This window comes from Lysinibacillus phoenicis (genome assembly GCF_047238325.1).
In the GTDB taxonomy this organism is placed as follows: Bacteria; Bacillota; Bacilli; order Bacillales_A; family Planococcaceae; genus Lysinibacillus; species Lysinibacillus irui.
The window spans coordinates 4,470,756-4,528,426 of sequence record NZ_JBDFMP010000002.1 but is presented as its reverse complement, the minus strand read 5'-3'; the positions used below and the strand labels follow the sequence as shown (position 1 = coordinate 4,528,426).

Genomic DNA, 57,671 nt, shown 5'->3' with positions numbered 1-57,671 from the left:
ATTAGGATCACTAACATATCCATAAAGCGTAGGATTCCCACCCACGAGTCCAATCGGGTCAATTTGAGTATAATTCCCTTGTTCTGGGTCGTAGTATCGGAATCGGTTATAATACAATCCTGTTTCTACATCTTCATACTGCCCTTGATAACGGAATGGAATAAAGTCTTTCTCACCAGTGAACTCTTTCACTCGTCCATAAATATCAAGCTGAGCAGACCAAACCCTATTACCCTCTTCGTCATATGCCTCAACAGGTGTTCCAAGATAATCACTAATAATACTATAATGACCTTCACTCGTAATCTTTGCAGAAGGGACGAAGCTATCATTGAACACCCATGTAACTAGATTATCTGCTATAGCAGTATCGGTTTGTGAGGAATTTAGATTTTCTAAAGTATCTGCAACATTCTCCGTGGAATACTCATGCAGAATCGTATTGCCATCCCATACAAATTGCGTTGCCTTATCCTCAGAACGCTTCTCTATTCGCCTACCTAGAGCATCATACTTGAAAGTCACTTCCGTATTATCTGGCTTAATGACCTTCGACATCATGCCATTGCCATAATACTCGTACTTCCACGTATCTCCATTCTTTTCGACTTTCTCTATGAGATTTCCTTCTTCATCATAAGAGAATTGGGCATCTTGTGTTTCTAGTAATCTACTGCCAGCACCATAAACACGATCTTTTTTGTCTTTTGTTTCATATAGATTGCCGACATCATCGACGCTACGGTATAAGAAATCAAATTTACTATCTTGATTGGCCCAGACGAGGTTACTGAATTCGTCGTAACCATACGTTACTTTTACACCGGTTAGCTCATTGACCATGCTGCGTAATTGGTGATTCACATCCCAATTATACACACGTCTTCGCGTATTTCGGCTTTGACTACTTACGCGATGGTGTGTTGGTCTACCTGTGATATCATATTGCCATTTACTGATGACATCCCCTGGTAGGATTCGCTCAATCTCTTGCCCGAGTTCATTGTATTGCATCGAGGCTGTCCACTGGGCTTGCTCGGAGCGAGAGGCAGTCATTTGTAAGATATTGCCCAGCTCATTACGCATGACATCAATTTTGGCACCGAGGCTGCTTGTTACTTGGGAGCGATTGCCTAACTCGTCATAGCTACTGGCAATCCACTGGTCATTTTGCCACTCCTTGATGACTTGGTTGGATGGGTCTCGTTCTAGCTTGACGGTTACATGCTCGTTTTCCGTTTCTCGTAGCGAGCCGTTTTTGTCATAGGCAAACGTTTCCCATGTGCCATCATAGTAGTCTGATCGTATGACATTCCCTAGATCATCATGCTGATACGCTGTCCAACGATTTCCTGGACGTTGGATGCGCTGAACCAATCCTGCTGGACTTCGCTCATACGTTTTTTCCATATCATCAAAGCCGATTTCCTTGATGATATGGCCTTTCGTATCACGTTCAAACTTATACGCTTCGCCTCTTTCATTGATCACAGCGGTTAATTGCTCCTCTGTATCATAGGTGAATTGTACTTTCTTACCACCTTGTTTTCGAGACGTTAGGCTACCAAGAATCGTGTAATCAAAGGCAACTTGCGTATGGTTATCCTTCGCAAAAATAATATCGTCATAGGCATTGTACTGTAATTGCACATCGTTACCATCTGAAAGATTTGCGCGAACAAGGCGATTCAAGTGATCGTAACGGAACTTCTCTGTCGCCCCTAATGGATTGGTTGTACTAATGCAGTTACCTCGGCGGTCATATGTCCAAGTGGAGCTTGTCCCGTCTGGTAATGTCACTTGGCTCAAGTTCAAATCTGCATCATACGCTAAGCTTACCATATGACCTTGCGCATTTGTCACTGTGTCAATTAAACGATGCTCATTATAGGAAAATTCAGTCTTTGTACCGTCTTCTAACATAATTGCCTGCAATGTACCGTCTTCATTATAGATCCACTGACGACTTCCGCCCTCTGCGTTAACTGCTTGAATGAGCCTATCCTTAGTATCATACTGTGAGGATAATGTACTGCCATCTGCAAGAGTGATGGTTACCGGATTTGCCCATTCATCATAGCTGAATGTTGTTGTGCGGCCATCTTCATCTACTTCTTGGAGTAATTCAAAGTCCTCATTATATTCATAGCTGACTTCACTGCCATCTGGATAGACAATTTTCGTACACAAGTTATCTTTATTAAAATAGTAATAGCTTGTATGTCCTAAACTATTAGTGATTTCATTATAGCCGTCGAAATAGGCAAGCTCACCTGCTAGAACATTGCCATCTCCCCATGTTTTGATTACTCTTGCCCCTGTTGTTGGGCCATCGTAGCGCCAGAAGAAGCTATTTTTATTGCGGTCGATTTTTTGCATCATTAAGTGATTCACATAGGTTATATGCGTGCTCTGACCTAATGCATCTTGAATTTCGATTAGATCCTGAACATCATTATAAACATAGCGCACCAATACTTCACAATTGTTCTGATTACGTAAGGCAACTTCTGTCATTCTTCCTGCCTCATTGGTCGTAACATCTAGAATTCTGCCAACGCTATCTGTTACTTGAGATAGGAAACCTTTATTGTTATAGGCGAATTGAAGATGGTGCTCTTGCCCATTTTTTACTTCTTTTAATCGGTATGTTGAGGTTGTTACTTGTTCGAATGCATAAATTAATCGTGTATCATGCTCAAACAAATGATACTCTTCCCCTGTATTTATCAGGGTCATTCTTTCTTTTTTATTAAAATATGGCAAATTTATTGGTAAAATTGGAAACCCAACTGCACGACCATCTGTTACTACAATCCCAATCAGGTCTTCTTCCTCAAATATCTCTAAGGCAAGATCGTAGATAAAGTGCATACCATGACCTGACAAGCCAACCCTGCTACTATCACTGTACCAAGCTCGTTCCCATGAAAGAGGGATTGGTCCAGGTAGCTCAAAGTCTACACCTTCATATATCATTCGTCCTGTAATTAAATCAACAGGTTCAAAGCCTTTTTTACAGAATTTATCACTTAACCCTTTAGTACAATTAAATTTCTTTAATACCCCATGGTTAAATTTCGTTAGCTCTGTTTTGGCCATTGCTTTCATACCGTCTACTGCCTTCGAAACAGCTAGCACTTCGTCCATGGAGGCGATGACTTTATCTGCTGCTGTCTTGACGCTCTTTGAGCCCTTGTTGGCTACCGCTGATACGGTATCTAGCGTCTTGGATACTTTTGTGTAAGCTGCTTTCATCCCTTTAACTGCTTTTGAGGCATCAACTGCCTTATCCGCAGCCTTTGCCGTTTTACTCGCTGCCTCTGCCACTTTTGCTGCTTTCTTGGCCTTGTATGCTGTTTTTGCTGCATCACCAACTATTGGAACCGCCCCCACTAAGTTCATGGCTGCGCCCATATAGTCTCCCCGAGCTAAACTAATACCTGCATTCGCAATATCTGCAATTGTCCCTATACCAGGAATGAATCCAGCTACATCCAGTGCCAAACTTACACCATCTAATAAACTACTAAAAAAGCCTTTTTTCTCTTTTTTCACCTCTGCCTTTTGGGGGAAAATGACGTCAACTTTCGACGTAGCTTCGATTGCTTCTTCATTTAACTTCGGAGGTTGGCTTTTCTTCTCTGTACCTTCCTGATCAATAAGTGTACTAATTAACTGTGTGTCAGCAGCAAGGATTACATGACTTTGCTCCTTTGCTGAAATGGCAATCCACTCTTCCGCCTCTACAGATAGCTCTTTCATCCCGCTAATGTCAAGTGTTTCATCCGCTGCAAGCATGATGGTACTGTTACTAAGAAATGTTACACCTTCTCCATCATCCATCTTTAAGTCCAATACCCCATCTACTGCACTAAAGGTAATATCCCCAACACCTAATGTCACATCTTTCCCAGCATTGGTCGCTAATGATTTAACGGTCGTGTCCGCCATTTTCTTCGTCTGCTTTTGACCACCCTCAGGTGTGACTGGGTCTACCCGGACAGAGCTAATAACGATAGCCTCTTCTTCCACTGCACTCGGAAAATGTAATTGGGCACGTGCTCCTATTTGAGGCATTAAATACATAACCCCATTCGCATCGGCAGAATAAGCAAACCAATGGGCCTTTGCTTTATCCTGTTTTTTATCGATATCCAAATGAATTTTCACCGTGTTCTGTGTGACATCGATGATCTTTCCTGTAAAAGCTGCCCCAATAAGATCTAAATTGCGTACCAATCGCTGGCGAATACTTTTCTCTGGTTGGGCGGAATATTGAAACTTTAAGACACCACCCTCAAGACAGACTTCCCGAGCCGTAATAACATAGGATCTTCCTTTTAATTGGACTGAAGTGCCCAGCTCATAGGCCTCTGTGCTTTCAAACTCACAAAAAGTATAATCGATTTCGCTTACATCAGTGCCATCGTTTTCAGTAATTAGCCGATACGTATCGATATCCATACGTAATGTGGAAGGTAAATGGTCGATTGATATGCTTTTCCTACTTTGCGGTGTACCAAACCAAAATCGCGGACCTTTTCCTTTTAAATCTGGGAAAACAACCGCATGTAAATTTGAGGCCATTCTTTTAATAAATGCCCAATCTGTTTCTAAGTATTGAATGGAAATATGACCAATGGCTTGGCTATTAGAAGCATGGTCGATGTAATCACCATGAGGGTAGGCTCCCACAATATGATTCATTAACTCTACATACGTCATATTCGCATCTTGGAAAGAACGGGAGCGTTTCTCAATATCCATGTTTGCTGTAAACGATACCGCTTCAACTAAGACATAATGCACACCTTGAACAGCCTGTAACTCTGCATTTTCTATTCGTCCTGAAAACAAAATACCTTGCTCTCGTCCAAATTTCACAACCACTTCATCAGTATGACTGACCCTTTGAATATACTTTTGTGCTTGCTCTTCAGCAATCATTCCTGTAAAGTACAATCTCGCATGGTCATTGCCTTTATGTTTAATGGTTAGTTTATCTAAATGAATTAGAGGATAAGGCCATTCAAGCACAAGATCCTCATACGTACTAATCATGTGGACTTCCTTTTTTTCTAGCGTTGTCATTGCTTACCTCCTTTCAAGCAATTATTTTTTTAAAAACCTTGTTTTGGTATTTCCAAATCCTCTTGTCCATCATGAACTATATCGATTTTTCCTCCGCCTGCAGAGCATTGCGTATGACAACGGTTTAATAGCGCTTGCTTCCCCTCGATATTGACATTTTCCATCCCTTCCATCCAGTCGATGGAACATGCTGGAGTACACGGCTTTTTTAATTTCAAGCAAACACCAAAGGTTGGGATATTTTCAGGGTTTCGATCGCCTACATTCATAACAGCTTTGCCTTTTATATAAACACCATGATCCTGTGGTAAATTTAAATAATTCAGATGGCTACCATGCTCACAGGAAATGATTGCTCCATGTACCACATAACTAAATTGCTCTTGTCCCGAACCCTCTGTCTCCAAATTTTCTACAACTTGAGCCATTTGCTATCCTTCCCTTCGGATTATTTGTGAACAATTTCGCGTTAACACTGTAGCAACAGTGTTTCATTATAATTTTTTAGAATGGTTTATCGTCTCTCTAGCTTTACACGCTGTAGCTGAATTCCAAGAAATGGTCGTCTTAAGAGACTTTCTGCCACATCTAAATTAACGATGGTAAAAGATTCCCTTTTGCTATCGACCTGAAAAATACAATCCAATTCCACTTTTTTGGGGTTAATCACAAGCTCCTTTATGCGACCGTCTGGATAATACGTCGTTTCATGGGAAATACAATGCTTTTTCACAATGTCTAATAGCCAATAGATGCGCTGTGTCCCTTTCTTAACATCCGTAAAAACAATGGCTGTAAATGCCAAATTATCCTCGTATTTTACTAATAACTTTTTTAATTGTTCAGACACGATTCTCCGAGGCTTTTCTAAATAATCCAAATAGAGTGCATTCTCTTTTTCTATCACTTCTCCAAAAACAGACGAACAGACAAAATCATCATCGAGGTCTGTCTTCAAAGGAATAATTGGATTGGTAATACTTTGATCTTGCCGCAGAATAAAATACTCCATCTTTTCCTCCTGTAACCACTATTGCTTTCCCTCATCACTTTTGCACAAAGTTAATGAATCCAATGAATGTCTTTTATCTGTTCTGGGCTGAATAGATACTTTTCTTGATCGCGTTTAAAGAAGGTTGCACCTTTTAGATTGGCACCTGTAAAATTAGCACCTGCCATCTGCGCAAACTCAAATCTTGCATTTTCTAAATTTGCATTACTGAAATCTGTGCCAAGATAGCTCGCAACTTCATAATTGGAAAGCCTTAGCGTTTTTCCCTGCGCATGAGTAAAATTCGCACCTGCTAAATTAGCCTGTCGAAAATCAGCATCTTGAATGGCTGCATATGAAAAATCAGCATTGGCTAATCTACACTGTTGAAAACTAGTACCGATGCATACACTGTGTTTCCATGAGGAGCCTTCTAAATTACTCTCTTTGAAATTCGCATAGGAGAAGTCCATCTGATTGAAATCTTTCTGCTGTAAGGGAAGGTTCGAGAAGTTTTCAAACGTATACGATTGGTCAGTCTCTTTTTTCTCTAACCATAAGAGAAGGTTCTTCTCCTCACGTTCCCGTTCGTCGATGATTGCAACATCTTCACTGAACCCTTTATATTCACCGACACGAAAACGTAAGCACGCTGTTCGTTGAAAATTGATTTTTGGTACGCATTCTTTTTGATAGCGAAAGAGATAGCGTATCAATTGAATGATAAAGTGATGAAATAGGATAACTGTCTGCTGAATAATGACTCGAACGTCCGCTGCTTGAATACTGAGATAGGGTTTTCTTTCTTTTTCAAGTATTGTTTGTAACTCTGTAATTGCTTCACTTAGCCAATCCGCTTCATACAGTGCCGTGCATTCTGTCCATTCGTAATACCAAGTTTCTCCATAGGCTTCTAGCAAATACGTAAACTTGTTTTCTAGCAAAGACGTTCTTAGCAATGAAAAATGAATAAAAGCAACAGATGCTAATCTTCCCTGCCCTTGCTGCTCTCTAATATTCACAAACAGCTGTTCAAGGGAGTGAATGATTGGCTGTAGCAAAAGTTCCTTGTTTTGGCGAAACTGTCGAACAACTTTCTCTTGCAATCGGCTGACATGAACTGACACGCATTCATCCATAAAATGCTGTAATGCTTCTTCTCGTTTCATGCATCCACTTCCTCACTAATTTGCTCGTACTTCCGTTCCCTTAATTTCCATTTTATCTTCCATCTTGATGGAATTATCTTTACACGTCATCTCAATTTTCTCATTTGCATTAATCATAATTTGTTTCGCATTGATGACGACTTTATCTGTTGCTTTTAAGTTAATATTTTTACCACTTATGATGGAAATACCATTATCATCCATAAGTGAAATCATTAATCCCCCACCAGAAATGACAATCCGATCAGGTGCTAGTAGAATTTGTTTCCCATGCTTCGTTCTCAGTGTTTTCACATCTGGATCAGCCATTCGCATCGGATCTTGGCGACTATCTTCTGAAGGTGCAGCACCTGATTGCCCACCGCCATCTTGACTAGTAGGATTCGTTGCTGCTAACATTGCTCCGGATTGGGGAGGTGCTTTTGATACGGAGCTAATGGCAATCCCTTCATCCTCACGATTGCTTGGGAAATAAATTCTAACGTTGTCAGATAGCTCGGGCATAAAATACCATCCTGTATTATCTTCCGATGCATAGATTGTTGAATATGGAAACCAATAGGCCGTGTCCTTTTCTTGTCCCTCATCAAAATTGACATGAATACGAATTTTGTCCCCAGCCACATCAATTACTTTTCCTTGAATAGAGGCACCAATAATAGCTTGATTGTAAGTCGTGTGGACACTAAAGCCATTTTGTGGTGTTAACGTATAGATATGCTTTAATAAACCATTTTTTAGCTTTGAGACAATTTTATACACATACAATTTCATTGATTGGAAAGTAACTTCATTACCTATTTTGAATGATTGAGTCGACTCCACCTCATAGTACATGTAGTCACTATCCGTAATGCTATCGAGATGATTTTTACTAGAGATCAAGAAGTTGCCGATTGCTTTTTTAACTCGGTAATTAAGGGCATCCATTTTTGGTGTGTTGCCCGGTTGAAACGGTACACCGAAGTAGAACTTTGCCGCCCCATGAATGGTATCTGGCACCAAGCCTGTATGAAATCTCGATGCCATTCGTTTAAGAAATTCCCAATCGGTCTCTAAATATTGCATCGTGAAGCTACCAAGACTAGCCCCCTTTGTGACATGGTCCATAAAGTCCGCGCCTGGTTGATCGGCAATACATACATTGATTAATTCACTATAGGGCATGCTTGCATTTTGATATGTTTGATTTTTCTTCTTCACATCTAACTTATACGTATGTGAAACGGCTTTAACCTCAAAATAATACGTACCCATAACCATTTTCACTTGCACATCCAACGCAAGCCCATTAAATATAGGTTTTGATTGTCCATTGCTACTAATTTGTAATACTTCAATGGCCGTTTCTGCATCTGTCATATAGACGTAGGAATCTTCAAGTTCATCTGGAATCACGCCTGTTAAACGCAATGTTGCATGCTCGTTCATTTGTTGTGTAATTTCGATTTCACTAACGCGGATATTATAGGGCATCACAACCATATCTTTATACGTTAAAGCTGTTTCCTTATTTACTCGCTCCATCAAACAACACCTTCTCCATCTAATGATTTGTTTTCGATTGAGATTGATTCCATCATGCCGTATGCAATGGGTTGCCAAATAGGCATTTCTGTTTTCAAGCAATTCACGGAGCCTGTTGCTACATTATCGCCTACCATAAACAAAAACATTAAATTGTAAATTTTAGAATCTAGAGCCTTCGTAATGAAATCGAAATAGCCGATTTGACGACCATCCACTTCTTTTATGCCGATATCTAACATATCAGCATCTGGCTGTAATTTTCGAAGGATATTCATCATCGTTTGTGTGAAATCTTCTAATTCCTCTTCTTGAATCTGTTGCTCCATCATTTTCATCGTGATGTTAATAGATGTACTTTCACTTGTGTAGATATAATCGGGTCTACGGCTTGATGGATATTTAATATCCATTAATTCAGGTTCCATCTCTTCAAAAGCTGTAGGAATAAACATCCGAATTTGGTCCTCATAAAAACTACTCTCTGCAAATTCAATCATTTCATCTTCAATCGTTAGCTGGCCTTCTTTAATAGCTTGAACGATGTCAGTATGTAACAATTGGTTTTCGATGTTCTCCAGTCGTTTCTTCTGCCTTGCATGCTTTGTCATCTCAATGACTTCTTCATCCATGAAATTCATTTTATTTCCCCTCCTTTGTTATTCGTATCTCCTTTTCTTCCCCTAACGAGCAAGCATCTTAATCCACTAGTAGACTACTAATCAACTATCATGCGCTTTGGTCGCCCTTGACCAATCCCTTTCATACGACCACCGCCCTTAGATTCCAACAAAATACGATTTAAATATTTATGAATTTGGCTATTAGATAAAGTTTGATAGTCCAACTCTAGCCGGTTGCAAATATAGAAATCAATTACATCTCTTTGCACTCTCTCCTGATTTAAGCACTCTAAGGCAAAGGCAATATCATACGGATTAGCAGGCCGGTTTTTTAAAAGCTCTCGTGCAAAGTATTGCAAAATGAGTGGATGGTAGGTGCTTTTTTCTAACCCTGCATACTGACAATGAAGATAATTTACGGTGTTATATTCTGTCGCAAAGTCGAAAAAATCGGTATGCTGTGAGCGTAGTTTGGCACCTAATTTTAATTTAAAGCGCGCTAATTCTAGTTCATTATGAGCAAGCTCTAACGCATCGTCTAAGACAATCTCTGTTGTGTAATTGCTAAAATCTAAGTCATTTGCTTCTTCAGCAAATCGTACTTTTAAAATCGTTTCACTTCCTGTAGCTTCATAAGGAAGCTCATAGCTACTATCTAGCAAATAGAGCCTTCCTTTATGCTTAATTATGCCTTTTGTAATGATAAGACGTGTATCCGCTACAATAATATGGACACCAGCAATGATGCCGTTTGAATAATCTTGAAAATATAAATCTAAAAAATCTCTTGGGTAATCTCGTAAATTCTCCAGCATTTCTCGCTTTAAAATGCGACCTTTATGAAAATGTGGATATTGATTAGCAAACAAGCTGTCACCCACCTCTTTTCTTTTTTATCACGTGAGCTTGCTCTACTTTAATCCGTCAAAGAAATCTAGTTCCGATAAATCAGCTTCAAAGGCGAAGAATTCTTTTTTTCCAATAAACAGTTGTTCGTCTTTTCGCGCTACTGGCACCACATGGAAGCCCCAATGATCTTCGCCTGCAAAAACAAAGAATTTCACTTCGCCATTCATGATAGAATCCGTCTCGTCTTGTGGAATTTTATCGTAATAGTTTGCCGCAATATTTTCATAAAGAACAGGCTTAAAATTCTCAGGACGATTAAAGTAAGTGTATTTATAGGATGACTGATTGTCACTGCCAGTTAGGAAAAACTCCACTTCTGTTACACCCCATGGACGGGAAATAGTACCATGAATTTGGTTTAGCCTTTCTAAGCTACTAATAAGTAATTTTTCCTGGCGATTATGTGTAAAGGCACTTACAGCATAAGGTACAACAGGAGCATGATTTGTCACTTTTGTTTCAATCATGCCTATCTTTTTCGCATTTAAATAGCGCAGTGCTCCTCTAAGGCAAGCAAGCTTTAATTCTGGCACTTTACCAATATTTTCAGCTTTTTGCCTAAATTCAATGCTTCGTCCTGGTACAAATTCTTTTAAAGCCTCACGAAATGCATCAATCTTACAGGACTGTCCAGTTAATTTAATAATGGAGTATTCGCCCAAAAGGCCGCTCTCATAAAATTCCTCTAAAAACTCACGCACAATATCATAAATATCAGCCTTGATAAGATGATTAATTTCTTTTATGTTGAAAAAGACATTTGGATAATCATAAACTTCCTTAAATTGATTGTTTTCAAGCAGAGATAGGCACCATCGATCTACTGCTGTCACATTTAAATCGCTATCGTGCTGCATATCACTGTCTGAATAAAAGCGGCTTCTTAAAATGCCTGTTTTACGGAAAAATTCTTTCTTCATTTCCTCTGCCATTTCCCATAAGAAATAATAATTATTTCGGACACGTAAATATTCATCACGTGTGCGATTTTCGTATTCCTTAAAGCGAGTTGGAATGATATACTCAGCATCCGAAAAGGCTTTTTCAAATTGTTTGTATACCTCATCAACCCCATGATCGTCTACATATCGATAAATATCCTTGCCTGGAATATCAATTAGTGCATCAATATCATAAGCACTTTTTCCCCGACTATAGTAATTGGCAAAGACAATCTTCATAAATTGGAAAATACGATAGGTAATATTGTTACCACCAAAATTGGTATCTCCATTTTCATAGGTTGTATGAATATCAATTTTGTATGAAATATGTCCATCCTCTATTCGAAACTTACAGGAGGAAAGATCGGTTGTTCCACCACCACAATCAATGACCAGTGCCTTATATTCCTTCCCATCCAAGAAGCTATTATTCTCTATTTGATTGGCGATTGTATTATAAAGAACGGCCATCCCTTCATCGAGAGCATGTTCCGTTTCGATGTTGTATTCGGGTAAAATTGTCTGAAACATATCTAAAAATTGATTTTTCAGCTTTACAGGACTCGAAATATGTAAATGCTTGAAGCGACATTTAAATTGATGCTCTGCCATTTGAATAATATAAAGCATAAACTCTCTTAATATCTGACTTCGCGGAACAAGTGCTGTATTGCCGTTCGCATCCATTATCTCTTCCAATTTGGCATAATTACTAACCCAGCGTTTAATGCCTTGGAATTTCGTTGCCAATGAAGTGTAGCTATTTTTTTTCATCATTTTTAACGCTTCATAGCCATAGTAATAGCTCACTTGGTCTTGATTTGAGCAATCTGCCACTGTCATGACTGTCGGCACTACTTCGATCCATTCATTTTGGTGAAGTGGATCGGGAAACTGGACAAAATTGATGCTATTTAGCTGAATTCTGTCATTTAATAGGTCGTGGCTACAAGGAGAAGAGACATAATCACTTTCTAAGTAAACACCGGCCGTTGTATTGGTAGTTCCAAAATCAATAGCAAGAATCGCATCGGTTGTTTCTAGCTGTTTAATCTCTAAATCTGGTATTGGAACCTTATAATAGTGAAGATTTGTAGGCGGAAGTGGGGTCTCCTGATAGTAAGTCTTATAGATATACTCAGAATCTTGCTTTCTTAAAAATATAAAGCTGTAGTTTTTATTGTTAGTCTTTCGAATTTCTAATGCCTCATCTGCCGCAAAATAATACTTGTTTGGCAGCTGATCGTCTTTTATAACATGAAGGATGCCGCAAAGATCTAGCTGCTCATTGACTAGCAGTACATTGGATTCAACTAGAAATCCACCGGTTTCTACGAAATACTGATCTGGCTTATCAATTTTCATACCGCTATATAAGCTCATTTTGGCAGGAATCTTTATCTCACCATTGTCAGACAGTGGTGTTTTTAAATACTTCTGCATTGCTGCTTCTACTCTTTCGAATCCCCCATCCTTACTTTCTTTAATTAGAGGGTTTTCTTCAGCGCCACGATATCGTAAAATTTTGTCGATTAACTCGTCTCTAGTTAATGTGTTAATAAGCCCTGTCACAAGTTTTTCCTTATAACATATATTCCTCAGCTGGAAGGTTGTCATTTCCATTAATTCTACTCGTGTATAGGTCATATATTTCTTTTCTGTATAACGCTTATTCGCATACAGCTTATATGAATATTTAGTCGTCATTACGAATCCCTCCTCTGCCCTGTTTAGTAAAGAGCTATTCGATCTAGCTTCATTGTTTCCTCTGCATCGATTATGCCGAAGTGATACTGCCAATAAACCTCTAAATGGAAGCTGATAGGCAAAAATATTTCCTGTATGAGTTGTACTTTTTGCTCATTCTGCTCTGTCTTCTTCTGACTTATATATAAAAGCAGCTCATCTTGCTCCTCTGATTTTACATAGATGAAACAACCTTTAAAGAGCCTTTTTAGCGTATCCTTTAATAAATAAATTTCATCCCCTGTCTGGTACAGTCTCAGCATGTTCAGGACCACTATTTCTTGTTCCTTTTTTGAAAACGAACGAATATTTTGACGTACTACATTGCCAAATACATTCGCTTCGATATCTTTTAAAATAAAGCGAATAAAAAACTCTTTTTTATTCATCCCCTGCATACGATCAATGTCAGCTAAGAAATGCAGTACGATGTCGAAAAGATATTCCCTAAACGCTCTATCAGACGTATTATCCGGATGAAAAAGGTTGTTAAAAATATCAAAGTAGCGATAGTACGGATTTACTTCGACGTGCTGCTCAACCAACTGTGTATTTAAAAACTGAGGACTAAGCTCCATATAGGGCGAATATGTCTCGGCAAGATGAAAATTTATATCCTTTTTAGAAAGTCCCTCATCCTCGGCATTAATGAGCAAATCCCAAATATAATTCATAGCCACACACCTACACATTTATATTCAAAGAAATGTCGTTGTACTTCGGATACTAAAAAGCTCAAAATATCATTTGCTATAAAATCTTTTTTCGCTTTTGCCTTAAACTTTAGTAGCATCGTTTTTTTATGACTATTTTCTCCTATCATTTCTGTTAAGAAAGGGTTTGCTGAATGCGTAATACCTGCCCTTGAAAAAGAGTCCACTATATCTACATCTACTAGCTCAACGCTAACAGCTGCCTCGAAGGAGTTAATCATCCTAGTAATCTCCCCCTTCGTTTTAACATTTGCAGTATACTTACTAGCAAATTTGTGCATAAAATGCTCTATTCGTCGATTGGAAACAAGCTCATAATGAAGCTTTCCAATTTTCTCATCTTCCATTTTTGCAATTTTGATTAACTGCCAAACCCCTGACTTGTCTTGTGGTGAAACAATGGTTAATTCATTATCTGAACGTTTAACGTAACGAACATTCTCTTCATCCGCTTCAACAAGATACCCATGCTCGTTGCCGGTTTTGCGGATTGAAAGGACATGCTCATAATTGATCTTATCGATAGCAGGAATGGGGAACCCCACATTCTTGACCTCATGTCGTTCAATATTCCATAGTGGAACCATGTCCAGTCTCTTTTTTGACTCGTATTCCTCTAAATCAACCATTATCTCAATGATTTCAGTATCTTCATTTAAAGGGGGACAATCTACTAAATTTACATCCAAAAATTTATAGGCGTACGGGTGATTAATGGTTTTCCACGGCAATCCATTAATTTGGAATATCGGATATAGCTTATCGATTTCTTGCAAATAGTCTGAATTTCTTGAAAGACTTACCTTTATCTCAACTTGTCCTTCTGTTGTGACGAGAGTTCCATTAAAGCATCGTTCCTCAACTAGTAACTGATGAATTTGTATCGAGTCACACTCTAGAAATAAAGTACACAGGACGGCTTGTTCTTTGTTTTTTAACGATTGAAGTAAGTTAGCTGTATCGATTACTTTCGTTTCTAAATCAGCTGGTCGCATCGGAAATAAACATTGATGAATCGGGTCAACATCCTCCTTTGAACTAAGCGTTACATAAATGTCAAACCTATTCTCAACATCTTCTATTTCGTTAAATACTCGCTCTTCAAGCTTTCTATTCATTTCATCCTGATAGTCAATTAAATTTACAAAAACGCCACTGACAATATCTTTTAGCAGTTGACGTTGCTCTAAATCCTCTATTTTGCGTAACCGTTCATACATGAGCTCTTTTATCACTTTACTTTCCCTCTTTCATCACTTCAGCATCAGATGACTCATTGGCAGCTGCCCCTTCTTCAAATGGTATTGCCGCTTCGTAAGATGGGTCTATATCAGTAGCCGGTGCCTGAGGAGGTGGATTTAATTTATCATTGGCGTTCATAACCTTTCGCTCAAGACCTAAAACCTTTGACAGTAGCTCTGTCTCCTGATAAATTTCCTGTGCAAGTGTGTAATATTCAATCGCTTTTCCGTACTCTTGACGTGCATAGCTCTGATCTCCACTTTTTTCTAAACCTTCTGCCTTCAATTCCTTCTGGGCCTTTTTCAATTCAGCAATTTTAGCCTCTGTCTCTTCTATTTTTGTCTTTATTTGAGGCTCACCAGTATAGGAGATGGTGAGAGCTTTTTTCCTTGCCTTTTCATATGTTTCAAGTGCACCATTGTAATCTTCTGCTTCAAATCGAAAATCTCCATCCTTCACAGCTTCAGCAATTTGAACAATCGTATCCATATTCGCTATTCTTTGCTCAGTTGCTTCCTTTCCAAAGTTCTTAATGAGCTTTCCTTCTTTTTTAGCCTTTTCATATTGCTCAAGAGCATCTGTAAATTTTCCTTCTTCGGCTGATTTATCTCCATTTAAGATGAGATCTGTAATTCTTAACTTTTTAGCCAGTAAATTTCTATGTATTGGATCTTTCAATTTTTTGGCTGCATTTCTGCCCTCACTATATTCCAGAAGCGCTTTTTCATAATTTCCATCTTGAAAATAAAGATTTCCGCTCTTTTCATGGTCCTTCATTTCAACGGTTAATTCTGCCATTTTTTTAGCTTGCTTCGCTTGATAAAACAGGGTACTGCCCCCAACGACTAAAGCTACAATTAATGCCGCAGCAATCATTTTAATGTACTTCATTTTTTTCTTATTTGTTTCCTGATAAACCTTATTAGCAAATATAGTGGCAATTGTATAATTATTTACAACCTTCCTTTGCCTACTTAAAAGCACCTCTTCTAATAAATCCGTGTATTGCTCAGGATCTTTCGCATCTTCCAGCGCGTCGGCCATTTCAATCTCATTGACATCCTCCCAAAAGCCCGCCGTGCAAAGCACTAACACATCGCCATCCAATAACTTCATTTTCTTAGAAACAAAGGGCTTAAAATCTTCAGGTTTACCAAGATAATTTAGTAGGTTGCTTCTTTCCTCGTGCTGGCTTATATCCAGCGAACGATTCCTGCTGTTAACGATCTCCTGCGCTAAGCTTTGATCAGTGGTTTTATACGATAAAGTACCATTACGAAAATGATATAGCCTCGAATTCCCCGCGACTGCAACAATCATTTTTGAGTAATCAGATACGACCATAACAATACTTGCCTTTAATCTCACCCTTAAGCTTTGAGCCTGAAGTATAGCTTGCGCATTTCTTAAATATTTTTTAATACTTCTTCTAGACATGGATGGCTTTTCCATAAATTTTTCTAAAATTGCCTTCACAGCAAGTTCTGCGCTACTTATTTCCTGATCAGAATCTAACCCTTTTACAGCTACCCAGCAGGCTACATCGTCGAGCTCTGTATAGGCAAAGTAATCTTTGTTCTGCAAAAATGAACCAGCTTCGGATAGAAAACTAGTTTTAAAGTCGCTGTTTTCTTTTCTCATGATTACTCCTCCTTAACATGTAAAATGTTTACCATGTTTTTTCTAGAATAACGATGGTTGCATTATCTTGATTTTTTAAGCGTTTTTGTTCAACAGCTTTAATAATGTCTTGAGCAATATCATAGGGAGGAGTTTGCTGTGAGAGAATTTTTTCCATTTCAACCTCTGTTAACGTGTCATAGACTCCATCGCTAAAAAGACATACCTTGTCGCCTCTATTTAGCTGAATAGGGCTCTTCCCAATATCAAGATTTTTAAAGCCTTCATACCCTAAATAATTGATAAGTCTCTTTTTCAGAGGATTTTCTTGCACCTCAAGCTGAGTTATTTCACCTGATATATATCGCTCTGTTAACACTGATTCAAAAATATGCTTTTGGTTAACCGCTATAAATTCGCCATTTCTAAAAATTTTGATAACACTATCTCCTACAGCCCCCCAATGGAGTAAACCTTCATTGTCAATAATAGCCGTGACTAACGTTGTTCCTCCGTTCGAGCCATTTAAATTTTCTAAAATCATATGATTACTTGCCATCGCTGCATCCTTAAAAAAGTTAGGTAGATTTTTTAAGGTAGTAAGCCTTTTAAATTCTTCTATAAATGTCGTGACAGCGATAGTACTGGCCATACGACCATTGGCTAAACCACTTATACCATCTGCAAGCACTGCAATTGTGCCATGCGGTGTTTCGGTTGTGGAGAAATAATCATCCTGTTCATCACGTCTTCCTATCGTTTGACCATTACCAATATAAATTTTCCCTTTATCCATTTTTTGAGCTAGAATACCTCTGATAATTAGCAAAACGATAAGGATAATGATGAAAATTAAGGCAATTATGTAAGGCACTAAATTTTGGTCCATATATCATCATTCCTCACTTTGATTGTTTTCCCATTCAAAGTGAACACCACATAATGGAATAAATAAAAACATACTTCTTCCTAACTGAATAACATCATAAGCTGCTAATTCCGTTGGTGTATAAACGGCTTCATTATTCAGATAAGCTAATCCAGAGGCATCACCTGGTAATAAATAAAAATTACGCTTTTTTGGATCATAAACAATGACAGCATGATTACGATTTGAGATGGAATTATCTCCTGCTATCCGGATATGCATATCTTCTGCTCTACCTATAAAATTCTTTTCAGATAAGATGCGATAATCTCTACCCATTTGAGGGCCTTCAATACAAACCAACCAACCTGTTACTGGATCAATTCCATCCATTTCTCCTAAATAGGGCAATGTTTTATCATCTGATTCAACGACAGGAGCGGTTGGGCTATTTTGTCTGTGCTCCTGCTCCACCATCACGTTACAATATGGACAAATATTGCGATGTCTCCTTGAACTAAACATGTGACCATTTGTACATCTTATCAAACTCATTTCGTTATCCCCCATCTATGTTCCGAATTCTTTCTCTATTTCACCAAAATTCGCGTATTTGCTATGTATATTGTGTCTCCATTACCTAATGGGTAAGGGATCTCTTGTTTCAATCTATTTTTAACGCGCTTATTAGCTTTTTTTAAGCCAACACCATTTACAGAATCTATATCCTCTATATACCAAATTCCAGCTACACAATTTAATACAGCATGCTCATAATTCACAAGAGATTCATATTCCGTTCCACACAAATCAATATCTGCCTTATGTTCAGCTGTACTTTTCCCGATAAGCAATGAAATTTGATCACCCAGCTCCCATTCATCTACTTCCATCCCACGTTCATTAAGAAGTACTAGCTTTGAAATGTCGTTGTTTGTCTTAGCTTGAGTGAGTGATTTTGCCTCGTACTTGAGAGAACCATAAATAATAGCAAGTATCACCATTACGGTTCCGATAACAAATTTTAAAAGGACTTCCTGATTCATAACAAAAACATATAGGATAAAAAAGAAGGCAATTGTGATAATAATAATATCGATGATTCTTATAAACATTTTTTTCCTTGCATTGTCACTATAATCTTTACTTGAATATGGTTCCTGCATATAATCACACTCCCTCTTGCCATTTTGAATTATTTATTAAAGAAACGTTCGAATAAGTCTGTAGTATCAAGAGGATTCTTCTTATTTTTCTTATGTAACGTTGAGGACGTCTCTTTTGTTTTAGGATTAAAGCCAAAGAAATGCTCAAAGTTTTTTTCAATATTGTTCATATTAAAATCTGGCCTTTGTGCAGTCGACTGTTGACTTGTCGATTGCTTATTAGCTGAGTGTTCATTATTCCAACTTTGCGCAGTACCATCTAGTCGAGCATCATAGGCCTTCCTAGCAGCTTCATCCTTCAAAACTTTATATGCCTCTGTGACTTCTAAGAAAATTTTTTCAGATTCTTTGTTTCCTCCGCTTACATCAGGATGATGCTTTTTTGAAAGCTTTCGATAAGCGAGCTTTATTTGATCTTGTGTCGCGTCTTTACTAACACCTAATGTGTCATAATGTGTTTTCATCTTTTCATCCCCAGTACTAGGATTATTCAAAAATTATCTAAGGAGCTATATTAAGCCCCTTAGATAATTTTTAGTGTGCTATCTCACTCTTAGACAGCGTAGCCGCCTTCGATTTTTGCCAAGTCTGTTTTGTCTTTCTTTTGTTTAACAAATAAGAAGAATTCACCAATACCTTCTGTGTCACCGAATCTTTCTGTATAGTCCACCACAAAAGCGTTCGGGAAATGAATTTTTCTTACTACTTGATCTGCTGAAACAACTTCTAATGTCACTTTACGGTAACAGTCAGCCTTTTCAGCTGGTACTAATGACCATAAACCTAATTTCATCGTATCATCAGAATTGTCACCATCAGTTGCTGTAAGAATTTTACCTCTTACTTTTAAAGTGGCTCCAACATCTGTAGAACGTGCGTTAGAGTCATTTGGCGTATCTGTTTCATATTCAACAGACATAATACTTTCTAACCCTAGTTCAATTGCCTCTGATCCTTCTACTTTTAATACAAAACCCATTCTTATTCCCTCCTAATATTTTTTGAATCTTCTGTTCATAAGATGAAAGTTTTGAACACTTGCTGTTTTCATTTCTCAATAAAACATCGAGAAATATGTAACACTCCATCTTAATGAAGATTCATATTTATGTTAAAAGATTTAAAAAATCTTAAACATACGACTGAAAAATTGAATAATTGTATGTTTAAACTTGTTAGGCTTTAACAGCACTAGTTCCTTTTGTAATCATCACTTCTAAATTCTTCACATTACCATTAAACACAAGGTCAATTTGACACGTGCTCGTTTTCTCATCGATAATGTAGCCGATATCATCTCCATCTTGGATAATGGAGTTGACATAGCCTTTATCATTCAGCCATTTACTTTTTTGACTACTTGGATTATTACTGAAGAACCTAACAATATTTTCATGCTTAAAGTCACCTGATTGGAATCGTAAAATTCTTTCAATATACGTACTCACCTGTGTTTTGTAGATGGAATCGAATCCATCCTCTTCCATCGCTAAGCTTCTAGCTTTATAGACAGTAATACGTTTAATATCTTTATCTTGAAGCTGAGCATTTTCTGAAGAGAACACAAAGCCAAAGCTTCTGCTGTTAATCGCATCTTTAATATTATTCGTAAATCCTGAGATTTCCTTTGCCATTGTTGTAACAGCTCTAAGTGAGTGATCCCCAGCTTCAATATCGAATCGTACGCCAGGATAATTTCTCTGAACATTTCTAAACGACTCTTTTAAATATTCTGGACATTGATAAGCTGAAACGATACCGGCAGCTACATAGCTAGCACCGACATAGACCCCTTCAATCCATAGCTTTAAAATATCTTCCTTTTCCTTAGATAATCGTGCACCATTTTCAGTAGTGTACATTCTCGCATCAATAACGACACCCGATTTATCCTTTGGAATTATGGTGAAGTTCGGTAAGCACGGTATCGCAAACTCACTATAGTCTTTTCGAACAAGCACAGAGCATTTATCAATCAGACGATCTATCCCTGCGGTTGCAATGCCGTTGAATGTTGTTTCTTCCTCCGCCATGAAGTTGAAGAAAACCTGAACTTTGTAATCTTTTATCGTATCTAGAAGAATCGATAGGGATTCCATTGTGTTGCCTTCTTGTTTGGCAACCTTATCGTTCCCTTTAAACCGTGATCTGCTTACCTTCATTTTTCCAGTAGCCTCTAGTTCTAGTGCAGGAACAATGCCATACCACACCGTATCCGTAAAGTCATTTTTAGAGTTTACTGTATTTAAATACGTACGTAACCGTGGTAGATTATTACTTTTTACGAGCATATCGAGCTTAGTGTTTGTCACAAGCAATGATGGCTGCATCCCTTTATTTTTCGTTGTGTACTGATCAAAGTACATTTTGATGCCTAATAGCTTTTCCACTAAAGGCTTGACCGTTTTTACAAATTCATCCTTCGCATTCTTATAGAACTCAAGGTATGTATTGTAATTTTGAACTTCTGTTTCCACATCAAATTCGGCTTTCACAGCTGGTAGAGGTGAGAACGTTCTTACAACTAAATCTTTTACATAGGAAGAAGGAGATTCTGTAATCGCCTCATAATCCTCTTCAAAAACAGTACTTAAACCATAGTTACTATTTTCTTCAATCACCATAAGTTCCGAGCTATTGTTTTGAGGTGCCTCAATAATTTTCAACTCACCATTGTCACCAATAGAAAGGGTCCCAATTTGTAATTTTTCGGATTCCCCCTCATCCTGATTAACACCTAACAATAATCTAGTTTTAATATCTTCGATTGCTAAAGGTAGCATGGCCATGACATTGTTGTAATTTTTACTTGCTACTTCAAACATCAGGTTTAGCTTGTCCCCTGTATCCAATTTTTTTGGATCACCATCATCTAATTTCTCATATTCACCATACAAGTAATGGATTTCTTTTCTGACTTGTCGAATATCGTCCATGACTTTCTTAGGAGAGATCATATCAAGTAGATTTTCAAATTTAAAATCGACATTCGTAATGCCTTGACTTCTTTTTGTATCAATGAGGGTGAAGAGCATCTTTAAAAAATCATTATTTTGATCGATTGCTATTTCAGAAATACAGTCTTCTTGAATTCCTTCAGGTTTTTTCAGGGTATACATTACCTTTTGATTAGCAGCATTGTAGAATGAATAAACCGTTGGAGAAAACTTATCTAAAAATTCATCAAAGCTTTTGACAAGAAGATATTGATTAATTTCTTTAATCTTTTCATCACTTAGACTGTCAATCCCCTTTACATCACCAACAAGCGTAATTAAGTCCATCTTTTCAGGATTAATTTCCTCAAATAGCATGGTTCTGTTTGTTTGACTAATAATCTCCATTCAGTCGGCCGTATGATTATACAGCCATCCCTCCTTTTTACATCGGATTTCGAGTAAGCATAATCATCTGCGAAAAGTAACTTTAAATTTACTTTTTAGTTATAAAATTCCATTAACAGAAAAAGAAACTGCAGTTTATCTAAACTGAAGTTAAAATTTTATAACCATTTTATCTATATCACAAATGACATTATGTATCACAAAGTAACTATACAATATCTTATTTTATTGTCAATATTTACATTAGAATATTTTGTTAATTAAAATGTAAATGGATAGGTTTATAGGAAAAATTAAACATAATAAATTTTATGATATTTCTTTAGGAAAAATGTAGTTTTCCACTTTTTTTTATTATAAAAAGACAGCCTAAGGTGAATTTCTTAACCTCCTTAGGCTGTACAGAGCTCTTAGCTTACTCTACAAAATGATAATATCGGATTACTTTTTCTAGATAATTGGTCATTTAGAATTATTTACCTTAAAATAGTTCCTTATCCTATTGACAAATTCTTCAACAGTTATTACCCACTTCATGATTTGTAGGGAAGGACATCGTTTTTTTACTTGCACTGCCAACCCCCACATAATGATGTAGGATAAAAGAATACTTACACTTTTATTATGCTCTTTTACTTTTTCAATTTTATCCTCAATAAGCCGCTGAGAAACATCAGGCGGAATACTATTTGTCATTGAATAGTAAAATGTTGCTGCAAAACTATAAATATCGGTATAGACACCTTGCGCGGACTTATTAGAATATTGCTCAAGCGGGGAGTAACCTGAGCTTGTAAAAATTTGATAATCTGTAGCTGTTTTATAAAAAACAGCGGAACCAAAATCTAGTAAAAATGGATTACCTTCTGAATCTATCATAATATTACTTGGCTTAATGTCACGGTGGAGAATCCCCTGTTTATGTACATAACATAGCGCATCTATTAAAGGGAGAAAGATACTTGTGTATAAATGGTCTCGATCATGGACAGGAAAATCCTTTAAATATTCATCTAATAGTTTTCCTTCATAATAATCCATAACAATATAAATCGATCCATTTTCCTCAAAATGCTCAACATATTTGACAATATTAGGATGATTTATTTGCTGCATAATGACTGCTTCATTAAGAAAAATTTCTTTTAGGCCTTCAAATTTTTGCTTTGTTGAAGGCAAACGATTAATGATTGTTCTATTATCTAAATCCCGTAAAGCCATTTCTTTTGGAAAGAATTCTTTAACAATGAGTCGCTTTTCATTATTATTATTTTCCGCAAGATAGACGATGGATAATTTACTAGTAGCAAGAACTTCTTTTATTTTGTATGTATTATTCAGAACACTATTTATCGGTAAGCTCAATTCACATTGAGTTGCTTGCATTTTTGCTCTTTCCCCCTTATAAGCTTTGATAACCTATCATGCAAATATAGATCAAATTATCTACGTTTTAACTAAAATACAAATTAATGTAAGTATACCAATTTATATCTTTTTATTAAATAGTTTTTAACGAGCTAATACATTCTTGCCATTTGAAGTGGCATCTGGCCTCTATTCATATTCTATCTCTTTATTTCGGTACATCTATTTGACGTTTTGATTTTTTATCCATTTCCTCATTAAGAATTTTTATTACATTAGAAAGTCGAATTTACACTAACCTTTATTCATAAAAAAAGCTTAAATCACATTTAGATAGGTGATTCAAGCAATTGATTTCAAAAGATACTCTAGCAATTTATTTTTGTGAAATATTTATTTTATGTAGATTATAGTTGTATTTATAAAAAACAGATTCCTCTTTTGGATATCCTCTGAACACATTACTTAAGGGTCTTTATGTTTTTTATCGTAAACTTCCCAATTATGTATTTGAAAATAAAAAGCACTTTTCTACAGGTTCATTTATTTACTAAGTTTATAATGTTGTAGAGTTATTTTATATTGATTGTACGACACCTTTTATTAGATCTATGAGTAACCAAAAAACTCCTACTAATACCCTAACAAATGGACGTTACTATGTTTGAATCTATTGAGTATATTTTCTTCTACTCTCATGAGTAGCTAAATCTGCATAACGTGTCGTAATTGGTAATCGACTATTTTTTTCTACAAAATGTAGAGTTATTTTTATTGAAGTCTCTAAATCGATCCAGTTACCGCATGAAATAAAAATGGGCTTTACATCCTTTCTTGTTCTCAATACTGCCCCATATACTGCCCCATCAACCTTAATATAAGTAAAATCCCCCATTACATTTTTTGGCATTTGAAAATCGGTATTTTTTATCTTCAAGTAACTTTTAGCAACACCTATTGTAGGTTTCTTCAAATAAAAAGAAGCATGTGTTGCGATCCCCATATGTCTATAATGAAGATACCCATTTCCATCAAACATATAAAGATCTGGTTCACATTGCAGCTTTTTCACTGCTTCTATCACCATCGGAAGCTCCCTAAAAGCAAGATATCCTGGAATATATGGAACATCTATTTGACCCCTATATTCTACTTCTTCTATAATTTGTTTGGTAATATAATCGATTACAACAATACAACACACTCCGTAATCTTTCTTCCCCTCTGTCCAATATGCAATATCAATTCCAGCTACCAGACGAATAGCTCCTAACTGAAAATTGTTTTCTAATGAAATCTTTGAAATCCATTTTTCTTGTTCACTTTTAAACAATTCTTCTTTTTCCATTTTCCATCATTCATCCATTCTTTCACTTTTTTTACTAGTCTTTTATGTTCTTCTTTCTTTGCCCATTAAAATAGCTAACTAAATCTAATTCTCTCTCTTTTTAAAAAAATTTCAAACCTATTCATTATATCTTCATGCGTAGTTGGAAGTTTTTGGGGCATATAATTAACAAAAGTCATCATATCTTCGGGATAGTTATGATTACCATAAAACTCCGCAATTTTACTTAATAATTTATTTTCATCTTTACATGTTTCTTTTATTTTTGATAAATAAACAAACCTGAGTTTTCTATTCTCCTCTATTAATATTGTGCTTTCTTCATTTAATTGAGGAAAATAATTAGTTTTTATTTCTAACATGACTTTATCTAAATCTTCACTAGATACTCCCCAAGCAAGTACACGAACAAACTCACTTTCATCACCACTTTCCATCATTTCTACTGCATAATGAGAGATAACCCCTTTATTAAAATAATTTTCTTGGATGCCTACAAAAATAGTTCTCCAATCATATTGAATATGCCTTTTTTTAAGATCTTCTAAGTTCAAATTATACACATCCTACTTTTAGAATTTGACCAGCAAATTCTAATTTTTCTTCCTATTCGTCTGTTATGAGCTATAACCCTAAAATCAATTTCTTTGTTTCTAATGCTTCTTACTTCTTATTTTCAATCTTTAACCTTTGTTTACTTCTTTATTTCAATATCGAATCTCTTTTGAATTTGAGTTAAGCTCTCCTCAACAATTAATTTATTTTGAGGATATATGGATAGGTATTCCCTAGCCACTTTAAGTAAATACTCGAAAAACGTTTCATAAACCACAATTGAATAAACTTCAGTGTTAGTTACTGGAGGAATTGTTGTAAAATTCACTCCAGTATCTCCAAAATACTCTTCATCATTAGGAGTGCATTCAGTCGCAAAATAACAACTAGTATAACCAATACCAAATCCTTTACCATTTTTAAACTCATTTAGTGCCTCTAAAAAATATCCATGGCCTAAAATTCTATAATAAGCCTCCATATTTTCAATTTTTTCTTGCTTGTCTTTCACATAATAAATTTCATCATCCATATTTATTAAACCTACTCTCCTATCATTATTTTGGAATTACAGGGGATAAATTACCTAACTTCTCCGGTAATTAGGTAGACTTAGCATCTCTTCCATTTTTACTATTATTGGAAAAATCATAGGTTTCTTTTATTACCTTTTCCATATTTCGTACGGTTTCGAATGCTTCTTCGCCCTTTTTCACTTTCCTAACAGGGTAATTAATGAGAGTGCTGCATTAAAATTTTCTTTAATTGGTGCCTTGCATCAGACAATTTGAAATAATCCTCAATAAACATGGAGTATGACATTTTGAAGCCTAGCATCACATAAGGAAATAGGCCGTCTGGAGTGTTAACTGTATACAATTAAAGAACTATTATTTCCTTGTTTATCACCACGAGCTTTGTCATTCTCGTTAGTTTGTAAACCATTCAATCTTGTCACTCTATCCTACTTGTAAAATCAAACTTCATAATGGTACTTCCTTTATGAGCTCGCGATTCTCAAACAAATTATTTTTTCTTGTTGTCTCCCTCAAATATCAGTGATTTAATATAATTAAAGTAAAAAACCCTTGAAAGGCATTTAGCCAATCAAGGTAATTTTAAGTTACTATGATTCGAAAGCGGTTCTATCAGGGAATACACCACCTTCTTTTACTAGGCAAACTGCCAATCTTTGAGCAGCTCTATCATAATAAAACTTGGATGGAAAATTGTTATCTGGGATAACTTCTAACTCTGAAAATTTTCTAGTAAATTTATTTAACTCAATTTTCCCCATAATATTTTCATTAGGTCCGAATCTGTAAACTACAGTTTCATTATCTTCATATTCTTTTAGTAATAAAACGTATGAAGCCAATTTTATTCCTCCTCTGGTGGATGCCACGGACGCCCAGACTCTACTGTTTTATCATGGGCCGTCCTATAGTCCGTTTTAAATATCCCTTCAAATCTTGACTCAAAAAGTTCATGATTTAATAAATCAATATCATTCTTTTTGTGGGTCCCTTTTTGGAGCCTATCCCATGCTTGTGCAATTTCATAATCTGAATCAAAACGTCCAACTCCATGTTCTTTAATGTGCTCTTTGAACAATAAATGATCTTTGATTCTTTGTACCCTTTGTTCGTTCATTCCTGTATTTTTAGCAATAGAATTTACATCCGTTTTGGATTTTCTAAAGGATTCGTACATATCATCCGCTTCATCAAGTCGTTTTAAATATTCATCTACCGAAAGTTCTCTACCACCAGTTTGAACTTTACCCGTACCCTTACTACTACTACTCGAACTGCTAGTAGACTTACCACTTGTTACTCCAGTCGATGTCTTCCCTACTTTTGTTAGTGTTCCAACACCCTTTGTACCAACAACTGCTGTAGCTGTATTTATGGTTGCTTTTGTTCCCCAGTATGCTCGTGAGTAGTCATTACCATGGATAACATCTTTTTCAAAAGAGTCTTTTACTGAACCCGCAATGGTTTTCACGGTTGCCAGTGGATGGGTAGCAAAATTTTTCAAATTATCTTTCGTTTCTTTTAGTACGCCTATCGGATCAGTTACTAATTTTTTCACATCATTGTAGGTGTTTTTAGCTACATCTACAGTTGCATCGAACTTGCCTTTAGATTTTTGTGCTTGTTGGAGGCTCATGTTAAACCCTGTCCGTAAGATTTTTTCTTTGGTAGACATGTCCTTGTTTATTTTGAGTGGCTCCATTTTATCTAACGACTTATAGACTTTAACAGCTTCTTTTGCGGCTACTTTTACTTCCTTTACTGCTTGCTTTGTCTGGTTATAAACGGCTTTCGTTTTGTTTACTGCTTGTTTATAGGTTTTCTTACCCGCTAGGACAGCTCTTTTTACTACTTTCTTAAATTGCTTCGCTATTTTACTTTTGCTTAGTTTATTATAGAGCTTCCGTGCCTTGGTAAAGAATTTACCCCACTTCTTCTTTTTCTTCTTGCGTTTTTTCTTTTTCTTCTTTTTATTGGACTTCCGTTGTTTTTTCTTCGTAGAACTCTTCTTTTTGGAGGATTTCTTAGCGCTCTTTCCTTTCGATCCTCCGCTCTTTCCTTTTTTCTTTCCACCTGGGGAGCCTACTTTCGGAATCATCCCTAGTAAGCTTCCTGCTAATCCTAATAGACCCATTAGGCATCACCCCCACCAACAGGGATCATCCCCATGACGTCTAGGGCTGCCTCCAGGTCTGTTTCCTCTTCTTGCGCAGCGACAGATACAGGGGCTTTAATGGAGCCATCCATCGTCACTATCTGTCCCTGAATATCGGTATTGCCATCAAATACAAGACTGCTTGAGCCGCATGTGAAACGCATCGACTCCGCTGCACTCATGGACACACGTTTTCCGGCAAAGGTGATCGTGTCGTTGGCTTTGACCAGCAAGGATGGCTTACTATGCACAGTGATGCCGCTGTTCTGATGGAGCTGTAGAAAGACGGCGCCCTCCTTGGCGGTAAATGTCACGGACTGTGGGTCTAGCTTCATTTCCTTCCCTTTCGGCGTACCCCAGTAAGACGTTTTGGGATCAGCTGTTTTCGGGTTGGACTCGCCGCCCTTTCGTACACTATGACGAACAACCGCTGCTTCCTCTCGATGTGTTGGGAAGGTTAGGTGGACGCTATCTCCTTCCTCTGGCGGGCTGTAAAAGCCACTATGTCCCTCTGCCGTATAAGGCGTAGCCAGTGGGAACCACGTAGCTTCTTCCTTTTTTTGTGCCTCATCTATACTGAGGTGGACTCGAACCTGATCCTTTTTGACCTCTAATACCTTTCCTTCAATCGCTGTGCCTGGTAGGAACGGAATACTGCGCCTATCTTGACGTATGGCTTTTTCGAACAGCAGATGATACTCATAGGTAAGGATGCCTTGCTTCATGCGGGCGATAGACTTAGCTACTACAAGCTCCTTGCCCTGGAGCAAAACGCGATCACCCAGTTTCAATGTTTTTCTAGATTCTATCACATAGGCAACTGTATCCCGCTCTTCAATTGGCTGCTCGATGTCATTGTACTTACTATGTAAAAACTTAGAGCGATCCTTTAAGATCGTATAATTTGCCACGGAAAGCTTTTCCATTCGCCCTTCTGGTAGGCCAAACCAAAACTTCGGCTTATCAGCATCCACTGCAGCGACTAATACGGCACGAAAATGGGAGGCCATTCGTTGTAAAAATTGCCAATCCGTCTCCTTATATTGTAATATAAATTGCTTAAGAGGAGTAGCTTTCGATACAGTATCAATAACATCTGCACCTGAATAATCTTCTAGCACCTTTTTTATCATCGCCTGATAAGTCATTTTATGATGCTGAAAGGAGCGGTATTTTTTTTTACAATCCAAGGTGAATGTAGATGAAACAGCCTCTAATTCAATTTGATATACTCCCCTTGTCATTCGTATAGCAATTTCTGTTACCTGTCCTTTAAAAAGCGCATGCAGCCGTTGTCCGTTATGTTTTTGATAGACCTCTATTCGATCTGTCGTACTGGCAAGCTGCATACAACTATCTTTCTTTTCCGCAGGGATAAATCCGGTTATTGCTAATCTTGCATGGTCATTCACTGTTTGTGTCAACGTGAGATTATGCAATGTCTGGATTTCATAGGGGGATACGAGTTCAAGCTCACCGTATCCGATTACTTCCTCGTATGTGTTCACATGAATTCCCTTCTTTCCTCAGGGGACAATCGCTCATTCTTGCCCATCATCTTCTACTTTTATCGTTCCACAATACATACACATATTAATCGATTGACTAACTAACGCTGGATGATTTTCAATTAATTGATCATCCTTCCCATTAATCCAGGGCATTGTAATCACAGGAGTACAGGGCATGGGCTTTAAGACACCATTATTGGCAGCTGTAGCTGCCGCAACAGTAGGATTCGCTAATGTCTGGCATAACCCAAATGGTTGAATATTGACATAAGGCTTATAATCCATCGTATTCATCTGCGCCTTATTTTTCGTATAAACACCGTGACTAACTGGCATTTTTAAAATACTCGTTTGATCTCCTTGCGAACAGGATAATTTGGCACCAGCTACGACATAACTCCGTTGGTCGCCACCCTTTGTCTGCATTTCTTCTGACATAGAAAAACAATCCTTTCAATACGTAAGGTGTTACCACTTTTGCTAAACATAAGACTAAACTGCAAAACGTATGCATGACGACTCTTTCTTTAAATTGCTCTAATTTTAATCTCACTATTTTCTCACTAACATTACCTAAAAGGACCTTGCCATCATGTGCTTTAATCCTTTTTCAAGCTCCTCATCTATTTTCCTACAGAAAGAATGTCGTTCCATCTTCCTTCAGTTTGTATTTTTTGTAATCGTATTCCCCGAAAATCTCTGCGTAGAATACTCTCTGCTAATTCAATATTCACCACTATAAACTGTTCTTTAATGCCCTCGATTTGAAAGAATGGATAAGGAGCAGCCAACTGCTCATCTAAGACTAACTTCTTCAACGTACCATCAAGATGAAATTCCGTTTGAGCGGAAAGACAACGCACTTTTGGTGGGATCACCAGCCAATATAAGGTTTGCATTAATTTAGGCATATCCGTGAGAACAACTGCTTTAAATGGCATATTTGGGACATACTTTTCCACTAATTGTTTAACAGCATCAGAAATAAGCATGATTGGCTTTTCTATGAGATCGGTATACACCATCTCGCCTTTTTCTAATACAGGAAATTGCCGTTCAAGTTCCTCTAATTCTTCCATTCTTTCAATTGTTAATAGCTCTTTTTTAATCACTTGGGCGATACCAACAGGTTTCACAGCATTTGTGATACGTTCATCTTGAGATAGAATAAAATAGTTCATCTTTCGTCTCCTTTTTCACACTGTCTACTTCCAAATGACACTAGCTGCCTGGAATGGATCTAGCTTTACATATTCCTGTGCTTCCTTAGAGAAAATAGCCATTTCTAAATTGGCTCCCGCAAAATTAGTATTTCTAACATTTGCCCCCATAAAGCTGGCCCCTCGTAAATTCGCTAGCTCAAAATTGGCGCCTTCTAAATTCGCACCAGTAAAACGAACCGGTAAATAGCCAGGTATTTCCCATTTCTGACGATCTAGCAGACCACTCGCTCCTTGTACCTGTTGAAAATTCGCTCCCTGTAACTGACTATTACTAAAATCCGTCTCATAAATTGTGCTAAAGCTCAAATCCGTGTCCATTAGCTGACTCTCCCGAAAGCTAGTACCAATCAACAGACATTCACGCATATGACAATTGGTTAAATTGGCTTTGTGGAAAAAGGCATAGCGAATATCCAAGCCTTCATATCGCCCACCTGCTAAATTTAAATGGCTAAATACCTCGTATGGATATTCCTCCTCTAGTTGTTCATCTAGCCAAGCCTTTATTTCTTCACTATCCTTCGCTGAAAAATCCTCGCTATAGACAACCTCATTCATATCCATAAACTCGCCTACACGTATCTCGACAGCCACATCTCGATCTAGCGCCAAATACTCTGGACATCGAATAATGTCAGGTAGCGCATATCTAGCGAGACTTATTACATATTGGTGAAAATGTTTGGCGTCCTGAAGTCTAATGCGATCAATATCTGCCTGGGTAATTGCCCCCATAAAAGTTTTGCTATACAAACTTAATTCTTCAATGTATTGCTCTAAAAAATGATGCGCCCAGCCTGCATCATAAGTAGTTAAAAGCGGATGAATATCAAAAAACCATTCTTCATCCGTAGCTTCTACTAAATAGTGAGGGTTGCTCTCTAGTAGCTCTGTACGCAGCATTGAAAACGTAATATGTGCAATCGGTCCTTTCTGTTGAAGCGTTTGCTGTTGTTTTAGTTGCTGACATATTTTTTGAAAAGACATTCTAAAATCATCGGCGAGCTTATCCTTGGAGGCTTGAAAAAAATCCTCGAGCAATAAGAGATATTTCAACCTTCTTTTCTCTACTTCGTTATCATAAAAATGCTGTAAAACTCCCTGTGTCTGCATATAAGTCTCCTTCCTTCTCATTCACACGCAACCATTTTAATTTGCCTTTACTTCCTTCCCAAAAATTTGCACACTGCCATTCATCGTTATTTTACTTTCTTTGCATTGTAAAGAAATTTCTTCCTCTGCAGACAAAAGAATATTCTTACTCGCATTCACTGAAATATCTGCCTCTGAGATAAGTTTAATTTCTTTTTTACTAAATATTTCAATACCATTTGCTTCATTTAGCCGAATAAAAATATCGCCATCCTGTGCGGTAATAACCACTTCAGTTGGACTCATTTTAATTTCTTTACCAAAGGCTGTACGATAATATTTGGTTGAAGGATCATCTAGTTTGTTCGTTGCTGAAGTATCTAAATTTTTTCGTATGGAGCTGCTAGAAATTCCTTCCTCCTCACGATGTGAAGGAAAATAGACATGAACAAAGTCATTGATTTCAGGCATACAATACCAACCACTATGTCCCTCAGCTGTATAGCCCGTAGAATAAAGAAACCAATGTGCTTTTCCTTTATCCTGCTTCTCATCAATCGCTAAATGCACCTTAATATGATCCTTTGCGACTTCTAATACTTTTCCTTCCAGTGATAAACCTGAGATCGCATCGTTAAATAGTTCACTTTTATTCATGCCATTTTTCGTTGACAGCGTATAATAATGTTTCAGCAAGCCATCCTTCATGGTTGTGTATGCTTCACATATATAAAGCGTTTGTTGATGAAAAGTGACATGATCTCCTATTTCCATTACCTTATCTGTTTCCACCTCATAGTATAGAAAGTCATGCTCTCCCATACCTCCATTACCATTCTCTGTATATAGAAGGTAATCTGCTAGTTTTTTTCGGGTAGTATAATGGTAATCTTCTAGCTTGCCTTTAGCTCTACCAGCAGGCACACCAAAATGGAACTTTGGCTTATCAAAGGTAGCAGCAGGCACTAGTCCAGTGTTAAAACGTGAGGCTAGTCTTTTTAAAAATTGCCAATCGGTCTCTCGATATTGCAGGGTAAACTTGTCTAATTTAGCACCCTTTGTTGCTTCATCAATAATGTCAAGACCAGGATAAAAAGGATGTAATAGTTTAAATAAAGACGAATAGGTCATTTCCTTATCCTGATAGGAGCGATTTTTCTTTTTAATGTCTAGCTGATAGGTGCTTGAAGCCGCTTCTACTTCAATATAATAAATGCCACGAACTGAACGAACCTTCACATCTAAAATTACACCTTTAAATAATGGTGAAGGGACACCAAGATGATTAAGCTGATTTACTACAATTGCCGATCTTGCCTCCGTCATTTCTACATAAGTGTCTCTCGCTACTTCAGGCACAATACCAGTAAAACGTAACATAGCATGTTCATTCATTTTTTTTACGATAGTAAGCTCTTGAATACTAATAAGCTCGAAAGGTAGAATTTGAATATTATGATAAGCTGTCACTACACTACTCACCCTATTCCCCCTCCGTTCCTACTATTTGAAGCAAATCGCAAGGATTCCATCATAGCTCTCGCAATCGGACGCCAAGTTTCAAGGTCCTCCTCCATACAATTGAAGGTTCCAATAAGCGCTACCCCTTCGATAGAGGCAAAGAACATTAAATTAAAAATATCGCCATCAATAGCCGGTGTTATAATCTCTAAAAAGCCGACTGTCTTCTCGTCAATCTTCAGGACATCCGTATCAAGCCAATCAGCTGAAGGTTGAGCTTGTTCAAGGATATCAATCATATTTTCTTGAAAAGCAGCAACTCCCTCTTCCTTTAATCGATGTGGAGTCAGGTTGAAGGCAAGATTAATCGATGAGGATTCATCTGTATAAATAAGATTTGGTCGACGGTCCGATGGGTACTTTAAGGCTGCTAATTCAGTAGACATCTTAGAAAATAGTTTTGGCATACGGATCGTCATTTTGCCATCCAATAACGACTGCTCCATCACCCCTACCTTCTCATCATCAATTATGATGTAGCTTTGATAAATATTTACTTTTTCTAAGTCTTGTTTCTCCTGCTCAGATACTGGCTCAGGCTCCTGTTCCTTTTGTAAGGCTACTTGTCGCTGGGCTAGCTCATGTTGCTCCTGCTCTCTCATTTCATTTCTTAATGCAATAATTTTTTCATCTATAAATTTCATCCCAATCACCTTCCGTTTTTTAACCGTTTTTTCATCAACTATATTTCAACCTATTAACTATTATTTGCTTAGTCCCTACACATCCTTCATGACACAGAATTTGAAATCTGCATCCTTTCATTGCCTCAACCATCTCATCAAAGGCATACCTGTTGGCAATGCTTCTCTCTACTTCTTCCTCACTAAAATATGAGTTTGAGTGCTATCTTTTCTATGTATAGGATGTTTTATTTTCCGCCTTTAAAGTAATTTTAGAGAGATTAAAAATAATCTAAGGAACTATAAAAGTTCCTTAGATAATTAGTAAGTGTTTTATCCTGCTGCAATCTTAGACAGCGTAGCCACCCTCGATTTTTGCCAAATCTGTTTTGTCTTTCTTTTGCTTAATAAATAAGAAGAACTCACCGATACCTTCTGTGTCACCATATCTTTCTGTATAATCCACCACAAAAGCATTTGGGAAATGAATTTTTCTTACTACTTGATCAGCTGCAACAACCTCTAAAGTCACTTTACGGTAACAGTCAGCCTTCTCAGCAGGTACTAATGACCATAAACCCAATTTCATCGTATCATCAGAATTATCACCATCCGTAGCCGTTAAAATTTTACCTTTAACTTTTAAAGTGGCTCCAACATCTGTAGAGCGAGCGTTAGAATCATTCGGTGTATCTGTCTCATATTCGACAGTCATGATGCTTTCTAAGCCTAATTCAATTGCTTCTGAACCTTCTACTTTTAATACAAAACCCATTTTCGTACCTCCTAAAATTTGTTGAATCATGACGTCTAACATTCTAAGGAAATCATATTAGCTACAGCTATCTTTTTCACGATGTCGTACCCGTATCGTGAAATAGCTAATTTTCCAATATTAGCAATTAGTCGCTCGATTCATATTTATGTTAAAAGATTTATACATGATAAACCTTAAACATACGACTAAAAAATTGAATAACTGTATGTTTAAACTTGTTAGGCTTTAACAGCACTTGTCCCTTTTGTAATCATTACCTTTATCATTCAGCCATTTACTTTTTTGACTGCTTGGATTATTGCTAAAGAAACGAACGATATTTTCATGCTTAAAGTCACCTGATTGGAAGCGTAAAATTCTTTTATATACGTACTCACCTGTGTTTTGTAAATAGAATCGAATCCATCCTCTTCCATCGCTAGACTTCTAGCTTTATAAATATAAACAATATATAAACATTTAAGAAAAAAATTTACAACAAAAATCAATATGAGGCTAAACTATGTACTAGAAACTCTAATTCTATTTTTATGCATTTTTTATACGAAATTCACTAATGATAGTATGTATCACAAAAGTAACTATACAACACCAAAAATTAATGTCAATATTTTCTATAGAAGATATTGACATTAAAAGCAATTTAAAGTATGTTTAGTAAAAATGTTACATAGTAATAATTATGATATTTTTTCAGTGAATAATGGAATAATCCTATTTTTTTACAAAAAAACAACTAAAGGTTCAATTGTTCTTAGGCCCAAAGCTGTTTTTTAAAATAATCTTCTATATAGGAAAAATGAATAAAAAGTATTAAAAATGTAGTTATATTAGTCTTTTAGAATGAATCTACATAAGATAGTTCTTTAAGCATTTGTACTTCTTCATTTACAACGTCACCCTTTTATCCTTTGTAAAGTTGCATCTAAACAAAATAATCGAAAACCTTGCTCTCCTTTTATTAGTTTCTGCGCAAAAGTCGTCAAGTAGTAATCAATCACTTTTTTCTTCGGCTTTATATCTCGTCATCCTCCCTACAAGGTGCAAAAAACCGCTCACATGAACGTGAACGGTTTTGTAGACTATGCCTTTTGATAACGAAGCACTGGTGTACGAGCAGCGCGTGTTTCGTCTAAACGAGATACGACTGTTGTATGTGGTGCTTCTTGTACAATCGATGGATTTTCTTCTGCTTCTTTCGCAATTTGAATCATTACATCACAGAATGCATCTAACGTTTCTTTAGATTCTGTTTCAGTTGGCTCAATCATTAACGCCTCTTCCACATTTAATGGGAAGTATGTTGTTGGTGGATGGTAGCCAAAGTCTAACAGACGTTTTGCGATATCTAATGTACGAACGCCTTGTTTCTTTTGACGGCGACCAGATAACACAAATTCATGTTTACAGTGACGGTTATATGGAAGATCATAGAATGGCTCTAAACGACGCATCATGTAGTTGGCGTTTAGGACTGCATATTCTGTAACGGCTTTTAAGCCATCTGGACCCATTGTACGAATGTACGTATAAGCACGAACGTTGATACCAAAGTTACCATAGTAAGGTTTTACGCGTCCGATTGATTGTGGACGATCGTAGTCGAAGTGATATGTGCCTTCTTCAGTTCTAACTAATACTGGTTTTGGTAGGAATGGAATTAAGTCTGCTTTTACGCCTACTGGGCCGGAACCCGGACCACCGCCACCGTGTGGACCTGTAAATGTTTTGTGCAGATTTAAATGTACGCAGTCAAAGCCCATGTCGCCAGGACGTGCTTTACTCATTACGGCATTTAAGTTCGCACCATCATAGTACACTTTACCGCCTACAGAGTGAATTAGCTCTGCCATTTCAATAATGTTTTCTTCAAATAAACCAAGTGTATTCGGGTTTGTTAGCATTAAAGCAGCTGTATCAGAACCTACTACTTTACGAAGATCTTCAATATCTACTAGACCATTCTCATCCGATTTAACAGTAATTGTTTCAAAACCTGCTACTGTTGCCGATGCTGGGTTAGTACCATGTGCTGAGTCAGGAACAATGACTTTATTACGGTGTCCCTCACCATTTGCTTCATGGAATGCACGAATCATCATTAATGCTGTCCATTCACCGTGAGCACCTGCTGCTGGTTGTAATGTCACTTCATCCATTCCTGTAATTTCTACTAAAGAAGTTTGTAAATCATAGAGAAGCTCCATTGCACCTTGTGCTGTTGATTCATCCTGTAATGGGTGAACATTGGCAAAGCCTGAAAGACGTGCAACTGTTTCGTTAATTTTCGGATTGTATTTCATCGTACAAGAGCCAAGCGGATAGAAGCCAGAGTCTACTCCGTGGTTTCTACGAGAAAGTGCCGTGTAATGACGCATAATATCAAGCTCAGACACTTCAGGTAATTCTGCCGCTTCAGCACGTACTAAGTTTGCAGGTAATAAATCTGCTAGGTCTACTTCTGGTACATCAAGTGCCTCTAAGCTATAGCCAACACGACCTTCTTTTGAAATTTCAAAAATGAGTGATTGATTTTCGTTATGCATTAAGAGCCCCCATTTCTGCAACTAGTGCATCAATTTCTTCTTTTGTGCGTAATTCAGTAACTGCTATTAGCACATGATTTTTAAGAGAGTCATAATTTTGACCTAATGGATATCCACCGATAATCCCTTTTGCAATTAAGCCTTTATTGATTTCCTTCACACATTTATTCGTTTTCACAACGATTTCGTTGAAGTGGGCACCTTGGAATGCTACTGTAAAGCCTGCTGCTTCAAAGGCATTTTTCGCATAACGTGTTTTCGCAATATTTTGTGTTGCCATTTCACGAATGCCTTGTTTACCTAGAGCTGTCATGGCTACAGAAGCTGCAAGGGCAAGAAGAGCTTGGTTCGAACAAATATTAGATGTCGCTTTATCACGACGGATATGCTGTTCACGTGCTTGTAATGTTAATACATAACCACGACGACCTTCACCATCTACTGTTTCACCAACAAGACGGCCTGGAACCTTACGCATTAATTTTGTTGTTACGGCAAAGAAACCACAGTGTGGTCCACCGAATGCTTCAGAAATACCGAAAACTTGCGCATCCCCTACACAAATATCCGCACCTAGTTTACCAGGAGGTGTTAAAATGCCTAATGCCAGTGGATTAGAAGATACCACAAACAAGCTTTTTGCTTCATGAGCAATATCCCCGATGACTTGAATATCTTCTACTTGACCAAAGAAGTTTGGATATTGAGCAATAACAGCTGCTGTGTTGTCATCAATCATCTCTTTTAATGCATCCACATCTGTCACGCCATCTTTTTGTGGAATTGTCACGATTTCGATCGATTGACCATAGGCATATGTAGCCACAACATCACGATATTCTGGGTGCACTGTTTCAGACACTAAAATTTTCTTACGACGTGTATGACCAGCTGCCAGCATACCTGCCTCTGCTAATGCTGTACCACCGTCATACATTGAAGAGTTAGCGAGATCCATACCTGTTAGCTCAGCAATCATTGTTTGAAATTCAAAGATTGCTTGTAGCTCACCTTGTGAAATCTCCGGTTGATATGGCGTATAAGCTGTATAGAACTCTGAACGAGAAATAACATGATCCACGATGACTGGTTTATAGTGGTTGTAAACGCCTGCACCTAAAAATGATACATTAGCATTTGTGTCCTTATTTTTTGCGGCAAGTGCCGTTAATTCTTTTAATAAAGCAGACTCTGATTTTGCTTCCTTAATGTCATAAAGGCCTTTAAAACGTACTTTCTCTGGAATATCCTCGAATAATTCATCTACTGAGGATACACCGATTACGTCTAACATTTCTTTTTGATCTTGCTCCGTCATTGGTAAATAACGATGTTTCATAAATGTAGGTCCCTCTTTTCAACTATTATTTTGAACGCTTGTAAAACGGTGTTTCTACTGTGATTACCTTTAAGTGCTTACCACGAATTTCGATTTCTAGCTCAGTTCCGATTGTTGCGAATTGACTGTCAATTAACGCGTGACCAACATTACGTTTAGATGAAGGAAGCTGTGTGCCCGTTGTTACTTCACCAATTTCCTTACCATCCTTCAACACTTTGTAACCATGGCGTGGAATTCCTTTATCGATCATTTCAATTCCTACCAGTTTACGAGGAAGACCATTTTCCTTTTGTGCTACTAATGCTTCGTGACCGATAAAGTCTTCTTTATTTAATTTCACAGCAAAGCCAATACCTGCCTCAAGTGGAGAAATTGTTGCTGATAGCTCTTGACCATATAGTGGGAGCCCCGCTTCAAAACGAAGTGTATCACGACAACCAAGACCTGCAGGGACAACGCCTTTATCCTGACCTGCCTCTAAAATTTTTCCCCATAGTGCTTTAATATCTTCTGGAGCACCATATAATTCAAAGCCATCTTCACCTGTGTAGCCACTACGAGAAACTAATACTTTATGGCCTGCCACTTCAACATCCTCTTGGAAGCGGAAAAATTTAATGGCACTCACATCAGTTGAAGTTAAAGATTGCAGCACTTCTTCTGCTAACGGACCTTGAAGTGCAATTTGTGCATAGGCATCTGATTGGTTATCAATCGTCACATCATATTGATGTTGATTTTCCATCATCCAATCATAGTCCTTTTCGATATTTGCTGCATTAACACATAATAAATAGTGATTGTCCGCTAATTTATAGGTTAATAAATCATCAACAACGCCACCATTTTCATAGCACATAGCTGTGTATTGTGCTTGGCCCGCCACTATTTTTGACACATCATTTGACAAAAGTTTTTGTAAAAATTCTAATGCATCTGGACCAGTGACTAAAATTTCACCCATATGTGATACATCAAATAACCCTGCACGATGACGCACTGCATCATGTTCTTCCTTAATAGAAGAGAATTGAACAGGCAATTCCCATCCACCGAAGTCAACCGTTTTCGCACCGTACTTCGCATATTCTTCAAATAGAGGTGTACGTTTTAATTCGTTCGCCATTCTTTTTTGCCCCCTTATTGTTAATTACATTTTTACTAGTAGTAGTTCGTCTGCTTTTTGTAGTAGTACAGTCCATGCGCTTTCTTGCTCGCATATATACTTGTAGACATAAAAAAAGACAGACGAACCCCTTTTCGGGATTCTCTGTCCTTGCACCTGAAAGTTACACCAGACTAGCTCGCAATGCTTTTACCATTGCCAATTAGTCGGCTTTCCCCTTTGGTGGCTGTTATTGTTATACTACAGCTCTCTCCAGAGTTGCGTCTTGTACGAGTCCTTTTACCTGAGAGATTCATAGCCATTACTACTTGCTCCTTCGGTGGCGTCTATACGCGCTCTCCCCGCACAATCATCCGCCCAAGATAGATCTTGGTACTATTTAGTATTCAATGAACATTTAGTTACTTATTTGTCTATATCCTAACATTAAATGCATTGAAAAGGCAATCATTTTTTAAAAGATAATAAAATACGAACATTATTTTAATAAAATTGTATTATCGTTCGTTTTTTAATCTTTTCACTTGAAATACTAAATACTCTAGAATTTGGCGAATCGTTCTGCCTTCTGTCAGTACTTGGATATGTCCTGCATCACGATAAAACTTTCTTCTGTAATGATACAGACTTTCTAATTCTTCCTTTGTGGAGCTCTGTACAATGGGTCTGTTTGGATCATGCTGTATTCGTTTATAAATATCTTCAAAAGACGCATCTAGAAAAAATACTAATCCACTACGTCTCATAATTTTTCGATTTTCAGCATTTATGGCAACGCCACCACCTGTGGAAATAATACATGCCTCATTTCGGAAATTTTTTAAAAATTCTGTTTCTATTTCCCGAAAGCGGGCCTCTCCGTATTTTTCAAAAATCTGTGGAATTGTCATCCCCTGCTGACGCACGATCTCATGATCCATATCATAATATGGCATCTTTAATAAATAGCTTAAACGTCTTCCTAACGCACTCTTTCCACTACCCATAAACCCAACTAAATATATTTTTCGCAATTCGAATCACCTTCTTATAACTACGATTCTACACTGTCTGACAAAATTTGTCCTAATAAATTTATCGTAGCTCGAACATTCAATTTTTCTAGCCCATCATATGTTCGAAACTGCATTTCATAAGACATACAATACGCAAGAACAAAAGTAGTTACAAAAAATAATAATGCAATTGCGATCAAAAAAATAGCCCCTCTGTCATTTTTCAATAATTGGCACATAGAAGCTCCGCTCCTTTTGAACACCACTAGCCATTTCGACAGCTACTGTCAGCATATTTTCTGTATAGTTAAATTGACATCGATTGAGTCCTATTAGCATAGGAACATGTCCACCGTTTACTTGTTCACGAATAATATTCGAATAACAATCAATATGATGCAGTGTATTTGCTGTTTGAAAAGTCATTCTTTTGTGATCTGCACGAACTGAAAATGTAGAAACATCTTGTAGAGCATGATTTAAATCAGAGACAAATAGTTCCCATTTTGTTTGTTCATCCGATAACACCGTTGATTTCATTTCAGCAAACCATAATATGACGAGGACAAAAAGATGAGAAATTAGCACAAAAACAACTAATTGAAACATGGCTTCTAATAATGTATAGCCCTTGTCATCCATGAGCTTCACCATTGACGTTGATACATTTTTGGCGTAGCTCACGTGTATTTTGAAATCGAACACAAACGTCCTGTCCATCAAATATCCAATGGTAATCAACTTGTTCAATCGTTCTAGTGCCTTCTGTTTGTTGCTTTGCTTGATATTGTTTTATGCCCTCATAGGCAGTTTCAGCTGCAATCACCTCTAGTTTTTTATTCAGTAGATTTGTCTTCATTGTATAGGTAATGGGTAATAATGATGTGCAAAGTAATGTAAAAATACCCATAGCTAAAATAGTTTCCGCAAATGAATAGCCTGACTCATTCAATCCTAGCTCTCCCTCTCCCTATCGTTATGATTACTTTTTTCTTTCCCCAAGATGTTTTAAAGGCAATGGTGCCGGCTGACAAAACGTTCCCATTGTAATTATAAATAAGTGTATGAATCGAACTCTCTGCAGGCAAAAACTCAACCCCTTTAGGAAAAGGACGTTCATATAAAGTCGTATAAAAATCTTTTTGAATGACATAACGATTCGTTGAACTTTCCATTTTCAAGGCGATATATTGGCGTTGGCTCATGCTGTACGTCTGTATATATTGAATATCGAGTTGCATTTGCGTAAAAAATCGTTCTAATTCCTTCATTTCCGCTAATTTGAATGAAAATTTACTAACGATCGCTGTTAAACTCATGATAAGAAATAAGACAATAAGGATCTCGAGAAGCGTAAAACCACCATTTTTATTACCGATCATCAGCTATCAGACCCAGTCTCCAAGCTAGCATTAGCTGGACGTACCTCTCCGTCACTTGTAATCTTAATTTCCTCTTTATTCGGGCATGTCGTTTCATTTTCTTTTAAATAACCTTCTGCAACTAAATCGTCTAATGTAGGATAGGCCATAAAATCTACACGATAGGCCTCCACCTGACCTTGCACCATAGAGATATAAGCTGCACAGCCCTTCTTATCTATTGTGGCAAAATGCTTTGTAACATTTGGAATAGTAATCAGAATAAGGATCGATATGATTAATAAGACAATTAGCATTTCGATTAAAGTGAAACCAGCTTGCCGATTGATACGTTTCATTTTTTTCCTCCTAAACTAATTCAATCATATGATAGATTGGTAATAATAAACTGACATAGGCTGCGACAATACATATAGCAATGAGGATAAAGAAGGTTGGTTGCACAAACGCTAGTATTTTTTGCAAAAGTTGCTCTTGTTTTTCCATTAATAATTCACTGTACAATACTAATTCTTTTCCTAAATAACCGCTTTGCTCGCCGTGCTCTACAAAAACCGGGAAATCCTTCTGGAAAACAGCCATCACGATAACCGCTTGTGTTAAGGACTCACCAAAAATGACTCTTTCTTTAATACGTTGCGAAAGAATTTGAAGAAAAGGTTGTAGTTGTTGATCCTCAAGCAATTGGAGACTTGCTTGTAATGAAAATCCACTTTGCAGCAAACTTCCTAAATAAGCAGCAAATTGTCTTGTCAAAGCTAACCTGATATAAAATTGAATGAAGGGAATTTTTAATAATATTGATAGTTGGTAGGCAATGGACTGTCGTTTGAGATAGAGGTGAAAAATTAATAAGCTACCTGTTATTATGACTATCGTAAGAATGACGATATCTGGAACATGTAATAACATGTTGGATAAAGCAATACTTGATTCGCCTGATTCATTCGTTCGGCTAACAACCATCCTCTCGATATTTGGCAAGAAAATTGTTCGAAACACAAAAAATAACAATAGTAAAAATAAGATAAGTGTTACTGGATAGACAAGAAGCTTCATTAGTTTTTTCTTTGTCTTCTCACTTACCGTTATCTGCTTAGCCACACCCTGTAAAGCTTCTATCATATGGCCATTATTTTCTGCAACTGTGACTGACATTAAATAATGTTTAGCAAGCTGTAATGTTTCAAGTATCCCTGTAACACCTACTCCTTGCCTAAGTTTTTCATCAATTTGCTGCTGAATGTCCTCATGGGCCTTAATATGATGAGGTAGGAGCATTGAAATAGCTTGTGGTAATAAATAACCTTCCTGCAATAGCACACATAAACGATTAAAAAATTGTGCCTGCTCCCTTAATCTCCATTTTGTAGCTCTATTGTAATAAAACATAAATTTATCGATGTATGTTTGTAGCTGCATAACGTCTCTCCACTAGTTCTTTTTGCCCCATTAATGTGAGGTTATATGGAAGCTCATAGTTCCCCTGTTCTTTAATAGCCATAATGGCTCTTGTTAGATGTATATCATGTAAAATTTCAAAGACTGCACGTCGTTCATCATGTATAGCTGACACCTGTAAAAGTTTTTGCGCCACAATTCCGATAACGGTTTGGCGAAGTTCCTCTATTGTCACACCTAAGTCCATTAATCGATAAAGACAGCTAATTGAATCTTTTGCATGAATTGTGGAGACAACTAAATGTCCTGTTAAAGACGCTTGAATAGCAATTTTCGCTGTTTCTTTATCCCGTATTTCACCAATCATAATCACATCAGGTGAGTGGCGTAAAATGGCTTTTAATCCCGTAGCATATGTAACGCCTGCTCGCTCATTTACCTGGATCTGAAGTAGATTTGCTTGGCTATTTTCTACAGGATCTTCTAAGGAAATCACATGTCGATTTAATTCTGTTGAGCAATAGTGAAGTAAGGAATAAAGTGAAGTAGATTTGCCAGAGCCTGTTGCCCCCGTAAAAAACAAAAGACCTTGTTGGCTTTGCACAAGCTCCATTAATTGATGTGCTGCACTTTTGGAAAAACTTAAGGAAGTTAGTGGGAATGCATGATTTTGGAGAAGTAAACGGATAATTAAGCTTTCTTTTAAAAAGACGGAAGGTAATGTAGAAACACGAAAGGCGTATGGATTTTGCTCCATCGCTTTTTGAAAGGAGCCACTTTGAGGTTTTCGTCGCTCACTAATATCTAATTCCGCAAGAAATTTATAGTAGGAGATCATTCTCTCCGCAAGATCGATCGGAAGCTCGCCAGCTTGAAGAAGCTTATCATATTTTCGAAAATAGATCCGATATGTTGTATTGCTTGGAACGAGTAATAAATCGGATGCACCAAAATGATAAGCCTTTAGTAAAAGTTGCTCACATCTTTGTTCAACAGCTGTTTCAAAACTCTGCATATATGCACCTCTCTTCTAGTTCATTCGAATATGACCGCTCTATTCGTTATTTCCTAGTATAAAGAGGAAAAGTGCACGAGAAAAGCCCTTTTCTGAAAATAAAAACTTGTTATACATTTTACTATCAATTATGTTTTTTGCTATAAAAGTGTGGATAAAATGCAATTTTCCACTAAAAAGGAACATAAATACATGAAAAAATTAATATTTATGCCAAAATGAATGTATCTTTTTCAATAATACAATATAATAGAATCAACATGATTATTTTCCTAACACTTGGTAGATGAACATAATTTTTATAAAAACTTAAAGAGGTGAAACACATGATCCATCCATTGAAAATTACGAGTACACTTGCTGATGAAACAAGATACTCTATTTATGAGTATATATTGCAAGAGAAAAAAACAGTCACAGTACAACATATAGCTGATCAATTTGGTATCCATCCAAACGTTGCCAGACTTCATTTAACGAAACTTTCGGAAATCAATATTATTTCTGCTGATTATGTAAAAACAGGTAAAGGTGGAAGACCTGGACGAGTTTATAAAGCTTCAGAGAAAGGTGTATCACTAACATTTCCTAGACGTGACGAAGATCGTTTATTAAAATGGACGATTCAATTAATTCAAGATGTCGGACCATCTGCGTTAACGAAGTGTCAAGAAATTAGCTACCAAGACGGCTACCAGCAAATGAAAAATTATATCAGTGCTGAAATGACATTAAATAATTCTCTTTCCTTCGATGAAAAGCTTCAGTTATTAACTGACAATGCCGCATTAATCGGCTATATTCCACAAATTCAACAAACTGAACTTGGAAAAAAAGTGATATTCTCCATTTTTAATTGTCCATTCCAGGAGCAACTGACAGCACATTCTGAAATTGTTTGTTCATTACATGAATCCTATTTAAAAGGACAATTAGATGCTCTATTTTCTAATAATGAACTTGTGCAAGTTGAAAGTATGATACATAATTGTGATTTATGTAAATATGAAATAAACGTGACAGAAATCGATCACTAGTTTAAAAATCCATTTGTTTGTCACAAAGATCGGAGAAGTTCCAGTTTACAGACACCTTTCATATCATTTATAATGAGTAAGAGATTATTGTGTCGTGGGCAAAAGGAGGGGAAATCTTCATGGATAATATGTATAAAGTTATGGCATTCTGGACAGGTATTTTTGCCGTTATGTTCTACCTTGGTGGTATGAACGAGGTATCGCTATTATTCTTAGGTAATACAGGTTTATTCTTATTATTAGGCTTCTTAAACCTTTCAGAACGTATGTACATGTACATTTTCGGAGCATATTTAACTGTATTCTTCGCTGGCTTCACGTACTATACAACATTCATTCACGTACCTGGTGGCGGTCATTAATACAAAAAATCGCGTATCTCACTACAATTGAGATACGCTTTTTTATATGATGCGGCCTTTTTAAAATCCATTTAAAAATGGATTTGTCTCCATTTCTGCACCTACAGTCGTATAATTACCGTGTCCAGGATAGATAATAGTATCCTCTGGTAATGACAGTAATTTATTATGGATTGAATCCAATAATATTTTTGTCGATCCACCCAATAAATCTGTACGTCCGACACCTTGTTCAAATAACGTATCTCCTACAATCACAAAACCATCTTGCTCAAAAATATAGGAAATACTACCAGGTGAATGTCCTGGTGTAAAAACAGCCTGAAAAACAAAATTACTAATTTCAAATGGCTGTTCTTCTTTGATGATGGTGTCTTGCGCTGGTGCAGCTACTCGATAATCTGGTAATGCAGCATATTTACTAGAGCCATTCTTAGTAGGATCTCCTAGCCAGCTAACTTCCTTTTCGTGAATCCATACTGGGACATCAAACACTTCACGCACAGCATCAACGGCTCCGATATGGTCAAAATGGGCATGCGTTAAAAAGATAGCTAACGGTTTTAAACCATTGCTACGGATTGTTTTAATAAGACGCTCCGCTTCCTCACCTGGATCAAATATAATACATTCTTTTTCTTTATTCGATACGATATAGCAATTCGTTTGGACCGGTCCAAGAGAATAACTTCGTATGTTCATCATAGTTATCACCTCAACTTTCTATTATACAGGCTTTGCCACAATTTGACGATAAATGTTCATAGTTTGCGCTATTTTAGTTCTCGACAAAAATAAGTAGAACGTTTACAATTAAGGAGGAATATTGTTTGCGACATTCATTTTCTGATGTCGAAAGGAGTGTCTATTTTTAATGAACTTATTAATGGTTATTTTTGGTCTAGTAGCGATTTTAGCTGTAGTTGGTACATTCCAAGCAATTAAAGAAAAGAACCTATTAAGCGTTGTTTTCAATTTATTAAGTGCTGTTGTATTTGGATGGTTCGTCATCATGACAATTGTTCACAGCGGTTACCCACCAACATTACACTAAAATTTTAGACAGAAAAAGAGCAGTCTCCACGGAGATTGCTCTTTTTTTCACTACTTATTTAATTTAAGGAATCGTTTCTTACCAATTTGTATCACATCATCATTCATTAGGACGCGCGAAAGGTCATCTAGCGCTAATTTTTCTCCATTCAAAGATACCCCATTTTGCTTGATTAACCGTAAAAACTCACTTTTACTTTGAATATAATCCATTGCCACTAATTGGGGAAGGATATCCTCTACCCTTTCCTTATCAATCTCTAAGAGTAAAACGGGAATGTTTTTCGGTATTTCCTTTCGTTGAAATGCTGCTTCAAAGTAAGTTCTCGCTTCCTTCATTGCTGCAACTCCATGGTATAAAGTCGTTATCACTTCTGCTAATCGCAATTTCAGATCGCGGGGATTCTCTCCCTTTTGAAGTTTATCTTGAATGGCCTGCACTTGTAGTGGGTGCTCATCCGTTGCTAATTCGAAATATTTTACGATTAATGCATCAGGTACTTCCATCACCTTTTTAAACATCATTTCAGGTGCTTCATTGACACCAATATAATTACCTAAACTTTTACTCATTTTTTCAATGCCATCTAATCCCTCCAGTAGTGGCATAAAAATGGCAACTTGTTTTTCTATCCCTCGCTGCTTTTGTAAGTTTCGCCCCATTAATATATTAAACGTTTGGTCTGTTCCCCCTAGCTCAATATCAGCCTCTAGCTCCACCGAATCATATGCTTGCATAAGGGGGTAAAAAAATTCATGCATGCCAATGGGTACGTGCTGCTTGTAACGTTTCTGAAAATCCTCACGCTCTAAAAGTCGAGCAACAGATGTTGTGGCTGCTAGCTGAATGACTTCTTCAAACGACAGCTTTGCTAACCATTCACTATTAAAACGAACCGTTGTCTTGTTCTTATCTAACACTTTAAAAATTTGCTCACAATAGGTTTGGGCATTTTTCTTCACTGTATCGTCATTTAAGGCTGTTCGCCCTTTTGCTTTACCTGTAGGATCGCCAATTCGTCCTGTAAAATCACCGATAACAATAATTGCATGATGACCTAAATCCTGCATTTGCTTAATTTTTCGAAGAACGACTGCGTGACCTAAATGAATATCTGGTGCGGATGGATCAAGTCCTAATTTAATTGTTAAAGGCTGCTGTTTTTTAAATGATCGTTCTAATTTTGCACGTAATTCCTGCTCATCAACGATTTTATCGACACCTTTCTTGATGATCACGAATTGCTCCTCTGGTGTTAAAAACATACAAAACATCTCCTTGTAATATTAAAAATTAATATTGCAAGATCTATAAGAGTTACTTGGGAACCATTAGGAAATAATATCCTCACTTTGTTTAGTTCGCTTCAAACACAAAAAAACGCCTTTAGGATTATTCCTAAAGGACGTTCATGAACGTGTTACCACCTTTTTTCGAGAACTACTCACATAGCTCTCCTCTAAAAGTACAGCCGAAGCGATACCCCTGCAATGATTACGGATGCAACCCCGTCGTAGCCTACTAAATTTTCGGTACGCAGCTCCAAGATGTATTCACTTTAATATCCCTTGCGCCTCTCAACATCCGGCTACTCTCTGTCAGTTCCATTAAAGTTACTCGTTCTTTTCCATGCCTTTACTCTTATACTCCGAAATGCGAAAAACAAATCTTCGTTATGCATATATTTACACTTATTATAATCATATATCCCCTTTTGTCAATAATAATGTAAAAAAGAGAGACCTCGTCATGAGATCTCTCTAATATGATTATTTAACTGAATCCTGCTTTAAATTACCTGTTTTTTCATCATAGAAACGAAGCAAGTCACCATTAATAATCGCATCGGAATTTTCTAGCTCCATTGTGGCACGATCAGCATATGATTGACATGGCTCACCTTCTATTTCTTCGCCAGTTACTTTGTCATAGCAAGCTTCACCAGCATAAACGTATTTATCTGTGATAAAGCGTCCATCACGGAAAATAACAAAGTCCTCATGCTCTGGAGAGAATAAATCTGCCCCCATTTGCATATCTTTTGACGTTTCTACGCCAAGAAGGTGTAAGATTGTTGGACGTAAATCCATTTGTCCTGAAATCTCTGTCATTTCTTTACCATCACCAGATCCTGGGATATGGATGAATAAAGGTACTTCTTGCAGTAATGCATTATCAAATGGTGTGATTTGTTCTTTCCCTAAATATTGTGCCATTGCTTTATTATGGTTTTCAGAAATACCATAATGGTCACCATACATAACGATAATAGAGTTATCATAAACACCTTGATCTTTTAACTGTTGGAAGAAATCTTTTAGAGCTTCATCCATGTAGCGTACTGTTTGGAAGTAACGATTTAAAGTACCAGAGTTCGAATCATATTCAGGAATCATAATATCTTCCGGGTCCAATGTAAATGGATAATGGTTCGTTAGCGTGATCAGTCTTGAATAGAATGGCTGTGGCATATCTTTCATTAAATTAGCTGATTGCTCTAAGAATGGAGTATCTTTCATACCCCAGTTTACAGCTTGCCCTTCTTCAACCGTATATGAATCTATATCGTAAAATTTATTGATTTTTAATGATTGATACATCATGTCACGGTTCCAGAAAGATTTATTATTCGGGTGCATAACATTTGTAAAGTAACCATTTTCTCCAAGGCGTTCTGCCATTGAGTTATACGTATTTCCACCATGCGTGAAAAATACTGCTCCACGGCCTAAACCAAACAAGGAGTTTTCTAAAATAAACTCTGAGTCAGATGTTTTTCCAAGGCCTGTTTGGTGATAGAAATTACTGAAATAATACGTATCTTTATCTTTTGTTAAAGAGTTTAAGAATGGTGTCACTTCATGACCATTCATATCATTATTAATGACAAAGTTTTGTAAGGACTCCATAGACACAACAATTAAGTTGCGACCTTTATATTTCCCAAACATTTCTGGGTTAATGGCTGCCTGATTTGAACGAATATAGTTATTAACTTCAACTAGTTCACTACCATCCGCTAACGCACGTTGCGCAGATGATTTCGATTGAATATAAATGTCATACAAATGGTAATTGTATGTACCAATATTCTTCACTAATAATTCGCGGTCAAAACTACGTGTTAGTAATTGTGGACGCTCTGTTTCTGCTAATCCTAAATTTAAAAATGTCATTGCTACTGCCAATACAAAGAAAGCACGTCGGAACTCAACATTCACTTTAAATGCTTCTTTCATTTTTGGTAAAAATTTATTTGCTAAGATTAAAATAATGACATCAACGAAATATAATACATCCCAAGGTTCAACAATGGCTGCTACGGACGTTCCTAAGTCACTAAAGTTGCTTGTTTGGAATAATACTGGCAGCGTAATAAAGTCATTGTAGAATCGATAGAACGCTACATTTCCGTATAAGACAATGGACAAAATAACGCTGACCGTTATCAGATAACGATTTCTAGCTTTTGCTGATTTAAAAAATAGTGATAAACCATACGTAAATAGCAAAAAGCTTAATGGATTAATAAACAAAATAAATTGTTGCATGGCATTTTCAATTTTCATCTCGAAGCTTGTGTGGTAAACAATGACCGTTTTGATCCATGTTGCTATAATTGCTAGTATCATAAATGAATGTTTAGGCCACTTTATTGATTTCATTCCTAACATCCTCCCTACTTCCTTACAAAAAAATAATAATTTTTTACATTTTGTTACGGAAACAAAATATATCTTAAACTTTTTTTTACAGATAATCAACACATATCTGCCTGAAATTTTTTTCTCCTGCTCTTCTATGCGTCTCCTTGCTGTTCTATGCGCCAGATATCTATATATACGTTTTGAATTGTAAAAAGTTTCGTAAAAACACAAAAACAGCGGAAATCCACTGTTTTAAGAATATTACATACATGTTACATTAACTTTACAATACCCATTTACATGATATTTCAAACATTACTTTTTATTCTCTTCCATACGAAGTCTTGTTGTTTCTTGTCGAATGACTAGTAATGCCATTTGATAATCTTTTATGTCTAGTACATTTGCTTTATAAAGCTCGCGTATTTCATCCTCCATTAACATCAAATCGCCAATCGGATCCCGCGTATAAATATAAGTACCATAGGTTTTCAAGAGTTCATAAATATCTAACATTTTATCCATTTTCGTTCGCTCCTCGTTGTCCTAGACAATCAATACGTTTTGAGGGTGTCACAATGATGTCTACTGGGCAATCATGTTCTTCGGTAGGAACACGATCAATGATTTGCTCATCAAAGAGCATGGACAGTAGCTTACCCTTTTTATAGTTTAATACATAGCGATCATAATAACCACCGCCATAGCCGATTCGATAGCCATATCGGTCAAAAACTACGCCTGGAACAAGGATAACATCCATTTCATTTGCGTCAACAAACTCACATCTTTCTGGAATAGGCTCACGCAAATGCATATATATAGTTTCAAGTTGGGCAAAAGAGTCAATTGCGTAAAATGACATTTCTCTTGTTTTCGGGTGGCATTTTGGAACAGCGACCTTTTTACCAAGTTGCCATAATTCCTCAATTAGAAGAAATGTGTCGACTTCAGGCTTATTTGAAATGGTCAAACCAATTGTATTTGCTTCTATTATATATGGTTCCTGTAGCACCTTTTTTACTATAGCTAAAGATTGACTATGATATGTATTATCGCTCATTGTCGAGAGTGCTTCTTTCACCTTGTTACGTAAAGTTGTTTTATCCATCCAGGCTACCTCCTATATAGTAAAACTTGAATCAACTTAGAGTCTTTCCATCAAAATGGTTTCCTAAAATGTAGAAAGCCAAAACCACTTGTGGTTTTGGCTTAATGAGCGATTACTTAGTTTCACGGTGAAGAGTGTATTTCTTCTCGCGAGAGCAATATTTTTTAAGTTCAAGACGCTCTGGATTGTTACGCTTGTTCTTTTTAGAAATGTAGTTACGTTCGCCGCAATCTGTGCAAGCTAAAGTAATGTTTACGCGCATCATTAACCCTCCCACTCTATATCAAGAATTTAAATTTGAGCATGATTTATACGACTAACCTATTATAACATAAACTGAAAAAAAATCTACCTTCATTTCATATTAACTTTGCATATGGTAAAATATCTTATAATTACATACTACATTGAGGTGAAACTATTGGATTTATCCATCCTATTAATGAGTATCGGGATTCTTCTGATCATCATATCGTTCTTTTTCAAAAATAGTTCACAAAAAATCGAGAAAGATGTCGAAGAATTATCCATCTCTATATTTCAAGAAACGAATAATTTAAAGCGTCGCATGAAAATTGTCGAGGAAGAACTTTTATTAGAGCCTGAGTTCCAAGTGAAATCAAAATCAGCACCTAGTCCTCAGCAAGTACAAAGTCCTAAGGTTCAACAAGTGATGCAAGCTGTTCAACAGGCTGCACAAGCTTCAAAGGTTACATCAACAACAACGCAGACTAAACCCATTCATCAAATTATCGTTAGTCAGGTTCACGAATTAAATAAACAAGGTCTTTCTGTAGCAGAAATTAGTATCCGTTCTAATTTAACAGAAGAGCAAGTTCGCCAAGTGATTGCAAACGGAGGTCGATGATTGATGAACAAATCTGCCATCCGCGCATTCGGTATTGCAATTTTTCTTGTCGGGGCTTTGCTAGCTCTCGCAGGCCGCTATGATGTAAACATTGGTCTTCCTATGAAAGATTCTCCTAATCTGCAACAAGTAGAAGAACTGCAAATGAAGTTAGATAAGGCAAATAAAGAAATTGCCTCATTAAAGGAACAATTAAAGCCAGTACATAAGACTGAAGAAACTTCTTCACCAGATGCTTCTGAACAATCTGCTGATAAAACTAACACTGATGAGAAGATGATGACACTGCAAATATATAGTGGGATCACACCGTATATTGTTGCACAAAAGCTTGAGGATGGTGGCATCATTACAAATAGTGTTGAGATGGAGCTACTACTCGCAAACGCAAAATATGCTCGAAGCTTACAGATAGGCTCCTATGAGGTCAACTCTTCCATGACTCTTGAAGAAATTGCAAAATTAATCACAGGCAAAAAACAATAATATTAAAGCTGTCGCCAAATGAAGCGACAGCTTTTTTCTGTGTTATTACGCTATATTTTCTAAAAAGGCTTTCATCATGATACTGCCTTCTTTTGTGCCAATGGATTCTGGGTGAAACTGCAGTCCATAAAGAGGGTATTTTTTATGTTGAATCGCCATAATTTCCCCATCATCACCTGCTGTAGCAATAATGTTGAAATCTTTATGCAATGTCTGTGCTTCAATAATAAGGGAATGATAACGCATAACTTCAATGTCTCCATTTAGTTGTGCAAATAATCCCGTATTCTTATACTGAAGCGGTGACAGCTTTCCATGCATAATGTTTTTGGCTTGCACAATATTTGCCCCAAAAGCCTGCCCGATCGATTGATGGCCAAGGCAAATACCTAAAACAGGGAATTTTTCATGTAGCTCCTTAATCACATCCACCGTAATACCTGCTTCAGAGGGTGTTCCTGGTCCTGGGGATAAAATAATAGCTTCGGGTGACATTTCTTGAATTTCTTCTATTGTAATAGCATCATTTCGAACGACTGTGACACTTTTACCAAGCATACTGATTTGTTGAAATAGATTGTAGGTAAAGGAATCATAATTATCAATTAATAAAATCATTTTCTTACCTCCAATAGCGCACGAGCTTTATTAAGTGTTTCCTCGTATTCCGACAATGGATCTGAATCATAGACAATTCCAGCCCCTGCCTGTACATGTGCTTGTTGATCTTTAATAATCATTGTACGAATCGCAAGTGCCAAATCCATATCGCCGGTAGTTGAAATATAGCCTACCGCTCCCGCATAGACACCACGCTTAATCGATTCTAATTCATTTATCAGCTGCATGGCACGAATTTTAGGTGCTCCTGACACTGTCCCAGCAGGTAGAGATGCTCGTAAAACATCTAGAATGTGGAGGTCATCTCGTAGTTCCGCCGTTACCTCTGAAACAATATGCATGACATATTTATAGCGTTCGATAGTCATGTATTTCATAAGCTTTACAGTACCGACTTTGGCAATACGCCCTAGATCATTGCGCCCTAGATCCACTAGCATTCGGTGCTCTGCTATTTCCTTTTCGTCCTCTAACAAAGCTTTTGCAATTACTTCGTCCTGTACTGTTGTCTCACCGCGAGGCTTTGTACCTGCTATTGGGTTCGTTGTAACCATACGATTTTTAACTTTCACAAGACTTTCAGGGGAAGTTCCTAAAATAATATAGGAACCAAAATCCATGTAAAACATATACGGTGATGGATTAGATGTACGTAATTGACGATAAAGTGAAAATGGAGAGCCTGTAAATGGTGCTGAAAAGCGTTGTGATAGCACAATTTGAAAAATATCGCCTCTCAAAATATACTGCTTAGCTCGATCCACCAAAGAGACAAATTGCTCCTTTGAAAGCATTGGCTTAAAATGTAGTTCATCTACCTGCAATGCCTCAAAGGTCGTACCTGCACAAAGTTGTTGCTCCATCGTTGTAATAGCATTCTCCATTTCTGCTAATGAACGTCCCTCCTGAAATAGATCAATTGAAGCTAACGTAATTTCCTGTGTTAGATGATCAAAGACAATGAATGTATCATAGAAAAATACATGGACATCTGGCATCACTAATTCATCCTGTAAATATTCTCCGATTTTTTCCGTATAAAAAGCTGTTTCATAGCCAAAATAACCGATGGCTCCACCAAAAAAGGCAAAGGGATAGCTTTCTTCATGGAAGGGTATGACTTCCTTTAATTTATCGAGTACATTCCCCTTTGATTTGTCATTTTCTTGTCCTTTGGAAAAGTAGAATTCTTCCTTGTTTCCTTTTAATTCAGCTACTGGATTTAGGGCGATAAAAGAATATCTTCCACTTTCCTCATGCTTAGCTGATGATTCGAACAACATTTTATGCTGCCCTGTAAGTGATTGATACACAGAGATAGGGGTCATCATATCCCCCTGTAAAACTTTCATGGCATACTTTCTAACCTCAACTGTCATACTCTTCTCTCCTTCTCTAAGCTCTGCTCTTCTACACCAATATATCTTGATGTCTCAAGAAAACTCTGTTACATTCGATTGAGACATCATCTTGATTCAACGGTTGCTTAAAATCCGTATGCAAATTAAGTATTGATCTCCCTCATAAAAGGAGGAAATCTATTATACCTGGCATCATCATTTTTCGGAATAAATATTGCTGAATCAAAATAAAAAAGGCCTCTCCATCACAAAAGGACGGAAAAGCCGTGGTGCCACCTTCATTGGTCTTTAAGCAAGACCCTCTCTAAGCCTTATAACGTAGGCACACGCTAATCCATACTTGTAGTTCAGGATTAGAGCTCCGAAGTCCATTCACTATTCGTTTGTACTAGTTTCCACCAACCACTAGCTCTCTATGACAAATCAATAATAGTTACTATTCTTCATCAATGCTGATTTCTAGCTAATATTGTAAAGCAAACTATCACACAATTCAATTTATTTTTGTTTTATAAATCGTTATCCTCTGGATAGGACGCTAACGTAATTGAAAAATCCTCCACTATTTGACGAATGGCGAATAAAATATCCTGCCGTACTTCCATCATAATAGCTGTGTCGTTCGTTGCGATAAAGAAACGTATGAGCACACGATAACAATTATGATGAAATTCATCAATATAAACATGAATCATCTCTTTCTCTGTTTGAGCATGTAAATATATTTCCTTATGCATAGCCGATAAAGCGCCACGGATAGTATCCTCATCATTTTCTGCAGCTATATAGAGAAATTGTTCGCATTTTCTTTTTTCTCGTCTCGATAAATTATAAATTGGTCGATTGACTAAATAAGAATTCGGTACATACACAAGCCCTTTATCTCCTGTTTGGATTAAGGTACTTCTAAGATTGATATCTTCAATTGTCCCTTCGATTTTCTGATCTTCAGTCGCTATCCAATCCCCAATTTGGAATGGATTATCTAATGCTACGGACATGCCCCCAAACACATGAGCTAATGTATCACGAATCCCAAAGGCAATCGCTACTCCTGTTAAACCAATCCCTGTTAAAAAACCATTGAGATTGAAATTCCATAACGAAGCAATCGTAAACATAGCAAAAATCATAATAAGTACTTTACCAATTCGTAGAAAAAACGGTAATAAAACATTCTGATCCTCTTCACTCGTTAGTTCAAATGGCTGCTTCGTATAAAAATGTAATACATCGTAAACACCTTTAAAAGCAAAAAACACCATAAGAGATAGGACAAAGTTTTTTGTTGATTTATGCGTAAACAATGGGACTTCTATTAGATATGATAGACTTAGAACAATGACAGCCGTCATAAACGCAAAGCCAATTGCTTTACTAAACTGGGCTAGCACGTTTGCTTGGAAATGTCGCTGACGATTTCTTAGAAATGTTACAACACGGTTAATAATTTTTTTAATGACAAATCGTTGAATAAGCCAACCAACTAGACAAATGATGATCGCAATCAAGACATCCATCCATGTCGGGACTGTAAATTTAGGTAAAAACCAATGTAATGAATCCATGTATTTCTCCTTTAAAGTACCTATGTATCTCCAACAAAAAGGAGCTGACCTGTAGTAATAATGGCTAGCCCCCTTTTGTTATTGTATTGCATCATCCGCAAAAAAAGCCTTACTAGCAAACCAAAATTGCTGTTTATTAAAATTATGTTCCTGCATCGCAATGACTGAAAATTCAGCATGGTATTTTTGCTTCATTTCCTCTAGCATGATTTTCGTTTGCTTCCCTACTAAATGCTTTCCATCAATGGGCGTTCCTTCTGTAAAAATGATAACTTCTGCTTCAGCACCAAGTTGATTTTCCTGCAGCAACGCTTTAACAAACTGCAAAACAGGCAAAATAGCAGCCTCTCCCTTTGCCTTATATTCGATAAAGCTTTTAAAATCAGCTAAATTTAAATGTCCATTTTCAAAGCGGTAATGAACATGTATTTGCTGATCATAAGGGACAATATATAAATCGCGACTTTCACGATGTGCATTCATAAATAATGGCAAAATCATGCTTTTACAAAGCTCTGAGTAAACAGCCATCCCTGTAGTTTGTTCCAAACAAATAATTAACGGACCAGGCTCTTGCTTATACTCATGAAATGGAACATAAAACACATTTCCACTTTTCAACGTTTGCTGCTTGAGCTTTTGACGTCTGAGCTCTGACCATTTGTGTTCATAATACAAACGTTGTTCACGGCCATCAGCTAAGCGTTCAGCTTTCTCAATAGGAGGGATATTTTCTCTTATTTCATGCATAATATCTGCCAATTCAAGTGCAAATGCTGCCATATTGCGTAAAGGCTCACTCTTGAAAAAGTAGTCGATGAAATAACGTTGCTCCCTGTCGTTTAGTTCTTCAAGATGTAGATTTTCATACAAAAAATGTAAATAGTTACATTGCTCTTCTGTCATGTCCAAGTTCAATTTTTCTATGAGTGATTGTATCGGATTTTTCACGTAGCAGCACCTCCAAAGCACCACATTTTTTGGATAATGTCTATAGTATAACCAAAAAATTTTTTTGACAATACAAATACGCTTGTTATATTGACGATACTAAAAAAACTTGGTTGCTCCTACAAGTGAACT

The 57,671-nt window shown here is 37.0% G+C and carries 56 protein-coding genes, 1 pseudogene, 1 riboswitch and 2 other annotated features (1 of these 60 only partly in view); of the genes and pseudogenes, 5 read left to right on the top strand and 52 right to left on the bottom strand.

The genetic code is table 11. The features are described 5' to 3' along the window. The 42 genes and pseudogenes from ABC382_RS24220 to comGA form a co-directional block, all read right to left on the bottom strand. Nucleotides 1-5,094, bottom strand: the 5' portion of a protein-coding gene (locus tag ABC382_RS24220; protein WP_322611545.1) for an RHS repeat-associated core domain-containing protein. Its footprint begins 393 nt before the window's first position; 5,094 of the gene's 5,487 nt are visible here — the first part of the coding sequence; it begins with the start codon at nucleotides 5,092-5,094; its stop codon lies beyond the left edge, outside the window. Between the two features lie 29 nt (nucleotides 5,095-5,123). Further along, nucleotides 5,124-5,522: a DUF4280 domain-containing protein gene (locus ABC382_RS24215; protein WP_036075055.1), complete on the bottom strand. Its 399-nt coding sequence runs from the start codon at nucleotides 5,520-5,522 to the stop codon at nucleotides 5,124-5,126. A gap of 86 nt (nucleotides 5,523-5,608) precedes the next feature. Further along, nucleotides 5,609-6,106, bottom strand: coding sequence for a hypothetical protein (locus tag ABC382_RS24210; protein ID WP_315063039.1), 498 nt, complete (start codon nucleotides 6,104-6,106; stop codon nucleotides 5,609-5,611). Nucleotides 6,107-6,156: 50 nt separating this feature from the next. After that, a complete protein-coding gene (locus tag ABC382_RS24205; protein WP_322611546.1) occupies nucleotides 6,157-7,254 on the bottom strand; it encodes a pentapeptide repeat-containing protein in 1,098 nt (365 codons plus the stop codon). 15 nt (nucleotides 7,255-7,269) lie between these two features. Continuing rightward, a complete protein-coding gene (locus ABC382_RS24200; protein WP_322611547.1) occupies nucleotides 7,270-8,781 on the bottom strand; it encodes a phage baseplate assembly protein V in 1,512 nt (503 codons plus the stop codon). After that, nucleotides 8,781-9,422 carry a hypothetical protein gene (locus ABC382_RS24195; RefSeq protein ID WP_274793681.1) on the bottom strand — a complete coding sequence of 214 codons (642 nt, stop codon included), beginning with the start codon at nucleotides 9,420-9,422 and terminating at the stop codon, nucleotides 8,781-8,783. Before ABC382_RS24195 ends, ABC382_RS24200 begins: the two co-directional genes overlap by 1 nt. Nucleotides 9,423-9,499: 77 nt before the next feature. After that, nucleotides 9,500-10,273 (bottom strand): DNA and RNA helicase, encoded by a 774-nt coding sequence (locus ABC382_RS24190; protein WP_322611548.1) that lies wholly within the window; start codon nucleotides 10,271-10,273, stop codon nucleotides 9,500-9,502. A gap of 42 nt (nucleotides 10,274-10,315) precedes the next feature. After that, nucleotides 10,316-12,964, bottom strand: coding sequence for an acetate and sugar kinases/Hsc70/actin family protein (locus tag ABC382_RS24185; RefSeq protein ID WP_274793683.1), 2,649 nt, complete (start codon nucleotides 12,962-12,964; stop codon nucleotides 10,316-10,318). 23 nt (nucleotides 12,965-12,987) lie between these two features. Continuing rightward, nucleotides 12,988-13,683: an iron-dependent peroxidase gene (locus tag ABC382_RS24180; protein WP_322611549.1), complete on the bottom strand. Its 696-nt coding sequence runs from the start codon at nucleotides 13,681-13,683 to the stop codon at nucleotides 12,988-12,990. Continuing rightward, complete coding sequence (locus tag ABC382_RS24175) at nucleotides 13,674-14,951, bottom strand: normocyte-binding protein (protein ID WP_312507604.1); 1,278 nt, start codon at nucleotides 14,949-14,951, stop codon at nucleotides 13,674-13,676. Before ABC382_RS24175 ends, ABC382_RS24180 begins: the two co-directional genes overlap by 10 nt. 1 nt (nucleotide 14,952) lies before the next feature. After that, nucleotides 14,953-16,599 (bottom strand): serine/threonine protein phosphatase, encoded by a 1,647-nt coding sequence (locus ABC382_RS24170; protein ID WP_322605629.1) that lies wholly within the window; start codon nucleotides 16,597-16,599, stop codon nucleotides 14,953-14,955. Nucleotides 16,600-16,627: 28 nt separating this feature from the next. Then, nucleotides 16,628-17,467, bottom strand: coding sequence for a PP2C family protein-serine/threonine phosphatase (locus tag ABC382_RS24165; protein ID WP_322611550.1), 840 nt, complete (start codon nucleotides 17,465-17,467; stop codon nucleotides 16,628-16,630). Nucleotides 17,468-17,473: 6 nt separating this feature from the next. Then, nucleotides 17,474-18,001, bottom strand: coding sequence for an FHA domain-containing protein (locus ABC382_RS24160; RefSeq protein WP_274793687.1), 528 nt, complete (start codon nucleotides 17,999-18,001; stop codon nucleotides 17,474-17,476). A 35-nt stretch (nucleotides 18,002-18,036) separates the two neighbouring features. Beyond that, a complete protein-coding gene (locus tag ABC382_RS24155; RefSeq protein ID WP_269898151.1) occupies nucleotides 18,037-18,612 on the bottom strand; it encodes an FHA domain-containing protein in 576 nt (191 codons plus the stop codon). 29 nt (nucleotides 18,613-18,641) lie between these two features. Beyond that, on the bottom strand, nucleotides 18,642-19,076 hold the full coding sequence (locus ABC382_RS24150) for a J domain-containing protein (RefSeq protein ID WP_274793688.1): 435 nt from the start codon (nucleotides 19,074-19,076) through the stop codon (nucleotides 18,642-18,644). 89 nt (nucleotides 19,077-19,165) lie between these two features. Further along, nucleotides 19,166-19,591 carry a membrane-associated protease 1 gene (locus ABC382_RS24145; RefSeq protein WP_269898149.1) on the bottom strand — a complete coding sequence of 142 codons (426 nt, stop codon included), beginning with the start codon at nucleotides 19,589-19,591 and terminating at the stop codon, nucleotides 19,166-19,168. A gap of 196 nt (nucleotides 19,592-19,787) precedes the next feature. Continuing rightward, nucleotides 19,788-21,956 (bottom strand): transcriptional regulator, encoded by a 2,169-nt coding sequence (locus tag ABC382_RS24140; RefSeq protein ID WP_269898148.1) that lies wholly within the window; start codon nucleotides 21,954-21,956, stop codon nucleotides 19,788-19,790. A 462-nt stretch (nucleotides 21,957-22,418) separates the two neighbouring features. Next, nucleotides 22,419-23,342, bottom strand: coding sequence for a serine/threonine-protein kinase (locus tag ABC382_RS24135; RefSeq protein WP_322611551.1), 924 nt, complete (start codon nucleotides 23,340-23,342; stop codon nucleotides 22,419-22,421). 652 nt (nucleotides 23,343-23,994) lie between these two features. Continuing rightward, nucleotides 23,995-24,672 (bottom strand): endonuclease V, encoded by a 678-nt coding sequence (locus ABC382_RS24130; protein ID WP_322611552.1) that lies wholly within the window; start codon nucleotides 24,670-24,672, stop codon nucleotides 23,995-23,997. Between the two features lie 74 nt (nucleotides 24,673-24,746). Next, the gene (locus tag ABC382_RS24125) at nucleotides 24,747-25,226 is read right to left on the bottom strand and encodes a DUF2247 family protein (RefSeq protein ID WP_322611553.1); all 480 of its coding nucleotides are present in this window, start codon (nucleotides 25,224-25,226) and stop codon (nucleotides 24,747-24,749) included. Nucleotides 25,227-25,366: 140 nt separating this feature from the next. Then, the gene (gene cdiI / locus ABC382_RS24120; protein WP_322611554.1) at nucleotides 25,367-25,759 is read right to left on the bottom strand and encodes a ribonuclease toxin immunity protein CdiI; all 393 of its coding nucleotides are present in this window, start codon (nucleotides 25,757-25,759) and stop codon (nucleotides 25,367-25,369) included. Nucleotides 25,760-26,353: 594 nt separating this feature from the next. Beyond that, nucleotides 26,354-26,605: a hypothetical protein gene (locus ABC382_RS24115; protein ID WP_146552568.1), complete on the bottom strand. Its 252-nt coding sequence runs from the start codon at nucleotides 26,603-26,605 to the stop codon at nucleotides 26,354-26,356. A 2-nt stretch (nucleotides 26,606-26,607) separates the two neighbouring features. Next, complete coding sequence (locus tag ABC382_RS24110) at nucleotides 26,608-27,897, bottom strand: hypothetical protein (protein ID WP_322611555.1); 1,290 nt, start codon at nucleotides 27,895-27,897, stop codon at nucleotides 26,608-26,610. Next, the gene (locus ABC382_RS24105; RefSeq protein ID WP_412927232.1) at nucleotides 27,897-29,426 is read right to left on the bottom strand and encodes a contractile injection system protein, VgrG/Pvc8 family; all 1,530 of its coding nucleotides are present in this window, start codon (nucleotides 29,424-29,426) and stop codon (nucleotides 27,897-27,899) included. The genes ABC382_RS24110 and ABC382_RS24105 overlap by 1 nt, the downstream gene beginning before the upstream one ends. A gap of 33 nt (nucleotides 29,427-29,459) precedes the next feature. Next, on the bottom strand, nucleotides 29,460-29,867 hold the full coding sequence (locus ABC382_RS24100) for a DUF4280 domain-containing protein (protein WP_259419288.1): 408 nt from the start codon (nucleotides 29,865-29,867) through the stop codon (nucleotides 29,460-29,462). A gap of 185 nt (nucleotides 29,868-30,052) precedes the next feature. Further along, nucleotides 30,053-30,610 (bottom strand): serine protease, encoded by a 558-nt coding sequence (locus tag ABC382_RS24095; protein WP_274793712.1) that lies wholly within the window; start codon nucleotides 30,608-30,610, stop codon nucleotides 30,053-30,055. A 24-nt stretch (nucleotides 30,611-30,634) separates the two neighbouring features. After that, on the bottom strand, nucleotides 30,635-31,765 hold the full coding sequence (locus tag ABC382_RS24090; protein ID WP_274793713.1) for a pentapeptide repeat-containing protein: 1,131 nt from the start codon (nucleotides 31,763-31,765) through the stop codon (nucleotides 30,635-30,637). 36 nt (nucleotides 31,766-31,801) lie between these two features. Further along, nucleotides 31,802-33,226: a hypothetical protein gene (locus ABC382_RS24085; protein ID WP_322611557.1), complete on the bottom strand. Its 1,425-nt coding sequence runs from the start codon at nucleotides 33,224-33,226 to the stop codon at nucleotides 31,802-31,804. Continuing rightward, the gene (locus tag ABC382_RS24080) at nucleotides 33,223-33,909 is read right to left on the bottom strand and encodes a hypothetical protein (RefSeq protein WP_322611558.1); all 687 of its coding nucleotides are present in this window, start codon (nucleotides 33,907-33,909) and stop codon (nucleotides 33,223-33,225) included. Before ABC382_RS24080 ends, ABC382_RS24085 begins: the two co-directional genes overlap by 4 nt. A gap of 328 nt (nucleotides 33,910-34,237) precedes the next feature. Further along, nucleotides 34,238-34,663, bottom strand: coding sequence for a membrane-associated protease 1 (locus ABC382_RS24075; RefSeq protein WP_274793716.1), 426 nt, complete (start codon nucleotides 34,661-34,663; stop codon nucleotides 34,238-34,240). Between the two features lie 255 nt (nucleotides 34,664-34,918). Then, nucleotides 34,919-35,112 (bottom strand): annotated as a pseudogene (locus ABC382_RS24070) (hypothetical protein); the annotation flags it as partial. Nucleotides 35,113-35,748: 636 nt separating this feature from the next. Continuing rightward, nucleotides 35,749-37,212, bottom strand: coding sequence for an aminomethyl-transferring glycine dehydrogenase subunit GcvPB (gene gcvPB, locus ABC382_RS24065; protein WP_274793717.1), 1,464 nt, complete (start codon nucleotides 37,210-37,212; stop codon nucleotides 35,749-35,751). After that, the gene (gene gcvPA / locus ABC382_RS24060) at nucleotides 37,205-38,551 is read right to left on the bottom strand and encodes an aminomethyl-transferring glycine dehydrogenase subunit GcvPA (RefSeq protein WP_274793718.1); all 1,347 of its coding nucleotides are present in this window, start codon (nucleotides 38,549-38,551) and stop codon (nucleotides 37,205-37,207) included. Before gcvPA ends, gcvPB begins: the two co-directional genes overlap by 8 nt. A 25-nt stretch (nucleotides 38,552-38,576) precedes the next feature. After that, entirely contained in the window at nucleotides 38,577-39,680 is a 1,104-nt protein-coding gene (gene gcvT, locus ABC382_RS24055) for a glycine cleavage system aminomethyltransferase GcvT (RefSeq protein ID WP_412927231.1), read from the bottom strand. Nucleotides 39,681-39,941: 261 nt separating this feature from the next. After that, nucleotides 39,942-40,033, bottom strand: a riboswitch (glycine riboswitch). A gap of 144 nt (nucleotides 40,034-40,177) precedes the next feature. Beyond that, the gene (locus ABC382_RS24050; protein WP_274793720.1) at nucleotides 40,178-40,693 is read right to left on the bottom strand and encodes a shikimate kinase; all 516 of its coding nucleotides are present in this window, start codon (nucleotides 40,691-40,693) and stop codon (nucleotides 40,178-40,180) included. Between the two features lie 20 nt (nucleotides 40,694-40,713). Further along, the gene (locus ABC382_RS24045) at nucleotides 40,714-40,875 is read right to left on the bottom strand and encodes a hypothetical protein (RefSeq protein WP_322611560.1); all 162 of its coding nucleotides are present in this window, start codon (nucleotides 40,873-40,875) and stop codon (nucleotides 40,714-40,716) included. A gap of 16 nt (nucleotides 40,876-40,891) precedes the next feature. Continuing rightward, complete coding sequence (comGF, locus tag ABC382_RS24040; protein ID WP_322611561.1) at nucleotides 40,892-41,317, bottom strand: competence type IV pilus minor pilin ComGF; 426 nt, start codon at nucleotides 41,315-41,317, stop codon at nucleotides 40,892-40,894. Beyond that, the gene (locus tag ABC382_RS24035) at nucleotides 41,310-41,627 is read right to left on the bottom strand and encodes a hypothetical protein (protein WP_274793723.1); all 318 of its coding nucleotides are present in this window, start codon (nucleotides 41,625-41,627) and stop codon (nucleotides 41,310-41,312) included. Before ABC382_RS24035 ends, comGF begins: the two co-directional genes overlap by 8 nt. After that, on the bottom strand, nucleotides 41,620-42,057 hold the full coding sequence (comGD, locus tag ABC382_RS24030) for a competence type IV pilus minor pilin ComGD (protein ID WP_322606730.1): 438 nt from the start codon (nucleotides 42,055-42,057) through the stop codon (nucleotides 41,620-41,622). The genes ABC382_RS24035 and comGD overlap by 8 nt, the downstream gene beginning before the upstream one ends. Further along, on the bottom strand, nucleotides 42,057-42,395 hold the full coding sequence (comGC, locus tag ABC382_RS24025) for a competence type IV pilus major pilin ComGC (RefSeq protein WP_322611562.1): 339 nt from the start codon (nucleotides 42,393-42,395) through the stop codon (nucleotides 42,057-42,059). The genes comGD and comGC overlap by 1 nt, the downstream gene beginning before the upstream one ends. A 10-nt stretch (nucleotides 42,396-42,405) precedes the next feature. Further along, nucleotides 42,406-43,479, bottom strand: a complete 1,074-nt coding sequence (gene comGB / locus ABC382_RS24020; protein WP_274793726.1) for a competence type IV pilus assembly protein ComGB — start codon at nucleotides 43,477-43,479, stop codon at nucleotides 42,406-42,408. After that, nucleotides 43,454-44,473, bottom strand: coding sequence for a competence type IV pilus ATPase ComGA (gene comGA / locus ABC382_RS24015; protein ID WP_412927230.1), 1,020 nt, complete (start codon nucleotides 44,471-44,473; stop codon nucleotides 43,454-43,456). The genes comGB and comGA overlap by 26 nt, the downstream gene beginning before the upstream one ends. 326 nt (nucleotides 44,474-44,799) lie before the next feature. Here comGA and ABC382_RS24010 point away from each other — a divergent pair, with 326 nt between their 5' ends. Beyond that, nucleotides 44,800-45,510, top strand: coding sequence for a helix-turn-helix transcriptional regulator (locus ABC382_RS24010; protein ID WP_274793728.1), 711 nt, complete (start codon nucleotides 44,800-44,802; stop codon nucleotides 45,508-45,510). Nucleotides 45,511-45,629: 119 nt separating this feature from the next. Continuing rightward, entirely contained in the window at nucleotides 45,630-45,872 is a 243-nt protein-coding gene (locus ABC382_RS24005) for a DUF2626 family protein (RefSeq protein ID WP_004231035.1), read from the top strand. A 60-nt stretch (nucleotides 45,873-45,932) separates the two neighbouring features. On the opposite strand, the gene ABC382_RS24000 is transcribed toward ABC382_RS24005, so the two are convergent. Beyond that, a complete protein-coding gene (locus ABC382_RS24000; protein ID WP_412927229.1) occupies nucleotides 45,933-46,577 on the bottom strand; it encodes an MBL fold metallo-hydrolase in 645 nt (214 codons plus the stop codon). Between the two features lie 169 nt (nucleotides 46,578-46,746). Here ABC382_RS24000 and ABC382_RS23995 point away from each other — a divergent pair, with 169 nt between their 5' ends. Further along, entirely contained in the window at nucleotides 46,747-46,926 is a 180-nt protein-coding gene (locus ABC382_RS23995) for a DUF2759 domain-containing protein (RefSeq protein WP_274793731.1), read from the top strand. A 50-nt stretch (nucleotides 46,927-46,976) separates the two neighbouring features. Here ABC382_RS23995 and tyrS read toward each other — a convergent pair whose 3' ends face one another. From tyrS to rpmG, 5 genes are all read right to left on the bottom strand, one after another. After that, nucleotides 46,977-48,191 carry a tyrosine--tRNA ligase gene (tyrS, locus tag ABC382_RS23990; protein WP_341386572.1) on the bottom strand — a complete coding sequence of 405 codons (1,215 nt, stop codon included), beginning with the start codon at nucleotides 48,189-48,191 and terminating at the stop codon, nucleotides 46,977-46,979. A gap of 133 nt (nucleotides 48,192-48,324) precedes the next feature. Further along, nucleotides 48,325-48,565: a binding site (T-box leader), on the bottom strand. A 130-nt stretch (nucleotides 48,566-48,695) separates the two neighbouring features. Next, entirely contained in the window at nucleotides 48,696-50,591 is a 1,896-nt protein-coding gene (locus ABC382_RS23985; protein WP_341386573.1) for an LTA synthase family protein, read from the bottom strand. Nucleotides 50,592-50,888: 297 nt separating this feature from the next. Beyond that, nucleotides 50,889-51,098, bottom strand: coding sequence for a YqgQ family protein (locus ABC382_RS23980; protein WP_412927228.1), 210 nt, complete (start codon nucleotides 51,096-51,098; stop codon nucleotides 50,889-50,891). After that, nucleotides 51,091-51,684, bottom strand: a complete 594-nt coding sequence (locus tag ABC382_RS23975) for a 5-formyltetrahydrofolate cyclo-ligase (protein WP_322605696.1) — start codon at nucleotides 51,682-51,684, stop codon at nucleotides 51,091-51,093. Before ABC382_RS23975 ends, ABC382_RS23980 begins: the two co-directional genes overlap by 8 nt. A gap of 112 nt (nucleotides 51,685-51,796) precedes the next feature. Then, nucleotides 51,797-51,946 carry a 50S ribosomal protein L33 gene (gene rpmG, locus ABC382_RS23970; RefSeq protein ID WP_008408521.1) on the bottom strand — a complete coding sequence of 50 codons (150 nt, stop codon included), beginning with the start codon at nucleotides 51,944-51,946 and terminating at the stop codon, nucleotides 51,797-51,799. A 150-nt stretch (nucleotides 51,947-52,096) separates the two neighbouring features. On the opposite strand from rpmG, the gene ABC382_RS23965 reads away from it, so the two are divergent. Continuing rightward, the gene (locus tag ABC382_RS23965; RefSeq protein WP_412927262.1) at nucleotides 52,097-52,552 is read left to right on the top strand and encodes a hypothetical protein; all 456 of its coding nucleotides are present in this window, start codon (nucleotides 52,097-52,099) and stop codon (nucleotides 52,550-52,552) included. Nucleotides 52,553-52,555: 3 nt separating this feature from the next. Further along, complete coding sequence (locus ABC382_RS23960) at nucleotides 52,556-53,038, top strand: hypothetical protein (protein ID WP_412927261.1); 483 nt, start codon at nucleotides 52,556-52,558, stop codon at nucleotides 53,036-53,038. Between the two features lie 45 nt (nucleotides 53,039-53,083). Here ABC382_RS23960 and ABC382_RS23955 read toward each other — a convergent pair whose 3' ends face one another. From ABC382_RS23955 to ABC382_RS23940, 4 genes are all read right to left on the bottom strand, one after another. Beyond that, a complete protein-coding gene (locus tag ABC382_RS23955) occupies nucleotides 53,084-53,656 on the bottom strand; it encodes an anthranilate synthase component II (protein WP_322605694.1) in 573 nt (190 codons plus the stop codon). Next, nucleotides 53,653-55,038, bottom strand: a complete 1,386-nt coding sequence (gene trpE, locus ABC382_RS23950; protein WP_412927227.1) for an anthranilate synthase component I — start codon at nucleotides 55,036-55,038, stop codon at nucleotides 53,653-53,655. The genes ABC382_RS23955 and trpE overlap by 4 nt, the downstream gene beginning before the upstream one ends. 230 nt (nucleotides 55,039-55,268) lie before the next feature. Continuing rightward, nucleotides 55,269-55,479 (bottom strand) — a binding site (T-box leader). A 50-nt stretch (nucleotides 55,480-55,529) separates the two neighbouring features. Beyond that, the gene (locus ABC382_RS23945) at nucleotides 55,530-56,588 is read right to left on the bottom strand and encodes a mechanosensitive ion channel family protein (protein ID WP_412927226.1); all 1,059 of its coding nucleotides are present in this window, start codon (nucleotides 56,586-56,588) and stop codon (nucleotides 55,530-55,532) included. A gap of 78 nt (nucleotides 56,589-56,666) precedes the next feature. After that, complete coding sequence (locus ABC382_RS23940) at nucleotides 56,667-57,539, bottom strand: hypothetical protein (protein WP_341386577.1); 873 nt, start codon at nucleotides 57,537-57,539, stop codon at nucleotides 56,667-56,669. Nucleotides 57,540-57,671: the final 132 nt, after the last annotated feature.

Coding starts and splice junctions, on each gene's coding strand:
- ABC382_RS24215 (WP_036075055.1), bottom strand. CDS start 5,522: ATGGCTCAAGTTGTAGAAAATTTGGAGACAGAGGGTTCGGGACAAGAG.
- ABC382_RS24210 (WP_315063039.1), bottom strand. CDS start 6,106: ATGGAGTATTTTATTCTGCGGCAAGATCAAAGTATTACCAATCCAATT.
- ABC382_RS24205 (WP_322611546.1), bottom strand. CDS start 7,254: ATGAAACGAGAAGAAGCATTACAGCATTTTATGGATGAATGCGTGTCA.
- ABC382_RS24200 (WP_322611547.1), bottom strand. CDS start 8,781: ATGGAGCGAGTAAATAAGGAAACAGCTTTAACGTATAAAGATATGGTT.
- ABC382_RS24195 (WP_274793681.1), bottom strand. CDS start 9,422: ATGAATTTCATGGATGAAGAAGTCATTGAGATGACAAAGCATGCAAGG.
- ABC382_RS24185 (WP_274793683.1), bottom strand. CDS start 12,964: ATGACGACTAAATATTCATATAAGCTGTATGCGAATAAGCGTTATACA.
- ABC382_RS24170 (WP_322605629.1), bottom strand. CDS start 16,599: ATGAGAAAAGAAAACAGCGACTTTAAAACTAGTTTTCTATCCGAAGCT.
- ABC382_RS24165 (WP_322611550.1), bottom strand. CDS start 17,467: ATGGACCAAAATTTAGTGCCTTACATAATTGCCTTAATTTTCATCATT.
- ABC382_RS24160 (WP_274793687.1), bottom strand. CDS start 18,001: ATGAGTTTGATAAGATGTACAAATGGTCACATGTTTAGTTCAAGGAGA.
- ABC382_RS24155 (WP_269898151.1), bottom strand. CDS start 18,612: ATGCAGGAACCATATTCAAGTAAAGATTATAGTGACAATGCAAGGAAA.
- ABC382_RS24150 (WP_274793688.1), bottom strand. CDS start 19,076: ATGAAAACACATTATGACACATTAGGTGTTAGTAAAGACGCGACACAA.
- ABC382_RS24145 (WP_269898149.1), bottom strand. CDS start 19,591: ATGGGTTTTGTATTAAAAGTAGAAGGATCAGAGGCAATTGAACTAGGG.
- ABC382_RS24140 (WP_269898148.1), bottom strand. CDS start 21,956: ATGGAGATTATTAGTCAAACAAACAGAACCATGCTATTTGAGGAAATT.
- ABC382_RS24135 (WP_322611551.1), bottom strand. CDS start 23,342: ATGCAAGCAACTCAATGTGAATTGAGCTTACCGATAAATAGTGTTCTG.
- ABC382_RS24130 (WP_322611552.1), bottom strand. CDS start 24,672: ATGGAAAAAGAAGAATTGTTTAAAAGTGAACAAGAAAAATGGATTTCA.
- cdiI (WP_322611554.1), bottom strand. CDS start 25,759: ATGGATGATGAAATTTATTATGTGAAAGACAAGCAAGAAAAAATTGAA.
- ABC382_RS24110 (WP_322611555.1), bottom strand. CDS start 27,897: ATGGGTCTATTAGGATTAGCAGGAAGCTTACTAGGGATGATTCCGAAA.
- ABC382_RS24100 (WP_259419288.1), bottom strand. CDS start 29,867: ATGTCAGAAGAAATGCAGACAAAGGGTGGCGACCAACGGAGTTATGTC.
- ABC382_RS24095 (WP_274793712.1), bottom strand. CDS start 30,610: ATGAACTATTTTATTCTATCTCAAGATGAACGTATCACAAATGCTGTG.
- ABC382_RS24090 (WP_274793713.1), bottom strand. CDS start 31,765: ATGCAGACACAGGGAGTTTTACAGCATTTTTATGATAACGAAGTAGAG.
- ABC382_RS24080 (WP_322611558.1), bottom strand. CDS start 33,909: ATGAAATTTATAGATGAAAAAATTATTGCATTAAGAAATGAAATGAGA.
- ABC382_RS24075 (WP_274793716.1), bottom strand. CDS start 34,663: ATGGGTTTTGTATTAAAAGTAGAAGGTTCAGAAGCAATTGAATTAGGC.
- gcvPB (WP_274793717.1), bottom strand. CDS start 37,212: ATGCATAACGAAAATCAATCACTCATTTTTGAAATTTCAAAAGAAGGT.
- gcvPA (WP_274793718.1), bottom strand. CDS start 38,551: ATGAAACATCGTTATTTACCAATGACGGAGCAAGATCAAAAAGAAATG.
- gcvT (WP_412927231.1), bottom strand. CDS start 39,680: ATGGCGAACGAATTAAAACGTACACCTCTATTTGAAGAATATGCGAAG.
- comGF (WP_322611561.1), bottom strand. CDS start 41,317: ATGGATGACAAGGGCTATACATTATTAGAAGCCATGTTTCAATTAGTT.
- comGD (WP_322606730.1), bottom strand. CDS start 42,057: ATGATCGGTAATAAAAATGGTGGTTTTACGCTTCTCGAGATCCTTATT.
- comGC (WP_322611562.1), bottom strand. CDS start 42,395: ATGAAACGTATCAATCGGCAAGCTGGTTTCACTTTAATCGAAATGCTA.
- comGB (WP_274793726.1), bottom strand. CDS start 43,479: ATGCAGCTACAAACATACATCGATAAATTTATGTTTTATTACAATAGA.
- comGA (WP_412927230.1), bottom strand. CDS start 44,473: ATGCAGAGTTTTGAAACAGCTGTTGAACAAAGATGTGAGCAACTTTTA.
- ABC382_RS24010 (WP_274793728.1), top strand. CDS start 44,800: ATGATCCATCCATTGAAAATTACGAGTACACTTGCTGATGAAACAAGA.
- ABC382_RS24005 (WP_004231035.1), top strand. CDS start 45,630: ATGGATAATATGTATAAAGTTATGGCATTCTGGACAGGTATTTTTGCC.
- ABC382_RS24000 (WP_412927229.1), bottom strand. CDS start 46,577: ATGATGAACATACGAAGTTATTCTCTTGGACCGGTCCAAACGAATTGC.
- ABC382_RS23995 (WP_274793731.1), top strand. CDS start 46,747: ATGAACTTATTAATGGTTATTTTTGGTCTAGTAGCGATTTTAGCTGTA.
- tyrS (WP_341386572.1), bottom strand. CDS start 48,191: ATGTTTTTAACACCAGAGGAGCAATTCGTGATCATCAAGAAAGGTGTC.
- ABC382_RS23985 (WP_341386573.1), bottom strand. CDS start 50,591: ATGAAATCAATAAAGTGGCCTAAACATTCATTTATGATACTAGCAATT.
- ABC382_RS23980 (WP_412927228.1), bottom strand. CDS start 51,098: ATGGATAAAATGTTAGATATTTATGAACTCTTGAAAACCTATGGTACT.
- ABC382_RS23975 (WP_322605696.1), bottom strand. CDS start 51,684: ATGGATAAAACAACTTTACGTAACAAGGTGAAAGAAGCACTCTCGACA.
- rpmG (WP_008408521.1), bottom strand. CDS start 51,946: ATGCGCGTAAACATTACTTTAGCTTGCACAGATTGCGGCGAACGTAAC.
- ABC382_RS23960 (WP_412927261.1), top strand. CDS start 52,556: ATGAACAAATCTGCCATCCGCGCATTCGGTATTGCAATTTTTCTTGTC.
- ABC382_RS23955 (WP_322605694.1), bottom strand. CDS start 53,656: ATGATTTTATTAATTGATAATTATGATTCCTTTACCTACAATCTATTT.
- trpE (WP_412927227.1), bottom strand. CDS start 55,038: ATGACAGTTGAGGTTAGAAAGTATGCCATGAAAGTTTTACAGGGGGAT.
- ABC382_RS23945 (WP_412927226.1), bottom strand. CDS start 56,588: ATGGATTCATTACATTGGTTTTTACCTAAATTTACAGTCCCGACATGG.